The sequence below is a fragment of the Bacillus sp. YC2 genome, from assembly GCF_019891195.1.
Taxonomy (GTDB): Bacteria; Bacillota; Bacilli; order Bacillales; family Bacillaceae; genus Bacillus.
The window spans coordinates 1-57,472 of sequence record NZ_JAHXDO010000009.1; the positions used below are offsets into that span (position 1 = coordinate 1).

A 57,472-nucleotide genomic window follows, 5' to 3' on the forward strand; every position below is an offset into this window, starting at 1 on the left:
TCAATGTTGTCGTTTTACCGCTGCCGCTGGGCCCGATAATGACAAAGAATTCGCCCCTCTCTACTTCTAAATCTAATGATTTTACTGCATAGGTTCCGTTAGTGAACTTTTTTGACACTTGTTCAAATCGAATCATATCTTACTTCTCCTTATAGTTACGCATTAGATAACTTTCCAGCTCTTCTGTCTTTTCTCCAGTTATTAATTGATAATCATCTGTTACTTCATCCATTAAATTTCTTTCTGCGGCCACATATAGTGAAACAAGGATCTCACCAAAACCTTTAGGCTCATCGTAAGCAGAAGCAAATTCTTCTACAGTCATTGGATTATAATTAATTGCAGAATGGCTGACCTTACTTAATATTTGAGCTAGTTCAGGCATAGAATAAGCTTTTTCACTTGTTAAGGTATATCTTCCTCCATGAAGTTTAGGGTTAGAAGCAAGTTGAATAACTGCTTTTGCAATATCCTCTCGAGATATAAACGAAATCTTTCCTTCACCCACTGGGTATAGTAAACGACCTCTCTCCGCTAACTCTGGTAAGTAGGGAACAAGTGGATCTGCGTACATAGCGTTACGGACTAATGTATAGCTTAGATTACTAGAAGCAAGTCTTCGAGAAGCATACCCAAAAAATGGACTCATTTTGAAAGGGTTATTTTCCTGGTCTGCAACAAATCCAACAAAAATCACATGTTTGACCTTCGCTTTTTCAGCAGCTTGTACTGATTTTTCAAATTCTGCAATTCTAACGGTACTTGGAAATGAAATGCTCGGAATATAAATTAGTACATCAGTTCCTTCAAAAGCATTCACCATCTCATCTATTGAATTATAATCAGCTTTTTTCACTGTTACTCCTTGAGTTGAAATTGACTCAGCCTTCTTAGGGTTACGCACTGTTAGTACTAATTCTTCTGGTTTAATTACTTGTAAAGCTTCTTCAACTACCTTTCTTCCTAAATTCCCAGTTGCAGCTGTAATATTATAGATCATTTCTCTTCCTCCCATTTCTTTTGAATTGACTCAATTACTTCTTTTGCATTTTTTTCTACACAAATAGATTTATGAATAATTTCTTTAGGAACATCAGAATCATTTTGATTAACACGCAATAGGCTTGCTTGAGAATGGTTATAAACAATATTCTCAAAAGGCCAACGTATAATACTTGGTGTATTAAATCCAACCCCGAACTCTATCACAAAAAGTTTTTTATTTTGAGTAGTTTGAAGCCAGTCTCTATACTTTTCCCACTGGTTCACATAAGGATCATCAATGAAAGAATCATCAACACGTACATTTAGAAAAACCGGCCCTCCACAATTCGCGCAGTGTGGCACCAGGGAAGAATCCTTAATAGTCAATGTACTTTGATCAATATTAGGGAGTATTTTATCAATTACCGGCTTTGTTGGCCAGGTTTCATGTGTGCATGGTTTATTGCATTGATATTGTGCATAATCCCCTTGAGGTGTACATAATCGATTAACATCAAAACCAGCCTTTTCGAACATGCCATCGACATTTGTTGTAATGACAAAGTAATCTTTATTTTTAACTAAATTTAATAATGCTTGATAAACAGGACTGGGAGGAAACTCAAATCGAACATAATTAACGTGCGTTGCCCAGTAAGCCCACTTTTCCTCTTCCATCCAGTCATTATAACCAATTAGCTCATACTGTCTGCGAAATCCTTTTTTCATGAGAGGAGTAAACAATCTTTCAAATATTTTGGTATCACCGTAATCAATGCCTGCTGAAGCTGACAACCCTGCCCCTGCCCCTATTAAAACACAATCCGCCTGTTGCAATTGCCCGATAATCTTTTCAACTTTCTCTTCTGAGAACACGGATGTATTCATGATAATCTTCCTCTCCAAAAACATTAAAAATAATTTTATTAAATCTGTTAGGATTGTCATTTAACCAATTGTCTACCGTACGAATAGCGATTTGTGCGGCTTCATTTTTAGGAAATCCAAAAACTCCAGTTGAAATAGCACAAAAAGCCAAGGATTGAATTGTTTCTGCCTGACTGGCTAACTCCAGACAAGAGATATAGCATGATGTTAATTGTCTTCTCTGTTTATCCGTTAGCGAAGTACCTTTAGGAACAATTGGTCCCACTGTATGAATTACATACTTAGAAGGCAAGTTATACGCCCTTGTAATCTTGGCATCGCCGGTTTTTTCAGGCTTTTCTTGTATAGACATAATCGTGTCGCAATCCTCTCTAAGTTGTGGGCCTGCTGCTGAATGAATCGCATTATCTATGCATGCATGTAAAGGTTGAAAACAGCCGAGCATTTGGCTGTTTGCAGCATTAACGATTGCATCTACATCAAGCTTTGTTATGTCGCCCTGCCATAAAGCCAATTTTTCACCATTTTCCACATTACTGCGGGGAATATTATTTAATATTGAAGGCAATGTGTTTGATGTAACAATCTCGCTTTCGAATAATTCTGCCTGTAATAAATGATTAATCTTTTCAATAAATTCAGTTGGTAATGGTTTGGGATTTCTTATATTTAATAAGGCTCTAAGAAATGTTCTTTTTTCTGCGTAATGGGTGGGAATATCTTCACTCCCCACCAGCTCTTCTATATTAATTAAATTATGTAATAGGTCATTAATAATGTTGGATTTTTCTTCTTGAATTAAATGATATAAGTATCTATGTTCGAATTCTTTATCCAGTTGAATTTGAGCTCTGTAACACTCTAGCTCTAAGCCCGAAATATTTTCATTTTTAGATTTGTTCATATCGCACCTCCTAAATAAATTGTTAAAAAATAGTGTGCGTTCAATTACCTTAGAGTAAACACACCATATAAAAAAAACCACCTGTAACTTAAACGGTTACAACAATATGTAATAATTATAGTTTCAGCTTTATGAAAAGTCAAACCTTTAAAATAAAAAATACTGTCTGATTACATTTTTCTCGATAATAGGCATTATTATAAGAAGGTAAAATATAAGTATTGATAAAAAACCAATTGTAACTAATACGATTACACAACGATGAAAGCATGGTAAATAGTTGCCTTGCTGTCGCAATTCATATACTTTCTCTGATTGCTTAAACTCTCCTTTATAGCATCCCATTTATCAAAAGCCGTTGCAAAATTTCCAAGAACCCTCCGGCTGTTTGTTTGAAGGACCTCCCATTGCAAAACGACTTTCGCGGCATAAACACTCGTTTGCTGTTCTAATCGTCAATTCCGTTCTCACCACAATAAGACAGCTCCAGCGCTTTTAGCATGTATTCTTCTTGTGTGATTTCTTCATGAAACCGTCTTTTTAAAAGCTTTTCCTCTTCTTATCATCATTCATTTTGCTCGCCTCCTTTCTTTGGAACCGTCAGCAACTTCCCGTCTCTTAATGTCAAACAATTAGATATGAAATGCAATGTGCCTTAGTACTTTCGAGATACTTTTCATGCTGCCTTTTTAAAACATTGATATCCTTTTTAATTATCTTAACTTTATATCTTTCTTTAGTTTCCTCTGACAAATTGTCGTTTAAATATCGCCGTAATTTTGCTTCGCTTTTTGTTTTATCCATACCAATTGATATAAATGGGGCTGTGTCTCCAATTCCGAAGAATAAATTTACCGACATAAAACTGCCCCCTTTTATCTCGGATATATTCTAAACTACCGCTAATAAAAAAGCTCTCCTATCGAGAGCTTAAACTGTGCAATACTTTTGCTTAAAAAATAGAGACTAGTTGTCCTTACCAAAGAGTAACTTTCCAAAATCATTGTCTAAAATCTCAATTTCCACATCGCTGCCATTATCATCAGTTTTAATCGGTTGATCCACTAAACTTAGGATAAACTCTTCAAACGAATTAGCAATTAGGAAAAAGTCTTTATCGGGTTGACTTAATTCGTGATCCCAAAACAATATCCTTTTATTGTCGAGATCCATGCATATTTCATTCCCGCCTGCGGAGCTTGCTATAGGAATAATATTTCTAGAAAAGAGATCGGAATAGGTATTGATTGTTTCTTGAAGACTGTTATGATCGTTTGCTGCACCATAAAAACCCTCTAACAATTGTGTATCCTCGTTCTTACCCATCCAAGGATCTTTCTCTATAGGTTTGTAGCAAACATCATACTCAATTTCATCATGTATGGAAAAACAAGTTATAAACCTTCTTTACAGGTTTAATCGTCCCAGTCTTCATCCTCTTCCCAGTTTTCTTTTGCTTCTTCAAGCTCTTCCAGGAAAAATTGCAGAAAGTTTTCTGCAACCGTGTCTCCATAACCGGCTTCATTAGCCCAAACAATTACCGGACATTCACTGTTTTCCATCTTGTTTGTATCAAGGCAATAAGAGAATTCATCTACATGCTCTATAACCACAATTCCCTCACTTAAATCATAATGGGTTCTATAATCCTCAGTAACCGTGACAACTCTTGCAGAAACTTTGCCATGACCAAGTATATTTACTCCGTAAATTCCACCAGAACCATATTTATTTAAAAACCATTTATAGCTCTCGGGGAGTTGTACATTTAAACTTTCTTGTATTTCTTTGATTTTTGTTTGGTTTATTCCGCCTGTAAAATCATCATCTTCAGCGTTTTCCTTTATAAATTCTTCAATTTCGCGATAAGTCATAGTTACATCTCTCCTTTCTCAAATTGACTCGCTCTCCATTTCCAATATCTCCGCTGGAAACTTTTATACTGATTACGCAGTTCCCTATCATTTCTAAAACTTTCTCCACCTTTTTTTAATCCATGAAGAACTTTTTTATTATTTTGATGTACGGAAGCTGGTATTTCCACCATTGTTCCTGGCTCTTCTTGAATTAAATGATGTAAGTTGATCTTTGTGCCATCATTAGCGAATGGGGCATCGCCTTTTTTCATAAGTTGTAAATTTGTTTTCCCACTCTCAGCGTCAATTCTATTCACATCAATATCTTTCAACGTATATACTCTTCGACTCACATCTTTAGTTTTACCTGAGGCTTTTACCTTGCCCTTAACCTCAAAGGCACCGTACTTTTCTTTATTTAACCAAGGGAGGTTTATTTCCTGACCTGTAAATGGCTTTCTGCTTTCATCTAATTTTTTTGCATTAGTTAAAAGTTCATTTTTAAGGTTTTGGCTATCAAATACATTATGAGGTACGTTATCAGCACGAGCAAGTTTATACTTGGGGTTGTATGGCAGCAAATCTGGCATTTTAACATCCTTAATTTTCTTACCTGCTTGCCCCACCTTGTTAATTACCTTCCCTGCCGCATCAGCTTTGTTAATGGCTCCTGCACCTTTCGTTCCAACAACAGCCACAGCTACTGAACCGAGGGCATATGTCACCCATCTTGATCTAGAGTAAGCATCCCCATTCACCATATCTTTTTGATACGACTCTTCTATTGCTGCTGAAACAGCATCATATGTTTTAACTGGATGAATCACTGCATTTCCCAGTGATGACAGCGTTTCTCCCGGATCGGTTATGACGTCCCATAAACCGGTTACTGTGTCTTTCCCGACATCATAAAGACCGACGCCTGCTCCTTTTATAATATCCCAAGTAGTTTCCCCGGCTTCTTCAAGCTGCTTTGCTTGCTCAAGTTGAATAACATACTGTTGCTGAGCAGGTTCAAGGTTTTCATAGCCGATTTTCTTGGCGATCTCCAAGTACTCATCGGGGTCAGAAACCATTACAAGCTTCTTCTTCAAATCTTTAATTTCTCGTTCTCTCGCTTCTTCCTTCTTAATCGTCAAATAAGCCTCCGATTGCCTTGCAATCTCGCCTTTTTTCTTATGTATGTCACTTTCTCTGTACGCATTGGCGTTGTAGTTGATCGGGGTGGCGCTTTTTCCTTTGCCTGTAGCGTTTTGGAGCTGTTGGAAGTCGGCTTGGATGAACTGTTCGTTTGCTTCGGTTTTTGCGTATTCTGCTGTTAAATCGTGATCCAGCTTGCCAAGTTTATCTATCGTTTCGTCACGTTTTTTTTCTGCTGAATCCAGCTTTTGATTGACATCTTCTGTGGAGAAAACATCAAGATGAACGATATCGCTGATATCATTAATGATGTCCTTGATTTCATTTCGCTGCTCTTGCATAATTGCTTTTGATGTATTCTTCGCGTGAATCAGCTCATGTTCTAAAAATGACTCTTCCACAAACGAATCGGCTAATCCTGCATCAGATACTTTTCCCGAAATACTATTAAGAAAAGCAATCTTCATATCTATCATATCAAGCCAGCTGTCCGCAACGCCTGCATGGTCTTGGAAAAAGGCTTTGATGTTGTCGGCACCTTTGCCTGAAAACTCACTGTCATCTAAATCAGCCATGCCTCGATATGCCTTCTTAAGATTCAAAAATTGTTCCCTTAGCTGATCGTATTCTTTCGCTCTCTTTTCTGCAGCCGAGATTAACGATTGTGATTCAAAAACCTTCATATCTGTCTCCTTTCCACTTATTCCAAACTAAATTTTACCATATTCTATAAGGTGGGATGAATCTCTTTCTTTTACTGTATTTGTGAGCGAAAACAAAGACAAAACATTTGGTTTTATACCTATAATTAGAAAGGTTTGTCCACTATATAGACAGAACAAACATATTTGAGGGAATTACATTGAAGAAATGGTTGTTATAGCGCTTTTTCTTTAGCTGCATGCTGATCTGATTCTGCTTCAAAAGAAAAAATCAGACTCAGAATACTCTCCAAGCCTTTGGTTTCATTCACTCTAATTCCTATACAAACTAATGTTATAACACCAAAAATCAATATGCATGCCAAAACTTTTTCTCTTACAGATATAATTTTCTCTTGCAATACTTCCCCCGGCATGCTATATTCATATAGCGATGAGCTGAATTGTGTAAGCCGATGCACATGCCCTCTGCGGCGCACACGAATGTGGCGTGTTAAGGGAGGGACTGCAAAGCCTTACACAGCGTAGCTCATCGCTTTTTTATTTTCCTAGGTCACAGGAGAGGTCACGGTTTCAACAATAAATCCATTTTATCTGCTGCTTCTAATTGCATTGATGGAAGAGCATGACTGTATGTTCCTAATGTTTGTTTAATATCAGAATGACCTAATCGTTCTTGGACTATTTTCGGATTCACGCCAATACTTATTAGATACGTAGCATGTGTGTGCCTTAATGCATGTGGTTTAATTTTAGGCAATCCCAGCTGCTTACGTATTGAATGAAATCCCCTTCTCCAGTTACAAGGCGGTAGCCAATTCCCCATTTTCGTACACACTACTAAGTCAAGATCATTGTACTTTGCTCCAGCTTCTTTCTTATCCCTTTCAACAAGGCGCTTATGCTTTAGTAGGCTCTCACAAAGTGACTTTGGAATACTAATCTTCCTATAAGAATTAATGGTCTTAACCTCTGGCATTAACCCGTAATTCCCTTTTTCATCTATCTTACATAGCGTTTGACGAATGGTTACATACCGTTCTTCCCAGTTGATGCTTTTCCATTCTAAGCCCAATACTTCACCCATCCGCATCCCAGTTTTAATGGATATTTCATAACCGATGTAGTGTCTTGATGGCCGTTTGATTTGTGAGACATCTAAAAAGCGTGTTATTTCTTCAGGTGTCCATGTATCTACCCTTTTATTTTCACTGGGTAAATTCAATTCTTCAAAAATGCTCCCATCAAGCTTTCGTCTTCTTGCTGCTTTTTTGAATATGCTCCTGGTCAATTGTACTGCCCTTCTTATTCCATCCGGTGAAACTTTCCTGTCAAAATAAAGAGTGTTTATTTGTTTCTGTAGTATCTCTTCTGTCAGTTCATCAAATTTGTAATCAGCTAGGTAAGGCAGCACATTGTAGTCAAGTATCTCTTTATAATTAATGTACGTGCTTGATCTCTTGACCCTTTTACTCTCCAACCATGTTTCTGCATAGCTCCCAAAAGTATCCGTAATCTTAGGCAGGTATTGCTTTTCTTTTTCAACTTCAATGATAACCTGCTTTAATTTCTCTTCAGCTTCTCTATAAGTTTTCATGCCTTTTCTTTTACGCTGAATTCTCTTTTTGGTTATGGGATGTGTTCCACCTGAATAAACAAAGTAATACGTTCCAGTCTTTTCATCTTTTTTTATCTTTGTCATTAAGCTCACCTATTTAAGTGAACACAAGGTAAACGTACTTAGGGTAATTATAGCACGATCCATGACTGTGACCTTATATCTGACTGAACGATTCGTGCACCCAGCTTCTGACGTCGTGAAATGCGACTCCAGCCAATGTTTAGCGCTACGTCAATTTGTCCGTTCGCAACAACTTGCGAAACACGTTTCATTTAAGTATATAGATAATAACCATATATACTTAACCAAAGGGTTTGGTTCAAATGAACCAGTCCTTGCCAGGTTCACAAACTCCCCTTATACTCATTCAGCAGCGTTCTTCTTTTCGCTTGGTTGTAGATCATATCGTACCGTATTCTCGCCTGTCTTCGTTGGGATATTGTTAACCTCTTATCTCCCATCATCTTGTGAAACATTTCTAAGTCCTCGTGCTCCTTCTTGGTTACAGTCACTTTCAATCGTTTTAACCTCCATTCATCGTCAAAACTTTTGTTATTCGTCTTGACTTTTCTTTTGATTTTTTGCTTGATTGGTTGAGACTGTGGACAACGGCTGGGCAAGTTGTCTGCCTGAATTTGCTTGCAAAAAAATAAACAAACTCAGGCAGGCGACTGAAACTTGATTGTATATCAACTTGTGGTATCCGTGTGTTCACCCTATTTGCCGTTGGTTATTCCCCAAACAAGCCTACTGTGTCAAGTGTCCCTAACAGGTTTGGACGGGGACTTTTATCTCCCTGTCCTACTTATGGCTTGTCCTGCATCGTCAGAAACGATACACCCTTCCTTCGTCAGCACTTAATGGCAGCTTTCGCCTTTCAGATGCATGTGTAAATAGGGAAACACAGAAGGCATCCTATCCTCATTTTTTGCGTCGGCTGAGTCACTACCCTGTCAAGTTTTACGTGTGTTAGAGCATTCCACGGCAGTCTCTTTCGTTGCCACTTGTGGCGATGGCGCCATATTGGAGCCTTCGAAAAAAGGCATCACTAAAGACAACACCTTAATTCAGGAGCATAGACTGACTGTATTCAGTTTTAAGGGGCTCGCAAAACACTAGCCCCTTGATAATAATCTGATCTATTGTAGTGATACGACGCATGTAGAGTTGGCGCCGCGTCCCAATGCTAACCCTCTCTACATATTTACATGAGGTTTTCTTATGAAATATCCCCCCCTTAAATGTTGATTATTTATTTATGTTTGAATACAATGGGAGGGTACTAACCCATCAGATTAGGAGAGTGTGCCAGCACTCTTCCTAATCACCCAAACCACGCTATGCATAATATGCTTAAAGCTGGTACAACTACGATTAATCCCCCGAATACAACCTGACAGAACCGCTCGTTATGTAAATCCGTCTTACTCAACTTCATCTGCTTCTACCACAGTTGCTTTTTCATCTATGTAAAACACATTGTCTGTGATAGTTGGGATAACTGTTTTACCTCCCCCCATATCCAACATGATATGAGGGAAATTAACACCCATTTCTCCTGTTTCAACTAATTCTTCAATAGCATCTTTTCGATCATTCGCATCAAGTTCAACACAAACCGGTATTGTCATAGCTGTGAAGATTTTGAAACGCTTTTTAGGCTTTCCATCGTCGTATGTTTCAATGAAGTTGTTTTCCTCTTCGAACATTTTTCCTCTGAAGTAATTGAAATGATTCGTCATTTCCTCGATACGCTGTTTGTTTGTTTGTACCTCTGCCCCTAAGCTTGCTACGTTAGTTCCTACAGTGTGACGGTTAATTTGCATTGTCGTTATCCCCTTTAGTAAGTTTTGTTTTTATCAAGAATCTGATAGCCTTCCGGTGTAACAAGCTCCCTATTGTCAATGAGAGCATCCAATAATCGTGTACTGAGCAACTTATCAATTACTGCATTGGTTAAGCTTCTGAGATTTTTGTATTTGATGTCTTCGGCCAAGAGTTCTGAATGGATGCTGTCATATTTCCCATCCTTCCTTTTCAGGACTTGATACAGATGCACTTGACCATCTTCGCCATAAACGGCGAAATGCTTGTAAAACAACATTGCTGGAAAGTCACCCAAATCACTTCTACGAATGATTATGTGTTTCATTTTTTCACCTACAGTTTATTAATTTAATTATTTGTTTCTTTTATTAATTTATTGTTTCATTTCTAAACAAAGTATAGTTCTATTAAAAAACAAAGTCAAGCGTTTATTGAAAAAAATGTTCTAAAAATAAACGGATTGACAAATAATATGTTATAATTAAGAAAATGGACGTTTGAGGTGCTCTATGAAATTAAGACCAAGTTATAAACCAATGGAGATTACTCTTATCAAAAAGGATTTAAAAAAAGTTGACCTGAGAAGTCATGTAGACATCTCATCTGCAACTTTGGCTAAAATGTCTAAAGGTGAACCTGTGTCCCTTTCAGCAATAATAAAGATTTGTGAATATCTTGAGTGTGACTTACATGATGTTGTTGAATTAATCGAGGTTGAAGATACAGAGTCTTAAACAAAAGTATTGCAATGGTTTTATCAGAGCCTTAATAATAGGCTCTTTTTTACTGGAAATATTTTTGCATAGAATTTGTATAATAATTAACGATAATCTAGCGTGGGAGGATTATCGTATGGCAAAGCGCAGACAGGAAAAAATTGAGAACTATAAAATTACAACTGAGGTAACTGCAGAAGTACAAAATTGGATAGATGAAATTCTGGGCAGCAAAGAATTTTATAATTTTGCTGCTCCATTATTAAATAAATATTTAGCTAAAAGGACACAAAATAATCCAGGTGCATTTAAGAATGAAAAGGATACTTCAAAAGATAATACTAACGAAGTATATCTTCAAATACCCTCTCCTCAAATCGGTACTAATGTATGTTATTGTAAAAGCTCACCGATTAAAGGGGGGGAAGATATAACGAAAGACACAGCAAGTATTGAGATTAGATACATAGAAGATCTCAACGATAAAGAAGGAAAACTTCTTCTCAAATCTACAAAAAAAGAGTTAAGTAAAGATGGGGAAGAGTTTGATTTAAGCATGGGCGATAGGTTTACTCTGGGGCTTGCAGATGGAGATTTGCACGTTCGAGTTCTCCGGACTGAGTATGATCCACTAAATCTAGATAAGTTTGTTTATTATGTTTCAAAGTATGAAGAAGATTAAAAACAACAGACCCCTCACTCTTGTGAAGGGTCTGTTTTAATTATTTAGTCATAATACTCCTCAGAAAAGCACTTCTGTTCTCTGTAGCATTTGTCAGCATAGTCGCATTTTCATTAAGCCTTTGTACTAATGCTTCCTTAGCTTTACCTTCAAATGAAGAGAGTAAAGCAACATACACTTCAGCTATAACCTGTTGTGCTGAAGAAAAGTCTGATGCGTTTTTTGTGTCTTCTTTTAGGCTCTGACAATGAGTTTTTAAACTTGAACCCACAATTTTTTTTAATTCCTCATTCTGTTGTAACCGTCTGTAAAACTCATCTGCATCCATATTAACTCCATATGGCAATTTAAATCCCCCTTATAACCGTAACCAGCTTGCTAATTCATTATCCTTATCTTTTAAATCCTCAGCCATTTTAACAATAAACTCACTAATATCCTCTAAATCTCTAATCAAATAATGAAGAGAAGCCTCAGTTTGATAATGTTCTTCTGAGTCATAAAATGTTGCCCCATCTTTCACATAAGGTGCGTGAAACAATACAGCTTTATCAACATCACTTGGATCTAGATCCTTGAATTCTCCTAATCTCTTCCCACAAATAGATTTTACGTCATAAACCATTTTGCTGTGATCATGAGGGAATCGTTCAATTGCTTGTTTCTTTGTTTTTAAGTCTTCGATAGCTGCCTGTAATCGTTTAGCTAATTCCTTTGCATACTTAGCATCCACTTTAATGGTTTGCCCATTCATACCTGAATAAGCTGAGAACGATTCGATATTCTGGTTATAAACACCGTTGCTGCCATCAACACTCTGGATATTACCATTCTTATCAAATTTAAAATTCGAATCATTTAAACTATGAGTATCAGGATTTTTTGCAAATGCTTGGCCATAGAAAGAAGTAATCAAGTTGGTCAAAATACCAGGAACTCCGTAAGAAGAAATTAGTCTTTGAGCTCGATCTTGACGTGCGATGCTTGGATCTTTCGTGTATATCGTTGTTCCGTTGTGTCTGTCGTATTCTAAAAACCAACCTGAACCCACCATATCATCAGGATTAATGATTGCTTTATGATACAAATCAAATTCGCCATTTCTGATTTTCTTCTGCGTATCTTCATCGTGCAGCTTAACAATGGAAGGGTTATTAAAAGCTACACTGTAAACGTTATTGTTTACACCAGCGTATTCCGCATCTGCTCCTCCAAGTGAGTGACCTGTTGTCGAAATCACTGTGTTAGTGCCAGCATATTTTTTCACTTCATTGGCAACAAGCTTATCACCTTGATCAAATTGAGATGTCTTAGTGACAATTTTGTATTCTCCGCTCTTAATCATCATTGCTTGTTCTATGCTACCGTTATACTTGGCAATAGCTTTAGAGTTTTCAGAGGCATCTGTTTTCATTATGTATTGGACTTTCTTTTTCGGGTCTTTACCCATTACTACGTTGCCACCATCTGCACTTATAACATCAGCTTTAATTTGTTCCTGGTTTGTTCCTTGAAAACCTACAACGACATTTTCTAGTTTTTTTGGTTTTACCCATTTACCTTCTTTTTTCTTGGCTTGGACAAATACGTAAACATCTAGGCCTGTATCTGGATCTTTTTTGATTTTCTCCACGTAAAAAGCCTTGTTTGATCCATTTTCGATTGGAGTCTTATTTTCATAGGCTTTTTTCATTTTCTTTTCACTGTATGTATTTTGACTGAGAAAATAATAGTCTTTATCAGTTAAATTAGGTATGTCAGTCTTTGTATTCATGTACAATACCCCTTCCCTCATGTAAAATGCAAGACAGAAAGGATGGTTTTATGAAAAAATACATAATTATCCTTATAACTCTGGTTATTATAACACTTGGAGGGATATTTATGAAGGAACAACACGACAAAAAAATGGAAGCCCAAGAAACTCAGCAAAAAGAAGAGTTGTACTCTTTGGCTAAAAAAAGAATGACTGACTTTATTAAAACAAACTATAAAGATGTTGACCGAATTGATTACACTGACGATTATGAAATTAATCCAATGGGCGGCATTGAAATCAATGGTTTCCTTAATGGAAATAAGAAAAAAGAAATCTGGGGAATCTATGATAAAGGAAATGATGAAGTAGGTTCATTTACTGTCGATGCCACTCGGAAACCTGAGTGTGAAGATAAAGTATGCGAGTATTAAAAAACCCCCTTCACATTATTGTGAGGGGTTTATTTGTTTGGGCAGTCTACATGCCAACAGGAGGATCAAACTTTGCGATTACCATCTTTTATTCTCCTTTTTCTTCTTTATGTCTACAGTAGCCACATAAATCATCTTCTTCAATGTGAACAGCTAAAAGCATTTCTTCCCAAGGAATTTGTTCATAATCCCTTCGGCACTGTGGGACATAATTGATGTCTCCAACACCATGTCTTAAAAATGTATACCACTGCTTGTCAGTTAATCCTTCAGCACCCTTATCAATAATCAAACGGGCAATCCCTAATGCCACGGGATTTTCAATCAAATTATTCGCCAAAACTTCTTCCAGATAATAAGCAAACATGTCTCTTTCTCCTAAAATACGGGCTTTCAATTCTTCTTCTTCATATTTATCCATTAATTGTTACCCCCTCTATAAGTATCCTTAATATACGGGACAACTAAAACAATAGTTTCAAATGTTTAGGTCTTTTTTCCAAATAAATAAAAGAATTCCCTCGAAAATTTTCAAGGGAACTATTTATTTACTTAAACTTGTTTACCGAATTGACCAGAAATGTATCTCCGTTTCCCATCATAAATGACTTCCCAATAACCCTTAGCATTGTTTGAACCTCTTACAGAGCCTGAGATGTTAATTGTCTCACCAAGTTCCAAAATACCGACGTTCTTAGCGTTATTACGGTCTGGTTTGTCCATAACGATTGCAGCGCTTTTTACACCGACAATTTTGATCTTACCAACCGATTTGATGCCTGATGGCTTAGAAGGTCTTACAATCTTAACTGGATTAGCAGATGAAGCTTTGCCGAATGTATCAGTACCATACCCTTTATAGTTGAATTGAAGATGTGGCTGATCTACAAAACCTGTCCAATCCCCACCCCATTCAAAGCCAATTGATTTGGCATAAGTAATAAATTTCTTAATATCAGATGCACCATAACCATTCCATTTAGTATCAGATTTAGAATAACCACCAGTTGGTACAAAGTCTAATGCTTGTCCTACAAGGTGGTATGATTTCATTGTCTGTGAAGCACCTTTACGAACATTCTCACGTTGTTGTGCTTCAGAACGAATTGTTTCATAGATAAGTACGCCAATTTTGTTTTTCTCTGCGTAATCCATCAGCTTTTTAGCAGCTGCCTTTGTGTTGTCCGCAAGTTTATTGATATTATCCATGTTCCGTTTGTAGTAATACATTGTCATATTAAATTCCTCCGTTTTAATTAAATTTAAAAGCCTGCCGATTACTCAACCTTTTCTTTTTGACTGTCTTCTTCAATTACTTGTAACTTGTCTTTAATGAATCCAGGGACTTTAACTCCCATTTGTGCAAGGTTCTCTATAATAGATAGACCCTCATTTGCTATGTAAAATAAAACAGTTCCAAACACCAAAACGCCATTTAAATTGCAAATTTGATCTATAATATTGGCCAAGATGACAACAACAAAGCTCATGAACTTACGCACGTATCCAAACCAAGCGTTTCTTGATCTTAATGATTTGTCTTTAACAGCCTTAACTACTCCCGTAAACACATCAATAAAGCTTAGAAGTAGCAGCAAATCAAGATACTTTACACCCCCAAATAAGTAAGCTTTTGCGATTTCCAAAGTCTCAATATTCAACACCAATTCAATTCCTTTCATTTTAGTTATCACCCCCTTTTAGGGCAAAATAAAAAACGCTTATTCAGCGTTCGAAGTGTAATCTTTTCCGGTAATCTCTTTAAATTGATCAGCCGTTATCCATTCAATTTCCACATAGGTTCTTATATCGGCGTCCGTATAACACTTCCAATCATAGAACTGCTTAATGTCTGCAAACTCGGGATATGAAGCCACTCTATTTCCCCTCCTTCAATTCACTGACCTGTTTTTGCAACTGGGCGATTAACAAAGCCGTATCCGCCTCCCGTTGTCGCCGCTGGGCGTTTTCTTTTTCTGCAGCAGCAACTTGGAGCGATAATTTTGCGTTTTGCACCTTTAAGAGATCAATAGGCAAAGGCTCCCTTTCTTGTTCGGCTTGACGATGGATTGCCTCAATCTCTTCCTGTGAGGCTGCCTCCGTCCATGTCTTCTCAGCTGGATGATACATCGCCTTTATGAAAGACGGAGGCTGGACGGTTGTACAATTTTTAGGGATTGTATAGTTACCTTCTTCGTCAGGCTCAATCGGAACGGGTTTGGTCAAAATGAAATTTTCATCATATTCATAGACTTGAATCATACTGTCCCTCCATCCTCCAAGCCCACAACTATATCAAGGTAATAGCCTCCACCTGCCTTACTTGAGTCAGCAGGGTCTTGGTATTTTATTTTCAAATCACCATTATCGTAAATTATCAGATTGGCTGTTCCGCCTGTTCCGCTGAGCGGTACTGATTTTACTGCACCTCCGTATGGTACGAATTCAACCGGAATTGAGCCGAAAATGATTTCCGGATCTGTTTTCACATGCCCCCTTAATAAGAGAAGAGGCCCCCATTTTGCGTAAATAGGTGTTCGTGTCCCTGCTGTAGCCCCATTCTTTAGCATGATGTTGGCATATGTGACAGCTCCGTTCCATTTCTTACGCTCAGCATCAGAGATATGTCGGATTTGATTAAAACTATGTGCAGTGAACTGTTGTAACAATTCTTCCATTTTAGCTTTAAAATCTGATGTGAACTGTTGTAGTAGCTCCCCTACTTTGTCCTTAAATGACTTATTCACATGAATATCCGCATCATTCACATGTGTATCAAAATCACTTTTAGTAGCTTGCTGAACGTTATCAACTTTATCAAGTCCGAGCTGTGCAGCAGTAACCTTGTGTGGGTTTGAGGTATCTGAGGTGTGTTTATCAAAATCCGCTTTCTTTGCTTGCACGTCGTTAGTGACAGCTGATAACCCTATTTGTGCTTTTGTTACACCATGTGGGTTTTTCTTGTCATTCAAATGATTATTAAGATTCACTTGAACAGCATCTGCCTTTTCTTGAGCACCCTGTTTTGTTTCGATGTTCTCCAAGTCTTCAAACTTCTTCTTTAAATCGTCAAGCGTTTGAATAGTTGAATCGTAAATCTCAATAACCTTTGCTTTCAATGTCTCAAAATCATCAATGTAGTATTCGCCTACTGGTGCAATATCTTGATCCATTAAGCTTTGTGTTACTTCAAAGCCAAACTTATGAGCAGACATAGCTTGTTTGTTGCTATAAACCAACACTAACTCACATTGAAACAGCCCATACATTTTGATTTCATCTTCATCAAGAACATATTCAGCAATTCCATTTACTTTATCAACCAATGTAACGTCCCGGACTCTTTTCTTACCATTAGCAGGAACAAGGATTACTTTCCCTGTCACTGCTGATAATGGTAATGGCGCATCGTCTTTACGCAAATTAAAAATCAGCTTTGCTGTTCCAACATCCTGAGTTGAAAACTTGAAAGCTGATCTATACGTACCTTGTGAAACTGTATTAATGTCAAACGTATATGCTGATTTCTTATAAATCGTTACTACCTCCTTATCTAATAAATGCTATTGCTACACCATATCCCTTATTAGAATCATATGGCTGCTTAATTTTCATAACTGTTAATCCCGTGTTGTCATCTGATTTGGATCCTTTACCATTCTTAGCTATAATCTTATCACCTGCTTGAACAGTATCATCAATACGTACATGTATCTGTCCAATAAGACCAACAATATGCCACTCATCACGCTCCTGTCGTGAAGTGTAGTCTAATTCAGGGTCATAGTCCGGATTGGGCTTAGGAAGGCTTTTCTTTTCAGTTTTTATGTTCCCATCCTTATCTGTGTATTCAACTTCAGTTTCTTCATAGATCAATCCACCGAAATCATTTCTTAGGTATCTGTCATTCCAATAAAACTCAGCGCTACCTAATACAACGCCTGCTGTTTCAGAAATAACTCCTAGAATCTCATCACCTTTTAAAGCCTTGCGAATCTTATCTCCTTCAAGGGTTACAAGGTATCCACTTTCAATCTTTTTGCCATCTGCAGATTCAAAATACTCAGCATAGTCCTTGAAGTTTGAAGCACTTTCAACACGACCAACGCCTAAGATATTGCCGTTTTGTGAGTCTATTTCCCATTTAGTATTAGCTGTAGATGCTTTACCTGTTCCATATCCTCCCCTAATGGTATAACTGTTGTTATTCTTAACAGCTTGGGAAGCTACAACCATTCTTGATGAGCCATCACCTTCAGTGTGACAGTTATTTGAGGCAATAACAGCTTGCCTTGATGCTTCTGTTGAAGAACCCCCAGAGGACGCAATAACTGCATTACGTGGGCCTTTTGTTTTACAACCACCTGTTGTAGCAATGATAGCACTCGTACTGTCTAATGGGTGTCCTGAAGTGGATGCAGCTCTAAAGCCACCTTTAACATTGTTTGGTACAACAGAATACTTCTCACCACCTAAAATAGCAGCGTCAGTATATCCGTAGGCTCTAACAAACAACAAATTTGCTTGCGTATTCGGGGATGTGATACCGGTTGTACCACCCTTTGTGTGTAGGAGAGCATTTGATAAGTTGATATTGTACACACCACCACCAAGAACCACGCCAACTGGAGCTGAATCATGAATCATTAGATTACTAATCATTACATCATCAGTTCTTTGATCTCCTCCAACAACGTGTAAATCACAGTCTGCTTTCGCAAACCCTGTTATAGTCATACCATTGACTGTAATCTTACGGCTTTTAAATTGGAAGGACACAATTGGATTGTCTTTATAGTCATAATCAGGATCTCCATAAGCCCTGAAGCCATGAATATCTACCCGTTGATATGCGGACACGTCTAATGCCCTTGGGGTAACACCCTCATACAAGCTATTGAATACAGGCTGAATTGCTGTACAGTCTACTAGGGCTACGTCTCTTGCAGTATCACTCCATGGATCCTCTGCTTTGTGATGTCCTATATGTCTCAAATCATAGGAACGTACATCACGAACAGAAACATGACTGATAATATGGATGTTTCTTGATGCTGGCCATTCTGTATGAGCCTTAACTTCTACACCTCTAATGTTTCCAGATGTAAAGTTCCCCGTTAACCATACATTTTTAGAACCATCATCAACTTCAATCCCATTTGAGTTAGACGATCCCTTATCATGTGCTTCACCTGATGGATTGATACAGTGACAGTTATTAATGAAAATGTATTCGCTGTAGTGAGTCGTAATCCCATCGTCACCATAGTTAGAAGCTCTACAATTATCTAACCAGACGTATTTACATCCTTGTGCTGTGTAATCAGGCTCTTTGGCTGCGTCATGATTATAAGACGGAGCTGTAATATCAAAGCCATGTAAGCCCGCATTGATTGAATTACAATTCTTGATCCATAAGTATTTAGTATTGGCGAATGTTACACAGCTTGATTGTATTCCGCCTTGTGCTCTTAATCCGCCTTGTCGGTCTTTATTCCAGTCAAACGTAATCCCCTTTACATAGATACCTTCGTTCCCTGCTTGATGATCTCTATTTGTAAGCAATATTGCTCCAGCTGGGGCATCATCAGGCATTTTGAGATAAGTGATATCTTCTCCTTTGCCAATCAAACGACAGTTAGAAGGAACTTCAATTTGACCAACATATGTACCAGGAGAAAAATGGACTTCAACATTTCCCTCGCCAATTGCATCTTTAAATGCTTGCGTACAGTCTGTAACACCATCAGGAACAGCCCCAAAATCATCAACATGGACAATTCTATCTAACTTCTTTTTATAATAATTGGCATCATAAACAAATCTTCCTGAAGCTGTAGCAAAAGTTTTTCCATCAATAGCTGAAACCCTCAAATCAATAAGCTCATTTATGTTATGGTTGTCACTATTTAGAATGAGGTTGTCAATTCTTGAGGTATCAACCTTCAACTGATCAGCTACAGTAAATGCTCCATAAGTGATTTGGTCAGCTGCGTGGGCTCCCCTCGTCTTTGCGTGGATTTTTAAAGCGTTCAAGCTTTGATTAATCCCACTCTCTGTAAATCTTGCGTTGCTATCTAAGATACTAAACAAATTCCCATTCGGGGTTACTTCGTGTTTTTTATTTAAGTAAACCAATAACTACTTCACCTCTATTTTGTTCCTATAATTAGGATTTTCACTCTCGCTCCATCTGGAACGGCTGTTGGGACAATTGTTTTTCCATCCTGGGTAAATGAAATCAAAACTTTATCTGTGTCTTGATAATCTGAAAATAAGCTTATCCCTTTGTCTCTAAGAATTGTCGAAGATTCACATGTCACATAAGAAAAATCAAAGTCATCATCAGTGTTCAATACCAATGTAGTGTTGTTTATAGTTGTAAACCCATCACCACTTACTACATTCCACTGCCCACCAGTGTATTCAATGGAATATGTGTATGTATTTGTTGTTTGATATGTTTCTGTGCTGCTTTGTTGCTTCATAATGTTTATCTCGGTCAATCCTGCCTTCAACTGTGCTTCATAATTCTTTATTGCTTGCTCTTGATTCTTGGCACGTTTCTTTTCCTCAACCTCTAAATCAATTCGACTTTTAATATATCCACCATTTACGGTTAAGCTTTGCGGCTGGCTTAAGTCTAATGGGTTGTAGGCATTGCCAGTTATCCGGATTTTGTCCTCATATGTAATCCCATTTAATTTAGTTTTCGCTCTGACCTTTATTGTATCTCCTGCTTGGATAACATCCTCTACACCTGCCATTACAGCATCCAATAATTCATTGTAATCAACGTCAAACGTTACTTCTGGATACGGATTCACCTTGGTTTTCAAGAGCTTCTCCATGTCCTCTTTCGTTTTAATTGAATCATCTGTTACAGTCTCAGCCCATGAAGGCTGACCATTAATCAGAAACATCTTTTCATCAGGATGCTTGTAAACAACTGGAGGGAAAACATACTTTTCATCTTCATTCTTGTATGTCCTGTAAACAGTAATGATGTTTCCTCTCAATAGATACATTACAGGGTCTGTCTTCTTCGCTGTCTTTGTATTAGGGTTATTAGAATCCCTGTTTTTAAATGTGGCTGTTACACTGTATTCCTTTCTTTCAAGCCCACGAATGATTTCAAATTCCTTTTCAGTTGGATTGGCATCCTTTTCATAGACTGATATAGTCTTCTTCTTATCACCAATTTTGAACTCCCATTTGCCACCAAGCTTTGAAACTAACGTCTTAAACTTAAAGCCTGTACCCGTAAACGAAAATGTAAATGATGAGCCGATTTTCTTTGTGAAATCTGCTTTCAATGAGTCATCGTAAGACCATGAGCCGGATTTTGATTTATAGGATAATGATTCGTCTCCTAAAGTATCTTTCTCTTCCTTTGCCTTCCCATACCCTTTAACACGAGTCGTTGTGTTGTCTTCCGTAATCGTAATTGTCAGCGACTTTAAATTAACAGTGTTATCCAGAGTCTTAACAATCTCTTTACCGGCCTTTTTATAAACATAAATCGTCGTATTATCAACAATGAACTCAACACCATAGTTCGTTATTATCTCATCCATGAGCTCTAGGGATTTCTTCGCTCCAAAGCTCTCTAATTTAACTGACTTTATGTTCTTTGCATCGCTCATGATTACATATTTAAATTCACTGTCTTTTAGAGCATGTGATAGGGCTTCATCTAACGTTTTATAGCCTTCAATAGTATCGTGAACCAGGTGTTTTGAAGCTCTGAAAGCATAAATATGAGTGGCTGTAATGTCTTTTGAGAGTACGTCACCCTCTTGTTTTATTGTCGGGGTATTAATAAAGTATTGCTGTTCCTTAAATCTCACTTCATCTATTAAAATAAAGTTCCTACCTACCAAGGCATTAAATTCAAGTTGATTGGCTTCGTTTAAAATAATTGAAAACGACAAGTCTTTCTTACCATTTACATTGTCATTTACTTTTGGCTCAACAAATGGCAACCCATATTTTGTTTTTGTATTCCTATCCAACACGTACATTTGATTCAATTGAATTCACCACCTTACATATAATAAAAATGGGTTATAAACTTAATATCACTATAAGTAGCACCTGTGATTTTAAACTTATTTTGACCTTTTTCTAATGTTGGAAAGCGTCCATTTCTTGTTTCAATTACTTTCGTTCCATTAACAATGTGATGTGAAAACAAGCTTAATTTGTTTGACTTAGATTGAGTACCTACTAATGTTACAGTGTCATTGTTAGTTAGGTTTGTAATTGTAATGTCTTTTCCTTCAAGGTACATTTCAACATTGTAATTGTGTCTGTAAGGATCTATTGTCACGTTACCTATATTCTCAACTGTGAACGTGGATCGGTTCTTGAAATGGTACACTGGATTAGAGTCTCTTCCAATGTTCATCCCCAAGTGAAACATATTGTCTGCAAGGTTCATTGAGGCTGTACTATCATATACACTTTCTGCAGCGCCTTGAATGGCTGTGAAAGTGACATCAAACTCTTTCCACTTCTTTCCGTTCTCCCGAAATACTGAATAGCTGTCATCACAGGTAACAAGCCATCTTTTTAAAGGTTGTGGTGAATAGATAACGTAATAAGGATCCGGACGAGATAGATAATCGTATATCTCATCTCTTTTCATATCAAATTGCTGTGAATTACTGGCTATAATAGTAAAGGTCGCCGTAATCTTTTTGTCGTTGAGTCTCCCTTTATTTCCTTTTCGATAGGTCATTGTTCCATCCACTAACGAGTGAGTAAATGTTGTTTGCCTTTCATATGACGGTGACTCAGGACGAAATGAAGAAAGCGAGACACCTTTAAGATGCTCGCTTAAAAACATTCCATCAATAATCAAATCACTCTTTTTCAATTAATCACTCCCTATGTTAATGATAAATTATTAATCATGTACTTTTGTCCTCGTTCTCTTTGATAAGCTTTATCTTGGGCTCTGTTTAGATCATGGATGTTGAGAGAAACTTGAGGGTCTTTGGCTACTAATTGCGTCAACAATGCGATCATTTGGTTGTTCTGATTTGACTGAGTTTGAAGAATGTCAATTTGCTCTTGCTGCTTTGCAACCATTTGTAAGAGAGCGTTTTTATCTGTAACTTGTTGGGTTTCTGGTTTATAACCAACCATATTCCCAGCCTGACTAAGCACCTTATGAGCTTGCTTCCTTCTAAATTTACGCAAAGGAAGGATTAACTCACCTCTGTGAACTTCAGCCGTATGGTCACGAGTAATTAGACCGCCTTTATCGTAGCCAATGTACCTGCCACCTTTGGACATTGATTTTAAGCCAGGATGATTAAGAATGCCCCCATATCTGCTATTCAGATAATTAATGGAAGCTAGGACTTGGTGAACAGGATTCTTAATGTTTCCATATCCAGGCTCTTTATGAGCATTAAAGGTACTTGGGATGAATTGCATTAAACCCTGTGACGGGTGACCGGCTTTCCAGTTTGAATCCCATCTATTAACGACATTTGGATTACCACCTGATTCTCGCATTGCAATGGTTTCCAATGCACTTGAAAACTGTGAACCCAATCCTTTGATTTTCAATGCTTCAGCTACCCATTTCTTAACTGCAGCTGTACCACCTTCACCAAAGTTACTGGCTTCACCAAACATCTTCTTAATGAAACCAACAGATTTGTCTTTAACAAAGTTAAATGAACCTTTGACAAAATCTCCAGCAAAGCCTGCAAAATTAGGCATCTTCAAACCAATCTTTTCAATAACCTTTTTAATGAGCTTTGATGGATTACTCATGTAGCTAAATACATCTAAAGCGATGTCTTTAACCTTGCCAGCTGCGGCTTTCGCTCCATTCCATACCCTAGAGATAATTCCTTCTTTCTTTTTAGTTCCATTTGAATATGCCGGGATACCAGATAAGAAGGCTTTAGTTTCTCTAGCTGACAGGACTTCTGTTCCTCTTGGAAGGTTCATGAGAGTGTCTTTAGCAGGACTTAAACCCATGTGTCCTGAAGGTGTTATGAAGGCTTCTGAGCCTGAATTTGACCCTTTACCATCACCAAGGATTGCAAGCCCACCTGGATGAGCTCCAGTACCATTTGCATATTGAGGAACATCCCATTTTGGTATTCGCTTGTCTTCTGAGACACCAATCTTTCCAAGGATCCAGTTAATACCGCCTTGAGTAAAACCATTGATGATTTTCCCAAAGCCTCTGAGTGTTCTATTTCCAAACGCCTTGATGCCGTCCATGGCTTTACCGCCCATACTCTTGATTCCATCACCCATTTTCTTAGGCAATGCTTTAGCAGCATCAACAATATCCCAAAACTTTTTAGTGATACCTGATTTCATATCACTGACAATCTTAAATGCCTTGTCTTTCATAGAAATGAAGAACTTCCCGATGCTTGAAGTACCATCCTTGAACACACCTTTAATCCAACCCCACATTTTAGGGAAAATACCTTTAAGTCCTGCGCCTAATGCTTTAGCGCCGCCAAGTATCTTACCGAAGAATGTTAATTGGATACCATTCCAAATCATTTTAATTGCGCCTGAGAAGATTTGTTTAATACCTTCCCACATCTTACCGAAGTCGCCCGTTAATAACCCTGAGAACACTTTGATAACACCCTGAATAACTGAGATAGCCCCAGTTATAACGCCTTTAATATTCCCCCAAACAGACTGTATGATTGCAAGAATAACAGGCATTACGAATTGAACGACTTTCCAAACATTTTGAAGGGCTTGAGAAATAACCGTCCCGTTTTCTTTCCAGAATGTTCCCCATTGTGCTGATAGCTGTCCTACAAACGACATGATACCGCCTAATGCTTGTTTAATTAATGGCCCAAGTGTGGCAAATACAGTGGATGCAATTGTCCCTATTGTTGAAAAGACAGGTTGCATTGCAGCAAAGCCACTTTTCATACTGTCTATGATCGGCTGAGCCTGTGTTTTCAACCCATTAAACGAGTTCTTTATGCTATTAATGCCGTCAATTATGGACTGTACCGTTAACACGGGAAAGAAATCCATAAGCTTGTCTGAACCTTTGGTAGAATCACCATTGAAAATATCAAAGATACCAGAGAACACCTTTTTAATGTTGTTCCCTGCACTTGAAATACTTTTGAATACAGGATCGAGACCCTTCATTCCTGATTCTAAACCATTCATAGCAGGTTCTAATACGTTCAGTAACCCATTTCCTAAAGGCATTAGTGCTGTCAAACCTGTTCGACCAATCTTCTTTAAACGAGCACCAAAATTATCTTGTAAAGCCTGTCCTGCTGCTTTTGTTTTGCCATCAATCTGACCAATTTTCCCGTCGATGCCACCCAATGAATACATCGCTTTTGATTCTAAGTCTTCCCACTTAGTACCATACAAAGCGACCCCAATGTTATTGGCATTGACCTGGTTTTTCATACCTTTCAATTCACCTAGGACTTTATTTGAAACATCTTTAACCGTACTCTTACCTTTTAAAAAGCTTTTCCATACCTTCTGAGTGCTTCCTGATAGTTGTCCCATAGCTCCTGATGTTGAATCAGAACCATCTTTTACCCTGATCTGGAATTCTTTCATTACATCGTTTATGTAATCAAGGTTATAAACGCCAGAGTCTGTTCCTTTCTTTAATAATTGGAAGTATTCTTGCGCTGAGAAACCCATCTTCGAAAATAAAGGTGCATACTCAGAAAGGTTGTCAAACATTTCATTTGAGAAGTTCAGGCCATTTTGTGCTCCATAGGTCATTAAATCAAACGCTTTTTTGCTCGATTCTCCGAAGCCCTTCATAATGTTATTGCCAGCTCGCGTAACTTCGTTTACATCAGCATCAAAGGTGTCAGCTAATACAATAGAATCCTTTGTGACCTGTTTCAATTCATTTTCACTAAGACCCTTTATGTTCTGCCTAACTTGTCCAATAGAATTTTTAACAGATTCCATGTTTTCTCCGAAGCCATCTCTCCATACTGCTGTTGCTGTAGTGGTTAATTTCTTAGCTTCAACCTCTGTCAACCCTAGTTGCGCTCTAAATTCCCCTTGGGTTTTCTGTGTATCGAGCACCATTTTAGCGCCCATTCCACCTACTGCTGCTGTCAAAGCACCTACAGCTAACGTACCTTTAGCAAGCGCTCCTACAAGCCCACTTTTAACAAATGAAGAAAACTTGGATACATCCCCATGTGCCTCTTTCGAAGAGTCGCCGGTCTTTTTCAGATCAACCGAAAGTTTTTCTGTGCTATTACTTGCTTTTTCTTCGGCTTGTTCAAGTCGCTTAATTGTTGTTTCAGTACGCATAATCGAACCCTGTAAGGATTGATAAGTCTGTATTTGAGTGTTTAAACGTTGTGCATATTTCTGCGCTTGTTCTGAGCCTTTTCCATAAAGCTTAACTTGCTCTTGATATGACTTATTGTATTCTTCAACAATACTCTCTTGGATCTTTAATTGATTTGAATAGCCTTCAAGCTGCTTCTTGTTTGCGCCAAGCTCATCACCAACCGACTTAAGCTCCTGAACCATAGCGTTTGTTGCTGTTTTAGCTGTTTTAAGGTTATTCTTTAGCCCCGTTATACCTCGGTTTACTCCGGCATCATTCATTGTGGCATTAATAACTAAACTGCCTATGGGTTTTCCTTCAGTAGCCATTGGTTTACCTCCTTTCCTCAAGAATAAAAATCAAAAAAGAGAGTCCAAAATCGGACTCCCTGTTATCGCCTCACGTTTACACCGAAAATTTGATATGCCGGAACTATCTTGTTTTCTTCCTTATGCTCGTACTCCATGAGAGAGAAGAATCCATTGATATCCATTTGATCTATCTCATGATATTTATAACCCTCTTTCATCAGGTCTTTGTACAGCTGGTTAATCTTACCCACATAGTCCGCATACGTCATTTCTTCGCCTTCTATCCCTGAGCTTTCAACGCCTTCTCCTTCAGTTGTTTCTTTTTTTTCTCAGCACCAGTGATTTGATCCATTACATTTTGAATGACTTCATCGAGTTCATCAGAAGCTACACCGTCTAAAACATCATCTGCTGTAAATTGATTTTCGAAAACCTCAACAATATAGTCGATCATTTCATCATTAGCTTCTAAATTAGTCATTTCTTCAACTTGAGAAGAGATTTCCAGAGCTCTTCGAAGCTTTCTTGCTGTAACAACTCCAACGACATATGTTTTCTCAGGTACCTCAATAATTTTTCCTTCTTCATTTACTTTCGCTTGTGAGTAATCTTTCAATGTAATACGTGCCATATTATAAATTCCACCTTTATCTACTAGTTTTGTTTTTTATTCGAATAAAAAATAGACAGCTTATTAGGCTGTCTAACGTTCATTAATTTACTTATCCAGTGTGACTGTAGTATCTTGTGTTGGATCTGTAACTGTAATTCCATAAGCCTTTTTATAAAATTTCTCTACTGTAAAATCAGCGTGTTGATCATCACCAATCAGGAATACCAGCTCATCTTTTTGACGTGGCATGAATTGACCCTCAATGGAATCTGTTTGTGCACTAACCTTGTCTTCTTTTGTTTTACCTTCAGATGATGGGATTGCGAATTTCCCTTTCAAAAGAGCATAGTAAATGTACCCTTTGTTATGATGCTTCTCTTTCCAAGTAACGCAAACGTATGGAGGATCAGTGTCTTTGTGATACTCTTCAATTCCATCTACAATTTTAATTCCTAGAATTTTCGTTCTGTCTTCTTGTTTCAAATCTGCCAAACCTAGCTCTAGTTTTGCATCACTAATACCTGAGCCAATTACGGCATATACACCATCATCGGCGTAAATTTTTTCGTTTTCGTTTGAGACATCAAGCTTTGCACTCTGAGCCCCTCTAATTCTTGTTACTGTTGTTACTTGCTCCGTTTCGCTGTCTACAACAGCATACCGAAGATCTGTTAAACCGATTTTAGCCATATGTTTATCATTCCATTCTTATAATTTTATAGTTCGAGATTTATGTATTTCGTTGCTCTATAACGTCTTGCATAGCGATATAGCTCAATATCAGGATCACGATCAAACGCTGATGCATATTGCTGATAATCGTTGTCCGCCATTATGTCATCAATAATTGATTGAATAATTCTTGCTTCCTCAATTTTCTTAGTCCATAAATCAATTTGAATATCTACACTAATCGTTTGTACTTCATCATCTGCATAGTCCTTACGATAGCTTTCTAATTCATTTATTCGTATCATAGGTGCATTCCCAACAACTTGATGCTCTTCTGGTACATAGACCATGTAGATACGCTCATCAGGTACAAGGGAGGTAAGCTCAGCATTATTACTCAATGATTGTTCAACTTCTTGAATTGGAAGCTTCATAGTCCCATCTCCCTTGAATAAATTTGAGCAATTACATTTAACACTTCTTGTGCATATTCGTTTTCAGTACGTTCCATGAAATGCTGCGGAGGTTGTTTAATTGTTCCGAAGTTTGAAAAGTGTATACGTGAGGCAGTTTCTTTCCCGTATCCCACACTTACAAATAACTCACCGTCTTCCTTTGGCTTTGAGTAAACAACATCGTCTTTCATATGTGTTTTATGTTTGCTTTCTCTACCTGGCGGTGTGTTCTTTTCAAGCCCCTTGGCCAGAATCTTCCCCCCTTCAGCAAGAGCAATCTTCCCCGCCTTAGTGGATTTCCTAGCCATCTTATCTAAAGCCCTTTGCGTATCTTCATATCCTTGTAAGTCTTCTGCCATTAACTCACCTTCTTAACAACTATGTCTCTCATGTCCTTTTTCCGTGAGTTTGGTAACACGTCTTTGATCTCATAGAGTTCTTCATCATATAGAACCTTCATGTCATTTGTTATTTTCATTGGCTGATCATAGCGCACAATAAAAGTAATGGTGTCCTCAAGGACTGTTCCAAGAGTGGCAACCTTATCCCGCAGTTTCTGATCCTTAATTTCAGCGAAACACCAGAAAAGAGTTTCTTTCACTTCTGCGTTCTCACCGTTCTTGTCTTTACCATTCTTGCTTTTGATAAATGAAATGGGTGTATCAAGCCTACTGAAGTCCATCAACATACGCTCCTCTCATTTGTTGAATGAGATTAATAACACCAAATGGAACTTCATTTAGCTGCTTCTCTGCTGTTGCACTACCATTTTCATACCAATGACCAATTAACATGTAAGTTGCTAAATCAAATTTAGGGTTGTCAATAAAGTAGGATTCACGATTTTTAGAAAGGGTTACAGCGTCTTTTACATAACTTTCTGCAGCTGCTTGAAGGAGCATTATTTGACTGTCGTGGAAATTGTGGTTAACCCTGAGATAGAGCTTCAAGTCTTCAAGTGTCATTGCATCACTCCTTTTTAAATAAGAAAAGAGAGCCGATAAACGACTCTCTAATCAATTACAATTAAGCACCTGTTGTGCCTTCTGTTACCGGTGGTGCTGGTTTGATAGTTACATAGTATCCAGCCTTAGCATCTGCCTGTTTTACATCAAAACGAGTAGCTACTGAAAGGACTTGTCCATAAATTGAGTTCTCAACCCATTTAGCTGTAACATTGACACGATCGGCAAAGAATACAGAGGCTTTCAAATCACCGATAAACATTACCATGTCACCAGCCTTAGCGCCCAATAAGTCATCATCCACAACAGTAAATGAATTGCTGAATAGAACACTTCCAGAAGGAGAAGTAATATTCGGTTGCAGAATATATTGACCGTTTTTGTCTTTCAATGTATCTAAATATTGAAAAGCTGAAGATGTCATAACAATATTTCGCTTATAAGCTTGTTTTAAATCAACATTAAGAATTTGTTTAATCCCATCAGTATCTGCAACTGTCTTCTTAGAGAAGGTTTTTAAGACATTAGCTACTGCTCTATTTGTAGTAATTCGTTTTGTTTGCTGCAAGAATTCTGCTACAAGAGATGTTAAATCTACTCCAGCATCATCAATTGCCTCTTGTGAAATTGCTAGTTCGCCACGATATGTCTCAACATCGTATCGCACTTTGATGAACTCAGGTTTACCTAGTTCTGGGTTCTTTTCAAGCTCGGCTGTTGAAGCAAGACCAACTTTTGCGTTTGAAATGACCGGGTATGTACCAGCAGCTGTTTTTACAGTTTTCTTGTTTACCATTGTTGCAAGATCCACCACATCTTCTGGTTCGCGTTGTGGCGTCGTTAACACTTCAACTGGAATTACAGCTTCAGCACCTTCAGTTTTCAAACCATCGCGAGTGTGTCCATAAGAACGGATATAATCGTTTACGCTCCGTTTCATTTCTTCAATCGGGTTATCAATAATTTCATATTGTTTCATTGAACGTTTTTCCTCATTTCCACCATTAGATTTTTGTTCTTCTGTTACAGGCTCTTCTTTTGCTAACCCAGCGATTTCTTCTAAATCAGCAAGCTTTGCTGTAAGATCAGCGAGCTCTTTTTGTAAGGCTTGAACCTGGTCTTTGATATCTTTAGCTTCGTCCAGATTACCTTCATCAGCTTTAGCTTTCGCTTCATCAATCTTCGCATTTACTTCATCACGCTTTGCAGCAACCATGGATCTTGTTTCTTCTAATTTTTCTTTTAACATATGTATTAGCTCCTTTTTCCCAAATAAAATAAGCCTTTAAAGGCTTTGGGTTCTTAGTTTTAATAATTCAAGTTGGAATTTCAGTTTTTCAATTTCATTTACATTTGATTCTTTAATAGCCTCATCCAGATTGCGTGCAAACACATCTGTATCGTTGTAGGCTGGATATGTAACCACCGATATGTCAGTTAGCTTTGATATCTTTCTAATTCGTTGAAAATCTACACCGGTTGTTGGATTCTTTTGTCTCACAGCACCTTGTGGAGCTAAATGAAATCCAAAAGAACAATTTGTAATATTACCCAAACGAATATTTTCATAAAGATCATTGGCGTATTGTGTACTTGGTAATGTAACTTCAAAACGTAAACCAACGTCATCAACGTTTAATTTCAGTGTTCCTGATGTTGTTCTTCCAATGATCTGACTAGGCACATGGTCAACAAGTGCTCTTACGTCGCTCATATCCGTACCATCTAACGCCCCAGGCTCAATTGTTTCAACAAAATCACCTAACACATTTGATTTCGTGTTAAACTTCAAGGCATATCCGGTAATAACCTTGGCTTTCTCCCCTTCTGAACGGGTTTCCAGACCGTCTTCATTAAATAATCTGATTTCAGTTTTACTCACTTCCCTCACCTCCTTCTGATGCTGAAGGTATAGGCAAACTCTTTGCTTTTGCTTTCTGAATCTCGTCCATCAAATCAATGTTCACATAGTTCAAACTCATGTAACGGTTATCTCCATTTGGAATTGACGCCTTTCCATATGCAGCCAGAGCATCATTGAGGGAGAATATGCCGTTCTGAAGTAAGGCAATAGTGTTTTCTCGCTTTGTTTTTGCATCTGTTTCCCTAAATCTTCTTGTATCAAATTCAAATGTATATTGGTTATACAGAGGGTAAAGTAAAAGCTTATAGTTCAACTCAGCAGAAATTGCAGTAAAGTAATTTGAAAGGGTGTTGGTTAAGTAATCAAGGTTAGCTTGTTCAATCGAAGTGTTGGTTTGTTCAATTCCAAGTTTATGAGGGGGCAATCCAAACGCTTTAGCAATTTGTTTTGTTCCATGATTATAATTATTGACAATTTCAAGCACCTTTGTATTAACTTCTAACTGCTTAAAATCCATCGTGTCATCAAGTACCAAAATACCTTGTTGATTTTGATCACCAGAATACGTGCTTTCAAAATTCTTCTTCATGTTTTTCCTTGCAGCTTCATCTAAATTAGCTTTGTTAACATTTAAAATCCCACTCAGATTAGCTCCACGTTTAAAGAAATCAACATAAAGTCGCTTACCAGCTTCTTGACCTTCTATCTCCCTTTTAAGGCTACTCAACGGTGAAATACCTGTAATCCCATTTAACGAAAAGAACTTAATGTGTAACATGTTCTCTCTCTTAATGATCCGTTGTTTCCCATTACCAGGGGTATATGTGTAAATGATTTCATTCGTTCCATTTGGTTGATCATAAGATACCTCACTGTTACGCAAATGAACCAGGTCAAGAGGGCTACCGTCTGAATCTCTGATGATTTCTGCATACGATTGACCATTCAACAAAGCATTAGCCACGAGAATGAACTTCAGAAAATATCCTGAATAAAACTCATTCGGTCTTTCATTCAATAATTTATAGAGGACGTCCATTTCATCAGCAATGCCGTTATTCTTCACCATAATTGGAGAGGATGCTATATCTGAAGCAAGCGTATGAATTGCTGTAAAAATATCGCTATTCTTGATTGCATTGATTGTGGTGTATGTTTCACCATCTGCACCCATAATGATATCTATAAAAGCTTGTTCATTTGCACTTACAGCATTTGATACCCCTCCTGTATTCATTGATCTAAAGAATGCCAATTAATCACTTCCTTTCTTCTTTAGGGTTGATTAGAATTGCAACCACAACCAAAAGAACACCGGTTGTCAATAAACCGATCGGCTCAGAGTATTTATAGGCTGTGACATTTAAGAATACTAACCCAGCCAAAAATAAAAGAGTGTGTAAGTGACTCAAAATCATCATTAACACACTCTTCAATGCTCCTGTAATTTTTTCAAGCTTCATGTCTTCCTCCTTTATAATGAAAAATTGTAATTTGCATAGTAATCTTGATCTACATTGTCCGTGTAGTGATGCATTGCTTCATAATGCGCCGTAATAGCAGCAGCTATTGGGTCAATCTTTTCTCTATTTTTATCCTTGTCAATCCTGATTAAATCGTTGATATGAACCGTTAAAGCGTTATTTACAGCAATCGTTAATAATGGGTTATTCGCATGAAGCATTTTCTTGTCATATACCAAGTATTGAAAGTTCTTTGTTGGTCTAGAAAGTTGAGTTGCTTTTTGTCCTACCTCAATCTGTGTAAAGTCTTCTAACTCATTCAATAAAAGTTGGATGTTATGGGGATCAAACAGAATTGCCTTAACAATTAGATCATTTTCGTTAACATGATTCTGAATATATTCAATGATCTGTTTCTGATTGATTGTCCCTGACTTCTTATCAGTAATCGTACAGAAACCTTCTTCTGCTAATTTACGATAATCAATTTTGTCTCGTTGAATTTTATTATCCAACCCATATTTTGTTCCCACAAATGAATGACTGTCTATGAAATACCTTTCTTCTTTATCATTTAAAGGGTAAATCCAACTAACAGCTGTTAAGTCATCAACTCTTGACATATCAATCCCAACATAAACCTCTTTCCCCCTTATATCTGGAGGTTCTTCAACAGCACACCTTTTCCAGTCCTCCCCATTGATTAGACTCTCAGATGATGCAGATTTCCAAATGTTAAAGTTCTTTACTAAAGTAGGATTGATGTCATTCTTATCTTGAGCTTCTTTTAATTTTCTCCGTAAATACTTATAGAACTTCCTACTTATTGAGTCCACTCCAAGTAATGGATTGCTCTTAATCCATAAGCTTTCGTCACTTACTTCTTCTTCATCGTCCATTTCATAAACAATGGCAAAGTAATTGTCGTTTTCCTTTCTCCCACTAAGAATATCTGTAACATACGGATACTCTATTGAATACATTGGGCCATTTAACTGAAATCCAGCTGTTGATATGATAATAATCAACCCTTGATCCTGCTGTCCCTGTGAAGATTCCAAGACCTCCATCATTTGAGTGTTTGAAGCTGTATGATACTCATCTAGAATTCCAATTAAAACGTTTAATGAATCGTGGTTCTTTGTATCTCTAGATAATGCTTTGATTAAACTATTAGAGCTTGTGTGAAGGATTTCATTATTCTTAACTTTGGTTATTTTTCTTATAGATGGTGAATGCTCTCTAATCTTATTCAATTGAGCTTTAATCATCTTTTCAAATACTGTACCGGCTTGCTCTCTTGAGTTAGCTGTGGCATAAATCTGTCTGTCAAACTTAGGAGCTTCACCAAATAACAATTCATAGAGCGCAATACCAGCGACAAGAATAGATTTACCGCCTTTTCTAGCCATACTTATGTACGCTTTAGTGAACCTTCTATAACCAGTTTCTTTATCTCGCCATCCATACAGAGAACCAACAATAAATTTCTGAAATAGCGCAAGCTTTGTTGGCTTACCTGTTGATACATCAGGGAGCATTTCTAGAAATTTAATAACCTTTTCTGTCTTCTGTGGTGTATATTCATAAGGAAACTCATCACTTTTAGACCTTTGAAGATCATTTAAATGTCTTTCACATGCTTGTCTAACCTTTTTGCATGCAATTATTTCTCCATCTGTAACCTGTTTAGCATAAAGTGTTGCATAATCAATCATTCATCCACCAGCTCGGCAAATGCATCCTTTTTCTTAGAATCATCACCATCTTTATAACCCATTAATCTCATCCTTGAATCTAGGGATAATCCTAACTGTCCAGCAATACCACGTATTTCCTTAGACATACTGTTCATGATTTCTACAGATGGGTTCTTTTTCTTCACTTCGTTACCTTGACTGTTCAACTCAAACATAATCTGACCATTCTGTGCGACATCTTTTGCTGCTTCTCGGAATTGCGCTATGTAATTACAAAATATAGTGAATAGTGGTCTATCTAACTCACTTATAGGCAATGTTTTCAAATGCGGATATAGTCTATTCCATTCATTCTTACCCATTGTAGACAGCCAGTGTGGTGGCTTTGCATGCAACGGTTCAAATTCATATAGACTTTCTTCTTGATCTTTTCGTTCTGCTCTTTCCTCGTTTGTGATTTGTCCTTTTAGCGCTTTCTCCAATTTCTTTCTTGGTGCCATTAAGCCACCACCTTTCATCCATAATGCTTTAGTTAATTAAAGAGTTGATTCCATAAAAAATAAGCTGCCGATAAATCCAAGTGTAATAATGGATTGACAACTTTTGCATGCGGATAATATTTGTGCTCATTTTAGCTCAAAAAGCAAAAATTCAAATTTTGATATCAACAAAAATCGTAAAGTTGAGGGGCATCCGATGTACAAATTTACTCAATACTACCCCGTTATAAGTCGGGGGGACTTAATATTATTTGCCCCTAACTCATTTTATAAAGATCACGTAAAAATTTTTCTGCTACATCAATAAATTCAATACAAAAATCTTCATTCAATAATATTTTATTATGTCTTCCTTCTATTACATTTTCTAATTCATTTACAGCATTCCTTACTCTTTTTGGGTTTTTAGCTTTATCTATATCACCTCCACAATGGACTATACAATTTCTTATTTGATTGGCATTCAGAATAAAGTGCCATTCCTTTGTGTCATCAGGAAAGTCATCCTTCTTCACTTTCTTTATAAACAAAGATGCTCTTTTAATACCATTCCCCTGTAGGTCATCTAATTTGATGCTAGTCTCATCAGGCTGATCACACAGATCGATAACCTTTTCTTCTAAAAAAGAATAAACGCTGATGAATAAAGAGTTTCTCATAATAGAAGGAAAGTCATCACGGTATTGTGATATTTCATCATAATGCCAATCTACAAATTCTTCCATTTCTATATCACTAAGTTCTTTAAACGTCTGTTCATACTTATAAAGCTCTCTTCTTAAATTACTCTCAACATACTCCGCATATTCTCTAAATGTTTGTAGCTGTCCACTAATAAAAAAATGAAATCTAATTCCTCTAATTTCAGTCATAACCATATCTCCTTTGTTGCCAATTATAACCTATTTGGTTCCGAATGTAATCTGATTATGATGTGTCTGACATAATACCTCTAGGTTATTCAAATCAACCCTAGCTTCATAGTTATGTAGTATATCCCTTAACTCTCTATGCTTATGGTGAACAACTAATCTCTCACTTAAATTCCTTTTACCTTCAGCTGCACACATAGCACATCTATAGTTTGATTCACGTTTCTTTTCTTCCCTGAGTAATCTCCATTCCTTGCTCTGATAATAGGAATACAGCTCTGTATTATCCTTGTTGTATCGTACATTCTTATTGTATTCCTTGTCTGAATGTCCTTTATGCTTGTCACAATAAGACAATGACCAATCAATCAGAGATCGGCAGCCAGGAGCATTACAGCGTTTAAGAGGCATTAAATCTCCATGCCAAAAACTTCATATGCATATTGTTGTTTATTAGCATTTAACATTGCTGTCACATTCTTAACTGTTTCCTTATAGGTTTTACCAAGCATTGAAGCTGGAAAAGGTATGCGTCCATCAATTTTAAAATCAGGCTTTTCATTATCCATTCAATCTCCCCCTAAAATAAAAAAGAAGATACCAAATGGCATCTTCTAGTTTGCTAAGAATTTATTTTTGTAAAGTGATTTCGTTATCTCTAATACATCGTATAAGGTAAGGGCCATTAAAAGCACCTGATGCCCCATTTGTGTCTTCAAACTTAATACTAGTGATAATTACCCTCTGTTCAAGCAAAGAGTCAAATGTTTGTTCTATATTGCCTGAATCAGCTTTAATAATTAATTCATCATCGTACCTCTCATAATAACCTTCACCATTAACTACATTCCCATTATTAATAACCATTTTACTGAAACTTTTCATAATTATCCCCCTATTACTGTTATTGCTTAAATTGTAACAGGATGGACTTTTAAAGGGAATAGATTGGGATCGAACACCAATCAGGCTGATTAACCACTACTGTTATGTATGTTGTTTTCTGTCCTTGTTTAGATATTTATAGTCGCTCGCGAATCGACTTCCATTTAATACGTTGCTTATGCCGTTCTTTTTTCTCACCATCACGTACTCCTCGCCAATAACCTATAGAAGAGATTAATGAAAGAAAGGCACAGAACATTCCAAGCCTTATTCCTTCTAATAAGAAACCACAGATAAAACACAAGACTGCCATAGTAAGACAAGCAAGAGATTCAGCAATTAGCCTATTCATAGTCTACTCAGCCTCCACCTTGTGAGTTTTATTATTGATGATTGATTGAACCGTCTGAAACGCACATCCATAAACACTAGCCATTTGCTTGCAGAAAGCTAATTTCGCATCTTCCCAATATGTAAATGCTTTTCGGATTTCTTGTACTTCATCTTCAGTAAGCAATTTTCTCTGACTCATCTTCTCTTTAACACGCTTATCATATTGCAACGCCCGTGTAGTAAATTTAAGATTCGCAAATGAATTGTTCGCTTTATTCATATCAATATGGTCAATTTCAAGATTCTTTTCTCGCCAGAAGTCTTTAGTGACTTCACATGCAGCCATCATTACAATTTCGTGCATGTAATAAGGTTTTCTTTTCCCATCATCGGATTTAAGTCCTGTCATTACATATCCAATATCGTTTGGTTGTGGGTTTAACCATTTATTCGTTACGGTGCTATACACTTTACCTTCTTCGATATCACAGAAATATTTCGTATGTCCTGGTACAACCTTTAAATTTCTTAAATCAACCTTCTCTGAAACTTTAATCAAATTTGTTTTCCTCCAATAATTTTAATTTTGTGTACAAGCAGAAAAAGCCCTTCAACCTATAAAGGCGGGCTTAATCTCTCGCATCATCTCAACTAAAATTCAATTGGAGAGGTGTCATCACGACATGCTCATAGTTCCAATTTCCATTCACCCATTAAAAATTAATGAGTCAATGCAGATTAGAATTGTTGATTTGATCTTCTTAAGTTATAATCAAAATTAAAAATGGCGTAAGTATGCTTAAATTTAGAATAAACGAGTGGGATTAAGACTGTTTAAAGGTTTCCCTTCCCACTGAAACGTTCCTTTCCTCCAATGCTCATGTGCACCTGAACACCTTTGGCGGTCTGCAACTACCCAATTGAAAAGCTTAAGGGAGATAGCGTACCGATCTATTGACCAATACGCTGGAGAATAAAAGGAGAAATTTATTTGAACTGGAGGTCATAATAACTCTTCATGTGTAAATTAAGCTTTCGACCTCCCTTAAGCTTTCCCTTATGGCATTTATCTCTGAAACACGGTTGATCCCAGTCACAGCAAGGCTTCAAGCCACCTTTTTCACTAAACTTTTTTCGGCAAAACTGCTGTATCGCTTACCAGGCAAGGGATTGACGGGTTTCTAAAGGCGGTAGCAGACTATGTTCCCTTATGACGATTAACTATAAAGGGGCTTTCAGACCAGTCATATCAAGGGTTCAAGGCGTTTTTTTCGTTAAACTTCTTCCGATGAAATCGCCGAATCCATTGATACGACTGGGTTCAAGGAACTTTTATTACCGTTACACTCATTTCTCTCCCTTATGGCGATTATCTCCCGAACCCCCTTCAGCCCTTACGGGGCAAGGGCTCAAGGCGCTTTTTCCAGCAATATTTTTTCGGCAAAATCGCTGTACCCCTTGGTGGATTAAGGACGAAGGCAGTTTCTATTTGTCTCCTTTCGATTTTTCTATTCCCATTAAATCCATTTATTGTAAATTTCGTTACTATTCTTCTTCATTCCCTTATGACAATTATCTCGAAATCACCCACGAGCCTATATGTGACAACAGTTCACGGCTCTTTTGCAGCTCTTCTTTTTCCGGTAAATCGGCTACACCTGTTGGGAGAGTAGGGTTCATGACACTTTCTAAATGCTAACAGAATCTATTTCCCTTATGGCGATTACGTATTTTCATACCTCCAGGGGGTATCAACCCCTTACGAGAGTAAGAATGAACAGCCACTTGCTTCTTCACAGAAGTAACTATAGACTCAAAAACTCAGTAATGTCATAGTCTTAAGGTACTTTCTATTTTATCGCTTTTTTACATACCCCCACCCTACACCTGCATATTTGCACTCTCCTTTAAGGCGATTATCTTTTTTAAAGGATTAATGCTCCAAACGCTTGTGGCACAAGAGAAACAAGAGCATTGGAATAAATAAGAGTACAAACTCAAGCGGAATTTCTCTTCTTCATCCCCTTATGGCGATTATCTCATAAATAGCCATGAAGTCAGATGTACCAAGGGCTAGAGATACTTTTTTAACGGAACTTTTTTGCCAAGAAACGCTGTAGCCCTTATAGGAGTAAGACTCAAGTCACTTTCTATTGGTCGTTATCCACTCTAAGACGTCCTGTTTTCCTATGTACCATAACTAGAAAATTTATAAATGTCCTTCAAACCCTTATGTACCAAGGGCTTCAGCGTTTTTCTAAATGGTAAAGTCTTTCTCGCCAAGATTCCCTCTACCATAACTAAAAAATAAATATCAGGCTTCAAAACCCTTACCAGTCAACAATTTCAGCGTTTTTCTATTTCGCTACTTTTTCTCTTCCCTTATGGCATTTATCTCATAAACCCTTGTGAAGCCACGTGTACCAATGGTTCAAACCACCTTTTCACAACTATAAAATTCGACAGAAACGCTACATCCCTTGATATACGTGGCTTCAGACCACTTTCTATTTTCCTAAAATGTAAAACCATATCATTTGGGGATATACACAATAAGAGTATATATTTATTATTTTATTTATTATTAAATATATATTAATAGTGTAATACTTATTAAGTGTATCCCCATTTCGTATGGTTTTACATTTAGACTGTCGAAGAACTCAGTGACACGCATCACCCCATTCAGACACCATATCATCGCTTCTGAGAGTCTTAAATATGTTTCGGGTGTATTAGGTATCTAATTAGATAAAACCCCGCAGAAACAATTCTGGAGCTATATAGATATCATTGACATTAATATCAAGTAAATTAAAAACATTATCCATCGTGCAGGACAGCTTGCTGGACAAACCGGACGTAAAGCGCTCTTCTTTACGGACGTATATCTATAACTGTTTATAAATTATTTTTCTGGTTCTCCTTAAGACTTAGGCTCTGAAACCGTTGATATGACTGACTTATTTTTAAAGTTTAAGAGGTTTGTTCTATTATCCATGTGTAGATGAGGTACTTTAACATCTCATTTACGGAGATAAGTGAAGACCTTGGGATGCTGACAAACGATTAACCCAGCTGCGCTGTCTTCATCGTTTTTTGTCTGCACCATCCCAAACCCTTCACAGACGATCAGATGATCTATCTTTTTTATTTAATTATTACCCCTCTTCCCCTTTAAGGGACACACCCCTCAAACCCTTGGGACAGTTGACTTTTTTTTATGATTTATTGCTTTATTTGCAATAAGTGTTAATTTTCATCACAGTTTTGACTGCATCATTCACTCAAATCATCTTATTTTATTTATTAAATTATTTACCTCTTTTCTTCTACGAGAGACACCCTAAAAAGCCAGTAATACCAATGGTTTCAGAAACCGTTTATTGCTTTTGTTTTCACAGCAGTCATTAATCCGAATAAAGATTTTTTCAAAAAAGTGATTTGTTGCAATGTTAAGCCTGCTACAAATGAATAAAGAGAGACACATTCAAATGTCTCTAAAAACAAAATGAAGTGAGGTATTGTAAATGGAAATGTACGAAGGTTTTAAATTACGTGAAACTTGGAAAAAGAAAGGTGACCAACCTTGTGATCACGCATGGGAAGTTGAGTATCACAATGGCAGCAAAACAGGTGATTATGTATGCTGGATATGTGGAACATCAGTATTCAAAGCCATAATTGACAACAAGAACAAATAAATAAAAAGAGGACGGGGACTTTAACTCCCTGTCCTTCTCATTCGATTAATCTCCCTTATCTTGCGTCTACGTGCAATCTTCTCGTTAACACGTCTAACGTTCCTCAGAAACCGTTTTGCGTCCTCACCTGATACGATAGGTCTGTCCCTATACATTTACACTCTCCTTATCATTTGCCCACCACTTATAAGACAGATAACCAGTTAAAATCAATCCTACGATTAATAAAGGATGATAGTAAGCAGCATGACATATATTAATCAAAAAAGTGTCTGCTACTATAAAGACAGGCAGAACTGAGACTGTTATTAACATGACTTTAAGTAGATGATTCATCATTCTCTCCTCTAATTTTTATCCTTAAATATGTATTATAAAGGGGTGAACGAATCGCTCACCCCTTCAAATGGATATGTAATGCTTACGCACCACGTCCAAAACCTGCTACATGGAATGTTTCTTCCCCTGATGCGCTGTGAATTGTAGTTTGTTGACCTGCAACGAAACCAACAGCCAATGAAGCTACGATAGTAAGACCGATAAATACTTTTTTCATATAGTTTTCACCTCCTTTCAAGTGATATGCGACGACGTCGTCGCATTTAGAGGGCAAGCAAATCTAAAATCTGCTCATCCTCCCCCCATTTCCCTTAATTGATCCAAAGGTAAGCGAACACTGAATAAATCACCGGACAGCTTAAAGTGTTTTATAGACTCATAAAAGAATCTCTTATCTTCATAAGCTAGTCCCTTTAGATAAAAATGAATGCCAAAGTCATTATGAATATTCGGTTGCTGCTCTAAGTTTTCCAATATTTCTTTAGCCTGTTGCAAGTTGTTTTTCTTGATGTGATAATGTGCAATTTCTTGGATATCTGTTACTTCATTTGAATCAGGGTTTAACCAAAAGTTCTCTTGATTCCAATGGTTTTCCAAGAAACAAAGGCTTCTAGTTAGCTGTAATTTTGCCAAGGGGTTATTCTCAGTATGTTTTAAACCGGCCAGGTAATATTCTTTTGCTTTTTCATAATCATCAAGCAAATAAGTATTCCCCAAAGTTAGATAGCTATAAGCGACAAGCCTATCAATATTCGTCACATTAATGCCGTATGAGCAATAAAAACGGGCTTGAGTCATTTTATTCTGACTGAATGCTGAAGCGCCCAACAAAGCCATCAGACGGTTATAAAAGGAGCTTTTAATCTGTTCATTGTTTTCAATAAAATCAAGATCAACAATTGTCGACATTTCTGCAAGATTTGAGTATTCAGCCATTCTAAGGTAGTAATACAACGGGATTATGTAAGTGAATACACGCATTTCTTGAGACTTGGGATCAAGCTTCCCAATTGCTTTAAGCGCCTGATGTGCGTTTATTTCGCCTCTGTCTTGCTTACGTTTGATCTGATACATTGCTGCCCATTCACGTTCAATCGAACAGCTACTGTTGATTAATTGATCAATTAATGCGTCAGTTTGTTCATACTGTTCATTAATATCTGACATTTCAAGACGTACCTTTGCATCTACTTTTGATTTCTTAGCTTCTCTCTCTTTTGCTATCATCCGAATAACCCCCTGTGGTGTGTCACTAATTCAGAGCAACAGACAGTGGCAAAAGCCACTAGCCTGAATCTGAATATTCGATCTCTTTCGGTTCTGAAACAAGAACACACGATCTCATTATAATGCATCCTCCGATTGAATAATAGGTATTTTTTACTGGTTATGTATTATGCTGACTTACGAATTAGATCGGCAATGAAGTCTGCACCTTTAGCTGTGACAAGGGTAACTGATTTATTACCTACTGGAGTAGTCTTGGTGATTACTTTGAAGTAGCCACTGTTTACATATCTCTGATACGGTACATTTCCTTGCATTAACACTTTGTGCTCTCTCAGGAATCTGAAGAGCTTGATCTTCCCCATTCCACAGTTCAGATTCTTAGCGAGTGTTCCCATATCCATACAGCCATCAGCGTCTAAGAATTGATGATATTTTTCGACTTTAGGTCTGTCTTCAATGACTTGTTGTTCTAGGGACTCTGCTTTATTTTGCAGTTTATTCACATTTACAAATAGCCCTCTAATGGTTGTTTTTTGATAGTCATCTAGTTCACTAAAATATGTATTAACCATCATGTCAGCATTGGCAACATATCCACCAGTCTTACGGATTGTTTTCAGGATCTTCTTTACTTCCTTCTTAAATTCCTTGGCAATTGGCTTACGGGATTGCATTAAGACTTCATAAAGTCCATCTTCGGTTAGAAGCCATGATTCTTGATTTCCTCCAAGGGTCGGAACATTCTTCCGAACCTTCTCATCTTCATCTACATGTCTAATCATTTTGTTAAGACTAGATACATCATAATCAATCCACTCAGCAACATCTTTGGCCAAGAATAATGGCTCTTCAAATGTTCCGTAAATTTTAAACTGGTGTCCAAGTAATTCTCTTTGGTCAATGATTTCAAGCTGCTTATCCTCTTTTTCTACAAACATTGAACCTAGTAATGACTCATGATCTCCCGTAATCCCCGTGAAATTGTCGGCGTTGTAAATTGTCAAATAGCATTTCCCCTTTTAATTTGTTTTTGTCATCCTCGTTTCTTTCGAGGATAACTTAATAATATCATGAGATATCATGAAAGTCAAATTTGTATATTATAATATATTATAGTTATGATATATATGTAGATAATTAATGATATCTGTATATATACGCATTATTTACACAACAATATATGATATGATATTATAGTTATGAGGTGAGCAACAATGAATAGATATGTTCTTAATTTTGATGGCACAATTGGTGATTTTATAAAAGCATGGAGAAAAAGAAAAAAAATTAATTCTATTGAATTATCAAAAGAAGTTGGCAAATCAGACGCATACATTAGCCAAATTGAAAACAACAGGAATAAAAAACCTGATTACGATACTTTGTATAAGATTTTTCAAAAGTTAGGAATTGAAGAAGAGCGAATTGAAGATTACCTTGATCATTTCGGGTATTGGTCTCCTGAAAAATGGGAGCTTGCAGAGGCTGAAGCTGAAGCTCAAGAAGAAAGACAAAAACAACTTTACAACGATCCAAGCTACATTGAAAGAGAGCTTAAATATTTAGATAATGATGTTGTAAGCAGTAATAGGAGTAGAATTTCTAACAATGGATTTGATTTAATCAAAGAAAAGTCTAATGAATATGTGGGTGAAGTTGCAGAAGTACTCGAAAATATTATTTATGAACCATCAGGTAAGGGATTTGAAATTGTTAGTGGATTAAATAAACTTACCAGTGAAATGATACTCAATAAACAACTATTCAATTTTACATCAAAATTGTTCAACAGTGATTTACCAAGATTAGATGAACAGGGAATGCTAAAAGTTTTAAATACAGTCATTGAGGAAACAAATCGTATTAACAAAGAAAAAACTGCATTTGGTAAACCTAAAATAATTAAACCAATTAAAAGTCTAGACTAAAAATGATGTCCTATGCAGGGCATTTTTTTGTGGATAAAAAAGAAAAGACGTACAATTTGTACGTCTTAAACTGCTTCTGTACTATCCATTTTTAGCTGCATTAAAGTCACACTTCAGGTTGCACCTCAGGTCACACTTACACCTTGCATTCACTTTATTTTCAGTACGTTTTGATTGCTATAACAACGTTTTTAACAGCTCTTAACAGTGAGTTTGGGGTCACACCCAGGTCACACTTCGGGTCACAGTTTGCTCAAATTCCCTCTTGCATCTGTCGAACTGCTTTATTCAAGATCATAAAATTTCAAACAAAACCTTACACGAAAGATCGGGGATCGGCAAAACAAATCCAGATATAACATATATTAAAAAATCTCTTGCAATACTTCCCCCGGCATGCTATATTCATATAGCGATGAGCTGAATTGTGTAAGCCGATGCACATGCCCTCTGCGGCGCACACGAATGTGGCGTGTGGTGTATCGCCTCAATACGCAAAAGACGTTTGCTTCGGCAAACGTCTTTTTTATTATCCGATTTTTGTTCCGTTCGGCACAGTTTGTTCAGGTGCCAGCAGCACGACGTCTCCTCTTTCCGGGATGCCGCCGAGGACAAGGACTTCTGACTTAAATCCGGCTATGCGCCGCGGCGGGAAATTAACGATAGCGGTGACTTGTTTGCCGGTCAAATTACTCGGCTCATACCGTTTCGTAATTTGGGCGCTGGATTGCTTCATGCCGATTCCTTCGCCAAAATCTATTGTCATCTTAATAGCCGGCACTTTCGCTTCCGGAAATGTCTCCGCTTTTACGATGGTTCCTATTCTGAGATCAAGTTTGATAAAATCTTCAATGACTGCCATATCGAAAAACTCCTTTTTTTCTATCATGATACAGAAAAAAGACACTCTTCGTTTAACCGATCTTCAGGTTTATTTATCCGTATAAAAGGTATTTCTATACGCGCGCGGTGTCATTCCCTTGTTTTTTACAAACCATCTCGTAAAGGAAGACAGGTTTTGAAAACCGACTTCTTGACTTATGTCTGTCAGCGGGTCTTTTGTATCAGTAAGGAATTGTTCCGCCTTCTTCAGTCTCAGCTCGGCAATATACGTTTGCGGGGTTTTTCCCGTCTGTCTTTTGAACCAGCCCGCATAATAGGCAGGATGGTAATGCTCAATCGCGGCAAGCTCCTTAACCGACAGAGGTTTTGATAGATTGCGGTGAATATAAGCGATCGAATCATACGTTTGGCTCCGCATTTTTTCAGCGATATATTGAACAAGCAGGTTCAGCGAATGAGCCGATTGCTGCTTCGCTTCTTCTGTCAGCAAATACCGAATGGATGTCCAAAAAGGATCAAGATCAGCGGTAATACCTGTTTCAAGTGTTCGTCCCTCTGTTTTGATGAGATGTGCCGGAATATCTAGAACGAGGCATTCATTTCTTCCGATCGAACGAAACCGGTGTTCGCATTCAGGCGGAATATACAGCAGCTGATCAGGTTTTAACTTAACCTCCCGCTCTTCTGTCTCAAGGTCAAGATCACCTTCAAGCGGAAAAAGAAATTGACAATATGTATGAGCATGAGAATGATAAAGGTGTGAATATGTGCGCCGTTCGCAAATAATGGTTTGTAATTGATCCATTTGCACCCTCTTCCCGTTTCATCCGTTTGATTCGGTTATAGTGTTTTGAAATTGGTGAACCTAAATCTTTTTTTACTAATATATAAAATATTCACATTTAGTTGGTAACAGTTTAGTTTACATAATGTATTTATTGTTAATTAATTTTCAGTCCATTTAAAAACGTACGGGTTGCAAAAAGCCGGCTGTCCCTAATTGACTCAGAAAGTTCAAATGCAGTCTGTTTCCTCAACACCGCAAACCCGTGCAAAAGACTTCTTAATCCCCTTGCTGCATGGATTGCCGTCCCCGACTCGGCGTAACCGTTTGACGTCAGCTGACCGACGACCAGCCGGACGATCAAGCCGGACAGCTTCTCAAGTCTGCTGTCTTCTATTTTTTGAAGGGACGCTTCATATAACCCGGGATTCGCTTCTGCAAAACCGATATAGGCATCGGCAAGGGACAGCAAGGCTCTTTCACCGTTTAACCCCTTTACAGAAGCCGACATCTCTTCATATAACATGGTTAAACCTCTCACGGCTAGCTCTGTTTTAATCCCTCGAAGACCGTTAACATGATTATAAAGAGATGGCGATTTTACGTTTAATGTTTTTGAAACGGTTGCAAGAGTCACCTCATTCAGCCCCTTTTGATTGGCGATGTCTGCAGCGGCTTTTATGATCATAGTAAGGCTCATACCGACTCTAGGCGACATCTATGATTTACCTCCTGCCAGGCTGCGCTCCGCCTCATCTGCGGCCTTAGCCATCAAATCAGCCGGGTTATGCAGAAAATCCCCGTGACCTGCTGCCAGACAGCTTGGTTTGAGGTCAATGAGCGTCCTTGCAGTTTTTACGGCTGCTTCCTTATTCCATGTCGCAAAAGCGGGAAACGGGAACCGCCACTTAAGCTTTCCTGATACAGCGAGCCCGCCCCTTATTTGAAATGCGTCTCCAGCGATAAGAATGTTGTTCCTTGTATCCATAAAAGCCAGGCTTCCCGGCGTATGGCCAGGTGCAGGGATAATGAGAAGAGAACCTATTTGCTCTCCGCCCTTCAGCAGGTGATCAGGCTCGGTTTGGATATTTTTCGGCACGCCTCCCTTTATCGGTGTTTGCACTTCATGTTCAAACAAAGAATCGTCGCCTTTTAATAAGAAAGAATCCCGTTCAGAAATGTAAACAGCTGCATCGGGAAAATCGGATGATAATGAGTCAAGAGACCCGACATGATCACCGTGCGCGTGGGTAAGTAAAATGCGTTTCAGCGGTTTTCCAATCTCACACAATACTTTTTTTATGCCTCTATGACTGTTCGGCAGACCGGCGTCGATCAGAGTTACTCCTTCATCTTCCTCCACAAGATAGCTATTCACCGGAAAAAGGGATGGAAAAAAGGTCAGCTGCCAAACGGATTGATGCTGTATGATTCTCATTATGATTGTCCTCCCCAAAAACTAATAGTGTTAGTTTTATTATAACTAATGCCATTAGTTTTTCAAGACAATTATGATTGAACCGCGATAAATATTTGAATTTGCGCCTGAAGCGGCTGTGCGGCTTCTAAGCCGTATTGCTCAAAATCGCCAGAGTATGTGCGCAAATCCCGTTTTTCCCACGACCAAATCTCCTGCCACGTTTCAATAACGACTTCCTCAATCGGACCGGATCTGGAAGTAAATACGGCATAAGATGATGCAGGTAAAATTCTCTCTTTATATTTCGGCAATGTGCTGATTCCATCTGTAAAAGTTCCGATTGAGAACGTATACTGTCCGTGAGTCTCTTGTTCGTAATCACTGTATAATGAGATCACATCTGATTGACCGCCGGCCAGCATGATGGGTGCATCCCGTTTCCAAAATTCATCCCATAACGCAGGGATTTTTCTTTCCTCGGTCATTTCCAGCTTATTGCTTGTTCTTTCTGAAATCCCGATAAACCGTTTTTTCTCAAGGTGTACAAAGTGTGAAAAGCTCATTTCATATCCTCCTTCAACAATATAGCTTTATGATACAAAAAGAAACCTGACAGCATAGTGTCAGGTTTCATATCTTTTTTTCATCTCTTGAATTGTCTCTTTTACCTGTTCGCGAATATGGAGGGGAGAAAGAATTTCAATCTCTTTTCCAAATTGGAGTAAAAAACCGATCAGCCACTGATTTTCAGGAAGTGAAATAACGGCACGGCAGTTTCCCTCTTTGTCAAAATGAAAAACATCATACCCGAACCATTCACCGAGCCGCTGCCGTGCCCCTGGATGAACAAGAAGCTCCAGACAGGCTGCCTTATCCTTACGATACCACTCAGCATCCCATGGCAGGGTATCCAGCTGAATGTCTTTTCGTTCAAACGTTATCGTCTGTACGGTCAATGTTTTCATTCGGCTCAGCTTAAAAAAGCGAAAATCCTGTTTTGCTAAGCAATACGCGTACAAATACCATCGTCCGGTTTTACAGACCAATGTATACGGCTCAGCCTGTCTTTCCATTGTTTCACCTTTTGCATTCGTATAAATAAATGTAACGGTTAACGTTTGGTCAATTGCACTGCTGATAAGCTTATGCAGCTTTTTTTGATCATTCGTATGCCCCCATGGCGTCATATCAAAAAACCATTTTTCCGTTTTGCGTTTAAATTCCGCTTCGTTTTGTACAGGCACAAGCTGCTGGATTTTTTGGATAGCCGTGCTGGAAGCGTCCGGCTCATATACAGAAGAAACGCTTTTGAGAGCAGAAGCAATGACGGCAAGCTCCTCTTCCTTCAGCCACTCCCGTTCCAATCGGTACATTTCCGCCATTTGAATGCCGCCTCCAAAGCCCTGAGACGTGATGATGGGAATCCCCGCTCTGCTTATGGCGTCTATATCGCGGTAAATCGTTCTCACGGAAACTTCGAACATCTCGGCTAATTCTGGAGCCTGAACTTGTTTTTTGCTGATTAATAGCACAACGATAGCTAACAAACGTTCCAGTTTCATATAAGCACCTTCTGAATGTTTCAATTTTACGTTTCTTTAGATACACGGGCGCATCTATTATGCAAAAAAAATGAAAAAGCATATGGTGATAAGACGGGTGTTAGCTGGCTGCAGCAGTACAGCCTGCGAATAAATCAGACTACTAAAAACAGACGGATAAGCATACACTACTCAACGGAGGGGGATTCACACCATGCATATCACACTTCAAAGCATCTGCCCTGTCTTAATGATTGCCTTTTTTCTGTATAAAAAGGTGAAACGGTCCGTCGGATTTCAGCCATTGAAACCCCGCTGGCTTTATACGAGAATGATTCTTTTTTCTTTGCTTGCTGCTGCCCTGGCTTTTTTCAGCATGAAGCATCCGTTTCTGTACGGCCATCTCCTACTCGGTACGTTCAGCGGCTGGCTTTTGGTTCTTTTCGCCAAGCGAAATATTTCTTTTGAGGAGCGGCGCGGAAAAATGTATTTTCGCACTCATCTATGGATTGAACTTATTCTATTAACTTTATTTCTATCGAGATTTGTATATCGGGTTGTTGAAATCTATCGTGTCACATCGGATTTCACCCGTCCGGAAGCATACAGCCAGACGGTCGGAGCCGATCCGCTTACAATCAGCATCTTTTGTTTCATTGCTGTTTATTATAGCGGATTCTCCTTTTATGTATTAAAAACAAGCAGAGACGAATCGAATAAAAGTCAATACGGCTGACATCCCCGCCCACAAGCAAGGATGTCTTTTTTTAATCATGCCGGGTGTGATGAATCATTTGCTGAAGCACGTCTAAGACGTGTTCATCTTCTGGGGAATAATAAATCGATGTGCCTTCTCTCCGCGATTTGACAAGGCGCAGATTTTTCAAAAAACGCAGCTGGTGAGAAACCGTAGATTGCAGTAAATTCAGCTTTTCTGCGATGCCGTTGACAGCGTGTTCTCCTTGTGACAGCAAATGAAGGATTCTGATTCTAGTCGGATCAGACAGAGCCTTAAAGGTCTGGGCTACCAAAAATAATGTCTCCTCATCTAGATCTTCAGCCGGGTCATTTATTTGATCGGATTCGTGAAATTCAGTCATATACCTCACCTTTCTCTTCTCATTAGCACAATTATACCAAATGTCAAATGACACAGACAGACTGCATGCAGACCAATAGGCCTGTTATTTTAAATTTATGTTTCAAATACAGGTTTCCGCTTGGTTTCACGCATTGTTCTGTGTCATAATGAAAAAGTCATAACGCTCCTGAAATTGAGGGTGAAACACAGTGAAGAAAAAGAAAAAAGGCTGTTTCGCTGCCGCGGGTCTTATGATGATATGTGTTTTTGTCATGGTTTCCTTTTTTCTCATCCTGCTATTTTCAAATAATGAATTGCTCAAAAGCCTGCCGTTTGACGTCAAACCGATCGTGCTTGAACGATTAACAGACTACAAACCGCTTGTGGAAGATGAGCTGGATGAAAAGGGGCTCACCAAATATACATCGCTCGTTCTCGGCATGATATATCAAGAGTCAAAAGGAAGAGGAAATGATCCCATGCAGTCTTCAGAATCTTTGGGTTTAAAGCGCAATGAGATTAAAAACCCTCAAACCAGTATCAAACAAGGAATCAAACAATTCACTCTCATGTACAAAACAGGCAAGAAAAAAGGCGTAGATTTGGATACGATTATTCAAAGCTATAACATGGGGGCCGGCTATATTGATTTTGTGGCTGAACATGGAGGATCGCATACTGAGGAACTGGCAAAACAATACTCCGAGCAGCAGGTCAAAAAAAATCCTGAACTTTACACTTGCGGAGGGAACAAAAACAATTTCCGTTATCCCTACTGCTACGGTGATTACACGTATGCAGAAAAAGTAAAAGCAAAAACAAAAACAGTTGAACAATCATTAAATGTTGCAGCATTTGAAACGCTGGAAGAGTAAAAGGCACCCTGAACGAGAGGGAGCCTTTTTCAATTGAAAAAAAGCCGTAACGGTACGGCTTTTTAATAATACGGCGATATCATTAAATACACAATGACACCTGTCAGACTGACATACAGCCAAAGCGGCATCGTCCATCTGGCGATTTTTTTGTGGCGCTCCACCTGCATGCTGAATCCTCTTATCAGGGTAAACAGCGCAAGCGGCACAATGATGGCAGAAAGACAAATATGCGTGATCAGAATAAAGAAATAAATCCCGCGAATAATGCCGTGGCCGCCGAATAATGTATTTTCCGCAATCGAATGATACACCACATAGCAGATCAAAAATAGCAAAGTCGTCGTAAACGCCGCCAGAATAAAGCGTTTATGCGCTTTAATGTTCTTTTGCTTAATCATAAAGAGTGCTGCCAGCAAAAAGATAAAAGTAAAGCTGTTAAAAATCGCATTTAACATCGGCAAAATATGAATATTCGCAATGCTGTAATGATTCCCTTTCGGCATAAAAAACAGCACTGCAATTAATCCGTTGATCAAAACGGTCAATGTCAGCACGATTCCAGTATAATTTTTAGATTTATTTTCTGTATGGTTCATCTTATGACCTCTCCCATTTTACTGACTATCCAAATGGTATGGGAAATCGGGCTTGATGTCAACGGTTTCTCCTGCTTCGTCAGAAATTAGACAAACTTAAGCCCTAAAAGACCGGGTTCTTACAAACCCGGTCTTTCGTCACGTTATGCTTCCTTTAATAAACCTTCGATCACCTTATGTTCATTCTCATTTAGGAGGTTTTTTTGAATTTTCATATCAATCGGCTTGTTCATATTCTGATCCAGAATATCGGCCGTTTCCTTATCGCCGGCGATAATGAGGCGTTCCCATTTGTTTGCGGCCGCCTTTTGATCGAGATTTGAAGCCAATCGTTTATACAATCTGTTTTGGTTTTCTTCAATATGGGCTTTTGCGGCATCCTCTTCCATTGAACCGGTACTGCCGCTTATGGCTGACGGCTTCCACGTTTCATGAATGACGTCATATTCATAATGCTCCACCCCTTCTATCTTTCCGAGTACGGTTTCTATGATCTTCACTTCATTTTGCTGTGTGAGAATAAAAGCAGTGCTCGGATATTGGTCACGCAGCTCTTCTAATTGATCAAGCACGGCCATTTCTTCCCAATAAAATCTCGTTTCAACCGGAACTTGTAATTCAATCGTTTCCCATATGCCGCTTTGCCCCGATGCAAAAAATACAAGGCTGCGCGGAATCTCTTTACCGAGTCCCTCGATATATTGATAGACGCTTTCCATCATGCGGCTGAGACATTTTTCTTCCTCCGGATCACTGGCTGATAAATACTCTTTTAATCTTCGGAATCCGCTTTTTAAAGCGATCTTCCACTCTCCCCCCTGCTGATCGGGGTTTCTCATATCTGTATTCACGTATAAGGAGAGTATTTTATCCGGCGATTCTAACCTTACATACTTCAACTTGCTGATGAGTGAATCAATTGCCATTGTTATTCCTCCTCTTTACGTCGTTCACTGTTCCTTTCCCTTTGATCCGTCTTAAAAACGTCATTTGACAAACGGAAGGGAAACTTTTCAAAAAAAGTTTTTGAAAAAGCCATTTACAAACCGATTCACCTTCTACTACAATGGATACTTGTGTTTAACAAAGCTGTTTTGTTCTATGAAAGGAGTATGATTTTGTTTACTGCAGAAGAAAAAGACCGAAAAGAGTTAGAAAAAGAGCTTCATAAGCTTGAATTCCAAATCTTCAGAATGCGGGAAAATCTGAAGGATGTATCCAAAGATGCGCGAGTGCTTGGTATTGATCAATCGAAAAATGACGATTGGATCATTGTTTCCTCGATTGATGATGGCCAAACATGTAAAATTATGCTGACAGATTGTGAATCAGCCTACAGAGGAAGAGGCTGCTTTTCGCTTGTCGCCTCCTATTATGAAAATGGCATTCATATTGGGGATATTAAGGGCCCGCCGAATTACGGCTATGGCTCGATTTGTATGAAATTTTTAAAACATATTGCAAGAGAACAGAATATCCCGAAAGTAACGGGCGACATTGCCAAGCGGGACTGGGATCATGTCGACAGGCTGGTTCATTTTTATGAAAAGCATCAGTTTGATGTCTGGATTGACAGCGATACGCAATCAGGCGGCATTAAATGGGTCGACCTTTAAAAAAACGATAGAGGAATCTTCCGAAATATGGTGTAATAGATAAAACCATGTAAGGAGGGTTCTTTCTTGTACGCAAAAAAGCTGCAAAAAGGAGATCAGATTCGGATCGTGTCTCCCGCTCAAAGCATGTCTGTTATGTCAGAAGAACAAATAAATGCCGCAAAAACGAAAATTGAACAGCTGGGTTTCCGCGTATCATTTTCAGAACACGCGAAGGAAACAAATGAATGTAATTCATCTTCAATTGAATCACGCGTTCAGGATCTTCACGATGCTTTTTTCGATCCTGACGTTAAAGCTATTTTGACGACACTCGGCGGTTTTCAATCCAATCAGCTTCTCCGCTATCTCGATTATGAAAAAATAAAACAGCATCCGAAAATTTTGTGCGGTTATTCCGATATTACCGCTCTCAGCCACGCAATTTATCAAAAAACCGGGCTTGTCACCTATTCCGGCCCTCATTTTTCAACGTTTGCCATGAAGAAAGGTTTGGATTATACGATTGATTATTTTTTGGCCTGCTGCGCAGCAGACAAACCGTATGAAGTGCTTGCTTCAAACACATGGAGTGACGATAAATGGTATCTTAATCAAGATGATCGCCGCTTTCATCCCAATCCGGGCCCTCTCGTCATACAGCCGGGTTATGCGGAAGGGACTCTGATCGGCGGCAATCTCTGTACGCTGAATTTGCTTCAGGGCACTGAATACTTTCCGGAGATGAAACAAGCGGTTTTGTTTATTGAAGATGATTACATGTCTGATGTGAATATGTTTGACCGTGACCTCCAATCGATGATACATCTTCCCGCTTTTTCGGCCGTAAAGGGAATCGTCATCGGGCGTTTCCAAAAAGCTTCACATGTCTCTGAAAAGGCATTACGGAACGTTATTCATACAAAAGAAGAACTGTCATCCATGCCCGTCATCGCGAACGCTGATTTTGGCCATACCTCACCGATCATGACATTTCCGGTCGGCGGAACATGCCGGATAGACGCGGCTTCGGACGGCGCACGGATTTGGATTGAAGGGCATTGATACAAAAGGTGGGAAGAATTCCCGTCTTTTTAAGTTAGTTCTCCATTTTCAGACTGATGTTTCCGTCAGGAGCTATTAACACTAAAATCTGTGCCCCTTCATGAAAACAGCTGAGCTCATCTTTGCGTACAGCTTGTGTAAATTCTCTTTTATATTGTGAGCCATCCCTTTTCGTAACGGTTAAAATAATGGAAAACTCAGGATCACCATTAATAGATACGCCTGTTTGCCTGATCGATTGTATGATGCCGGATGCCGGCTCACCGCTTCTTCTTCCCCTTTCAAGCACCTGAAACATCCTGACAGCCGGCATAGACAATCCGATCACCAGCAAAATGGCCGCTCCTCCATACATGCCGGTTTTAAAGACTCCCGATTCCATAAAACTGCTCCGGGCGAACAAAAACTCTAAAACCATCCGCCCTCCGGCGGCCATTTCGATTCCCATTCCCTATTTCCCTCCGTTAAAAAATTGCCTCGCAAACAAATCCGAGGAGCACATTTATCTTTTTTAGCATATAACGATTACTCCCAGATAAAAAAGGGAAGAAAAAAAGGACACAAAGCATTTTGCTAAGTGTCCCTTACTCTCTATATAAACTAGTCTAATACTTTAACATTTACTGTTCTGACGCCCCAGTTATTAGCGTCACTTTTCTTTGCAACAAATACATCAATTTTGTTTCCTTTAATTGCGCCGCCGGTATCTGCTGCCGTTGCTACTCCGTAACCTTCAACATAAACCTTGGAGCCAAGCGGAATCACATTAGGATCAACCGCGATGACTTTTGCGTCAGGGTTTTTGTTTAAGTCTACACCGGTTGCCGTTACACCGGAAATGCCGCCGTCGTTAGCGGAGTAAGCAGTTGCAGTCATTGTCAGCTGCTTTTTAGACTCTTGATTATCTGTATTTGATTGAACAGGCTGTTGTTCTGTTTGGGCAGCCGTCGCTTCTTGTTTAGGTTGTTGTTTTTGGACAGGTGCCTGTTTAGGCTGCTGCGTTTGAACAGCTTCTTGTTTTGGCTGTTCTGTCTGCACGGCTTGCTTTTGTTCAGCTTTCGGCTGGCTGGCTTGAGCCGGTTGTGCAGCTTGCGCCTGACCTTTTACTTTTAGTGTTGTACCTGAGTAAATGATATCTGATTGCAAGTTATTCAAGCTTTTCAGATTGTTTACTGACGTTCCGAATTTCTGAGCAATTTTCCAGAGGCTGTCCCCCTCTTTCACTGTGTACTGCCCAGATGTGGTTGTTTCTACTGAAGAAATAGTCAGTTTTTCTCCTGCCATGATTAAATCAGAAGATAACTGATTCCATTCTTTTAGGTCCTTTAGGTTCACTCCGTTTTTTTGTGAGATTCCCCAGAGCGTATCACCCTTTTGCACCGTGATTTCTTTTGCAGAAGCGTGAGCTCCGAATGCAGTTGTTGAAAGTGCGGCAACTGCGACAAAGGACATAATCGTCTTCTTCATAAGTAAATCCTCCCTTGTTAGCTTTTTATTGGCGGCTAACAGGTGATATCGTAACATATGAAAATGTCAGTTCAATAACAAAACGATTTGATTTAGATTACAGTTCCTTTACATGAAACATTTCTCTCGCTTGGTAAGACTTGCTTAACCCTTGATATAACAAGGGTTTTCAAGCCTGTTATGTTTTTGGTCCGAGAAGAAAACCCAATGTGCAAATCTCTAAAAAAATCTTTTTTTATTCTGTTTCTCTTGCATAATTTCGGATTTCTTCTAAAAAAAGCGCTCCGTATTTTAATCTTTTTTGTTCTCCTACTCCTTTTACAGAGAGAAGATCATTTTCCGTTTCCGGCTGTTTTGCCGACATTTCTTTTAACGTCTGGTCGGAGAAAACAACAAACGGAGGTACGCCTTGATCTGCCGCAATATCTTTACGGAGACGGCGCAGACGCTCAAATAATTCATCATTTTCTGTAATGGCGGCAGCCTGCAGGGCTTCTTTTCTGGAAACCGCTTCTTTTCCAAGCAGGACGTGTCTGCCTTTTTCGGTTACGAGAAGCGTGGGAAAAGTGCCGTCGGCCATTCTGATATACTCATCAGAAATGAGGAATTCAATAAAATCACTGATTTCCGATACGGATTGATGCTTCATAATGCCGTAAGTTGACAGGCTGCTGAAGCCGTTCTCCAGCACTTTTTTATTTTTTGAGCCTGCAAGCACTTGGGCAACCATCGTTTTTCCGAAGCGTTCATTCATTCTGATGATGCACGACAGCACCATTTGCGCTTCTTTTGTGACGTCATGCGCGGCCCTTGTATCGGTACAATTGCCGCAGGCGCCGCAAGCTTCTGCCTCCTTCTCGCCGAAATACTTCAGGATAAACCGCTGCAGGCAATCTTCCGTATGGCAGTAATCCACCATCTGTCTCAGTTTTTTGAGATCTTGTTTTTGTTTCTCTTCTCCGGCGGTTGATTGGTCGATTAAAAACCGCTGCACCATAATATCCTGCGGCGAGAACAGGAGAACGCACTCACTGTCAAGTCCGTCGCGGCCCGCTCTTCCCGCTTCTTGATAGTAGCTTTCCATGTCTTTTGGAATTTGGCCGTGCAGGACGAATCTGATGTTGGACTTGTCAATTCCCATTCCGAATGCCGATGTAGCGACCATCACTTGGAGCTGGTCGTTAAGAAATTGCTCCTGCTGCTCTTTTCTGACATCATCCGCCAATCCCCCGTGATAACGGCCGGCATTGATTCCGTTTCGTTTTAATTTTTCATATATACGGTCAGCTTCTTTTCTTGTGGCTGTATAAATAATACCGGCTTCGCGTTTATTTCTCTCCAGGTATTGCTCGATAAAACGGTCTTTATTTTCACCCTTTACTACTTTAAAGGTTAAATTCTCTCTGGAAAAACCGGTATATACGGTATGCGCCTTATCAATATGAAGCTGTTTGCAAATGTCGTCATGAACTTCCGGTGTAGCTGTAGCCGTTAATGCTATGATAACAGGCGGCTCTTTTAATTCTCTGAAAAGAATTTCTATATTTCGATAGCTCGGCCTGAAATCATGGCCCCATTGCGAAATACAGTGGGCTTCGTCAATCGCGACTAGCGGAACTGTGATATTCTGCAAAATGTGAATGAATTCAGGAGAGGTTAAGCGCTCCGGCGTTATATAAAAAAGCCGATAAGCCCCTTCTTTCAGCCTGTTTAAACGATCGTGAATGTCACGGCCCGTTTGCGTGCTGTTAATATAAGCTGCTGCGATCCCCGCTTCTTCAAGCGCATCAACTTGGTCTTTCATTAAGGATATAAGAGGAGAAATAACGATAGTGGTGCCTTCAAACAGCAATGCGGGAATCTGATAGCAAATTGATTTTCCGCCGCCCGTCGGCATGATGCAGACCGTATTTTGTTTATCCTCTGTCACTGCTTGTATCGCCTGTTTTTGGCCCGCCCGCAAACTTTCGTAGCCGAAATAGTGTGCCAGAAGGGATTCGGCTTTATCCAGCATATCTTGTAAAACCTCGCTTTTCTTCGTTTTCTCTCATCTTATCATAAATAGAGAGGTCAGTTGCTGAGATTGCTATAATCAAATTTTGATAAAAATAAAAAAGCCATTTCCAAAAGGAAATGGCTTTCGCTACGTATTGCCGTACGTAAGTAAGAAAGTTTTAAACCACCACTCCTCAAAGTGGGTGTTTGCAGAAACGTTCCTGTCGTCCTCTCGCAATGGAGGCATGACATTCCGGCTTCGATATAAAACTCCCTATTACAGCTTAAAGGTTAAAACTTAATTAACAATACGAACAATGTAGCTTCTTTTATATCCTACACTATCAGGCGCATTTTAGCAAGGGGGCTGATCTTTGCATAGAAAAACTTTTTTCTGAGTAAATAACACTTTTTCCGCTATAAAAACTGATTTTTCAACAAAAAATCAATATATCGGTATAAGATCAGAGCGAAATTTGTCACCAGTTTCTTCTATAGTATATGCGAAAAAAGCTCTTACACCCGTATGAGGGCGTAAGAGCTTTACCGCATTAAAATTTAGCAGC

The 57,472-nt window shown here is 38.5% G+C and carries 65 protein-coding genes, 1 other RNA gene and 2 pseudogenes (1 of these 68 cut by a window edge); 9 read left to right on the forward strand and 59 right to left on the reverse strand.

Features of this window, described 5'->3' with window-relative positions:
- From KY305_RS14355 to KY305_RS14415, 13 genes and pseudogenes are all read right to left on the reverse strand, one after another.
- A partial coding sequence (locus tag KY305_RS14355; RefSeq protein ID WP_223063262.1) for an ATP-binding cassette domain-containing protein occupies positions 1-136 on the reverse strand: 136 nt, incomplete at its 3' end.
- 3 nt (positions 137-139) lie between these two features.
- Positions 140-1,000, reverse strand: coding sequence for an SDR family oxidoreductase (locus KY305_RS14360; RefSeq protein WP_223063118.1), 861 nt, complete (start codon positions 998-1,000; stop codon positions 140-142).
- The gene (locus KY305_RS14365; protein WP_223063119.1) at positions 997-1,872 is read right to left on the reverse strand and encodes an SIR2 family NAD-dependent protein deacylase; all 876 of its coding nucleotides are present in this window, start codon (positions 1,870-1,872) and stop codon (positions 997-999) included. Before KY305_RS14365 ends, KY305_RS14360 begins: the two co-directional genes overlap by 4 nt.
- Complete coding sequence (locus KY305_RS14370) at positions 1,838-2,776, reverse strand: protein-ADP-ribose hydrolase (RefSeq protein ID WP_223063120.1); 939 nt, start codon at positions 2,774-2,776, stop codon at positions 1,838-1,840. Before KY305_RS14370 ends, KY305_RS14365 begins: the two co-directional genes overlap by 35 nt.
- A gap of 624 nt (positions 2,777-3,400) precedes the next feature.
- Positions 3,401-3,619, reverse strand: a pseudogene (locus KY305_RS14375) (YolC/YozM family protein); the annotation flags it as partial.
- 123 nt (positions 3,620-3,742) lie between these two features.
- A pseudogene (locus tag KY305_RS14380) lies at positions 3,743-4,153 on the reverse strand (SMI1/KNR4 family protein); the annotation flags it as partial.
- 38 nt (positions 4,154-4,191) lie between these two features.
- Positions 4,192-4,650, reverse strand: coding sequence for an SMI1/KNR4 family protein (locus tag KY305_RS14385; RefSeq protein WP_223063121.1), 459 nt, complete (start codon positions 4,648-4,650; stop codon positions 4,192-4,194).
- A gap of 2 nt (positions 4,651-4,652) precedes the next feature.
- Positions 4,653-6,455 carry a T7SS effector LXG polymorphic toxin gene (locus KY305_RS14390; protein ID WP_223063122.1) on the reverse strand — a complete coding sequence of 601 codons (1,803 nt, stop codon included), beginning with the start codon at positions 6,453-6,455 and terminating at the stop codon, positions 4,653-4,655.
- A gap of 194 nt (positions 6,456-6,649) precedes the next feature.
- Positions 6,650-6,835, reverse strand: coding sequence for a hypothetical protein (locus tag KY305_RS14395; protein ID WP_223063123.1), 186 nt, complete (start codon positions 6,833-6,835; stop codon positions 6,650-6,652).
- 164 nt (positions 6,836-6,999) lie between these two features.
- Positions 7,000-8,136, reverse strand: coding sequence for a site-specific integrase (locus KY305_RS14400; protein ID WP_223063124.1), 1,137 nt, complete (start codon positions 8,134-8,136; stop codon positions 7,000-7,002).
- 263 nt (positions 8,137-8,399) lie between these two features.
- Positions 8,400-8,573, reverse strand: coding sequence for a hypothetical protein (locus KY305_RS14405; RefSeq protein ID WP_223063125.1), 174 nt, complete (start codon positions 8,571-8,573; stop codon positions 8,400-8,402).
- Positions 8,574-9,479: 906 nt separating this feature from the next.
- Entirely contained in the window at positions 9,480-9,881 is a 402-nt protein-coding gene (locus KY305_RS14410; RefSeq protein WP_223063126.1) for a hypothetical protein, read from the reverse strand.
- A gap of 14 nt (positions 9,882-9,895) precedes the next feature.
- Positions 9,896-10,207, reverse strand: a complete 312-nt coding sequence (locus KY305_RS14415; protein WP_223063127.1) for a hypothetical protein — start codon at positions 10,205-10,207, stop codon at positions 9,896-9,898.
- 184 nt (positions 10,208-10,391) lie between these two features.
- On the opposite strand from KY305_RS14415, the gene KY305_RS14420 reads away from it, so the two are divergent.
- Both KY305_RS14420 and KY305_RS14425 read left to right on the forward strand, forming a co-directional pair.
- The gene (locus KY305_RS14420; protein WP_119001785.1) at positions 10,392-10,616 is read left to right on the forward strand and encodes a helix-turn-helix domain-containing protein; all 225 of its coding nucleotides are present in this window, start codon (positions 10,392-10,394) and stop codon (positions 10,614-10,616) included.
- A gap of 118 nt (positions 10,617-10,734) precedes the next feature.
- A complete protein-coding gene (locus KY305_RS14425; RefSeq protein WP_223063128.1) occupies positions 10,735-11,280 on the forward strand; it encodes a hypothetical protein in 546 nt (181 codons plus the stop codon).
- A 40-nt stretch (positions 11,281-11,320) separates the two neighbouring features.
- Here KY305_RS14425 and KY305_RS14430 read toward each other — a convergent pair whose 3' ends face one another.
- Together KY305_RS14430 and KY305_RS14435 are read right to left on the reverse strand one after the other, a co-directional pair.
- The gene (locus tag KY305_RS14430) at positions 11,321-11,626 is read right to left on the reverse strand and encodes a hypothetical protein (RefSeq protein ID WP_223063129.1); all 306 of its coding nucleotides are present in this window, start codon (positions 11,624-11,626) and stop codon (positions 11,321-11,323) included.
- A gap of 12 nt (positions 11,627-11,638) precedes the next feature.
- Positions 11,639-13,054: a lipase gene (locus KY305_RS14435; RefSeq protein ID WP_223063130.1), complete on the reverse strand. Its 1,416-nt coding sequence runs from the start codon at positions 13,052-13,054 to the stop codon at positions 11,639-11,641.
- 50 nt (positions 13,055-13,104) lie between these two features.
- Between KY305_RS14435 and KY305_RS14440 the strand changes: the two genes are divergently transcribed.
- Positions 13,105-13,470, forward strand: coding sequence for a DUF1433 domain-containing protein (locus tag KY305_RS14440; RefSeq protein WP_021493771.1), 366 nt, complete (start codon positions 13,105-13,107; stop codon positions 13,468-13,470).
- An 88-nt stretch (positions 13,471-13,558) separates the two neighbouring features.
- Here KY305_RS14440 and KY305_RS14445 read toward each other — a convergent pair whose 3' ends face one another.
- The 27 genes from KY305_RS14445 to KY305_RS14575 all read right to left on the reverse strand — a co-directional run bounded on the left by KY305_RS14445 (position 13,559) and on the right by KY305_RS14575 (position 36,999).
- Positions 13,559-13,891: a hypothetical protein gene (locus KY305_RS14445; RefSeq protein WP_021493772.1), complete on the reverse strand. Its 333-nt coding sequence runs from the start codon at positions 13,889-13,891 to the stop codon at positions 13,559-13,561.
- A 131-nt stretch (positions 13,892-14,022) separates the two neighbouring features.
- Entirely contained in the window at positions 14,023-14,706 is a 684-nt protein-coding gene (locus KY305_RS14450) for a M15 family metallopeptidase (protein WP_223063131.1), read from the reverse strand.
- Positions 14,707-14,747: 41 nt separating this feature from the next.
- Positions 14,748-15,152, reverse strand: a complete 405-nt coding sequence (locus KY305_RS14455; RefSeq protein WP_223063132.1) for a phage holin family protein — start codon at positions 15,150-15,152, stop codon at positions 14,748-14,750.
- Positions 15,153-15,191: 39 nt separating this feature from the next.
- Positions 15,192-15,347, reverse strand: a complete 156-nt coding sequence (locus KY305_RS14460; protein WP_073982130.1) for an XkdX family protein — start codon at positions 15,345-15,347, stop codon at positions 15,192-15,194.
- A 1-nt stretch (position 15,348) separates the two neighbouring features.
- Positions 15,349-15,732 carry a hypothetical protein gene (locus KY305_RS14465; RefSeq protein ID WP_223063133.1) on the reverse strand — a complete coding sequence of 128 codons (384 nt, stop codon included), beginning with the start codon at positions 15,730-15,732 and terminating at the stop codon, positions 15,349-15,351.
- On the reverse strand, positions 15,729-17,006 hold the full coding sequence (locus KY305_RS14470; RefSeq protein ID WP_223063264.1) for a BppU family phage baseplate upper protein: 1,278 nt from the start codon (positions 17,004-17,006) through the stop codon (positions 15,729-15,731). The genes KY305_RS14465 and KY305_RS14470 overlap by 4 nt, the downstream gene beginning before the upstream one ends.
- 13 nt (positions 17,007-17,019) lie before the next feature.
- Entirely contained in the window at positions 17,020-19,608 is a 2,589-nt protein-coding gene (locus KY305_RS14475) for a peptidase G2 autoproteolytic cleavage domain-containing protein (RefSeq protein WP_223063134.1), read from the reverse strand.
- 14 nt (positions 19,609-19,622) lie between these two features.
- On the reverse strand, positions 19,623-21,494 hold the full coding sequence (locus KY305_RS14480) for a phage tail protein (protein WP_262417801.1): 1,872 nt from the start codon (positions 21,492-21,494) through the stop codon (positions 19,623-19,625).
- Positions 21,495-21,517: 23 nt separating this feature from the next.
- A complete protein-coding gene (locus tag KY305_RS14485; protein ID WP_223063136.1) occupies positions 21,518-22,351 on the reverse strand; it encodes a phage tail domain-containing protein in 834 nt (277 codons plus the stop codon).
- 11 nt (positions 22,352-22,362) lie between these two features.
- Entirely contained in the window at positions 22,363-26,136 is a 3,774-nt protein-coding gene (locus KY305_RS14490; RefSeq protein WP_223063137.1) for a phage tail tape measure protein, read from the reverse strand.
- Between the two features lie 62 nt (positions 26,137-26,198).
- Entirely contained in the window at positions 26,199-26,387 is a 189-nt protein-coding gene (locus KY305_RS14495; protein ID WP_060675111.1) for a hypothetical protein, read from the reverse strand.
- 11 nt (positions 26,388-26,398) lie between these two features.
- Positions 26,399-26,749 carry a phage tail assembly chaperone G gene (gene gpG / locus KY305_RS14500; RefSeq protein WP_081301831.1) on the reverse strand — a complete coding sequence of 117 codons (351 nt, stop codon included), beginning with the start codon at positions 26,747-26,749 and terminating at the stop codon, positions 26,399-26,401.
- 87 nt (positions 26,750-26,836) lie between these two features.
- Positions 26,837-27,421, reverse strand: coding sequence for a major tail protein (locus KY305_RS14505; protein ID WP_223063138.1), 585 nt, complete (start codon positions 27,419-27,421; stop codon positions 26,837-26,839).
- A gap of 26 nt (positions 27,422-27,447) precedes the next feature.
- Complete coding sequence (gene gp17 / locus KY305_RS14510; protein ID WP_223063139.1) at positions 27,448-27,837, reverse strand: tail completion protein gp17; 390 nt, start codon at positions 27,835-27,837, stop codon at positions 27,448-27,450.
- Positions 27,834-28,217, reverse strand: a complete 384-nt coding sequence (locus tag KY305_RS14515) for an HK97-gp10 family putative phage morphogenesis protein (protein WP_223063140.1) — start codon at positions 28,215-28,217, stop codon at positions 27,834-27,836. Before KY305_RS14515 ends, gp17 begins: the two co-directional genes overlap by 4 nt.
- Positions 28,217-28,540 carry a phage head closure protein gene (locus tag KY305_RS14520; protein ID WP_223063141.1) on the reverse strand — a complete coding sequence of 108 codons (324 nt, stop codon included), beginning with the start codon at positions 28,538-28,540 and terminating at the stop codon, positions 28,217-28,219. Before KY305_RS14520 ends, KY305_RS14515 begins: the two co-directional genes overlap by 1 nt.
- Positions 28,527-28,823, reverse strand: a complete 297-nt coding sequence (locus tag KY305_RS14525) for a head-tail connector protein (protein WP_047477070.1) — start codon at positions 28,821-28,823, stop codon at positions 28,527-28,529. Before KY305_RS14525 ends, KY305_RS14520 begins: the two co-directional genes overlap by 14 nt.
- 61 nt (positions 28,824-28,884) lie before the next feature.
- The gene (locus KY305_RS14530; protein ID WP_223063142.1) at positions 28,885-30,072 is read right to left on the reverse strand and encodes a phage major capsid protein; all 1,188 of its coding nucleotides are present in this window, start codon (positions 30,070-30,072) and stop codon (positions 28,885-28,887) included.
- 36 nt (positions 30,073-30,108) lie between these two features.
- Complete coding sequence (locus KY305_RS14535; protein ID WP_047477069.1) at positions 30,109-30,705, reverse strand: HK97 family phage prohead protease; 597 nt, start codon at positions 30,703-30,705, stop codon at positions 30,109-30,111.
- On the reverse strand, positions 30,698-31,942 hold the full coding sequence (locus tag KY305_RS14540) for a phage portal protein (protein ID WP_223063143.1): 1,245 nt from the start codon (positions 31,940-31,942) through the stop codon (positions 30,698-30,700). The genes KY305_RS14535 and KY305_RS14540 overlap by 8 nt, the downstream gene beginning before the upstream one ends.
- Positions 31,943-31,946: 4 nt before the next feature.
- Positions 31,947-32,150, reverse strand: coding sequence for a hypothetical protein (locus tag KY305_RS14545; protein WP_223063144.1), 204 nt, complete (start codon positions 32,148-32,150; stop codon positions 31,947-31,949).
- 11 nt (positions 32,151-32,161) lie between these two features.
- Positions 32,162-33,868 (reverse strand): terminase large subunit, encoded by a 1,707-nt coding sequence (locus KY305_RS14550; protein WP_223063145.1) that lies wholly within the window; start codon positions 33,866-33,868, stop codon positions 32,162-32,164.
- Positions 33,865-34,350 (reverse strand): phage terminase small subunit P27 family, encoded by a 486-nt coding sequence (locus KY305_RS14555; RefSeq protein WP_223063146.1) that lies wholly within the window; start codon positions 34,348-34,350, stop codon positions 33,865-33,867. The genes KY305_RS14550 and KY305_RS14555 overlap by 4 nt, the downstream gene beginning before the upstream one ends.
- 257 nt (positions 34,351-34,607) lie before the next feature.
- The gene (locus KY305_RS14560) at positions 34,608-35,222 is read right to left on the reverse strand and encodes a hypothetical protein (protein WP_223063147.1); all 615 of its coding nucleotides are present in this window, start codon (positions 35,220-35,222) and stop codon (positions 34,608-34,610) included.
- A gap of 410 nt (positions 35,223-35,632) precedes the next feature.
- The gene (locus KY305_RS14565; RefSeq protein WP_223063270.1) at positions 35,633-35,791 is read right to left on the reverse strand and encodes a hypothetical protein; all 159 of its coding nucleotides are present in this window, start codon (positions 35,789-35,791) and stop codon (positions 35,633-35,635) included.
- A 61-nt stretch (positions 35,792-35,852) separates the two neighbouring features.
- On the reverse strand, positions 35,853-36,107 hold the full coding sequence (locus KY305_RS14570) for a hypothetical protein (RefSeq protein ID WP_223063148.1): 255 nt from the start codon (positions 36,105-36,107) through the stop codon (positions 35,853-35,855).
- A gap of 355 nt (positions 36,108-36,462) precedes the next feature.
- The gene (locus tag KY305_RS14575; protein WP_223063149.1) at positions 36,463-36,999 is read right to left on the reverse strand and encodes a hypothetical protein; all 537 of its coding nucleotides are present in this window, start codon (positions 36,997-36,999) and stop codon (positions 36,463-36,465) included.
- A gap of 2,971 nt (positions 37,000-39,970) precedes the next feature.
- On the opposite strand from KY305_RS14575, the gene KY305_RS14580 reads away from it, so the two are divergent.
- Complete coding sequence (locus KY305_RS14580) at positions 39,971-40,144, forward strand: hypothetical protein (RefSeq protein WP_223063150.1); 174 nt, start codon at positions 39,971-39,973, stop codon at positions 40,142-40,144.
- A 421-nt stretch (positions 40,145-40,565) separates the two neighbouring features.
- Here the strand turns inward: KY305_RS14580 and KY305_RS14585 are convergent, their stop codons facing one another.
- From KY305_RS14585 to KY305_RS20090, 3 genes are all read right to left on the reverse strand, one after another.
- Entirely contained in the window at positions 40,566-40,700 is a 135-nt protein-coding gene (locus KY305_RS14585) for a lysogeny pheromone AimP family peptide (RefSeq protein WP_021495004.1), read from the reverse strand.
- A 74-nt stretch (positions 40,701-40,774) separates the two neighbouring features.
- Complete coding sequence (locus KY305_RS14590) at positions 40,775-41,710, reverse strand: AimR family lysis-lysogeny pheromone receptor (protein ID WP_262417783.1); 936 nt, start codon at positions 41,708-41,710, stop codon at positions 40,775-40,777.
- Positions 41,711-41,877: 167 nt separating this feature from the next.
- Entirely contained in the window at positions 41,878-42,717 is an 840-nt protein-coding gene (locus KY305_RS20090; RefSeq protein WP_262417784.1) for a phage antirepressor KilAC domain-containing protein, read from the reverse strand.
- Between the two features lie 210 nt (positions 42,718-42,927).
- Here KY305_RS20090 and KY305_RS14600 point away from each other — a divergent pair, with 210 nt between their 5' ends.
- Positions 42,928-43,641: a helix-turn-helix domain-containing protein gene (locus tag KY305_RS14600; RefSeq protein ID WP_223063151.1), complete on the forward strand. Its 714-nt coding sequence runs from the start codon at positions 42,928-42,930 to the stop codon at positions 43,639-43,641.
- A 529-nt stretch (positions 43,642-44,170) separates the two neighbouring features.
- Here the strand turns inward: KY305_RS14600 and csaA are convergent.
- The 6 genes from csaA to KY305_RS14630 all read right to left on the reverse strand — a co-directional run bounded on the left by csaA (position 44,171) and on the right by KY305_RS14630 (position 48,250).
- Positions 44,171-44,503, reverse strand: coding sequence for a chaperone CsaA (gene csaA / locus KY305_RS14605; protein ID WP_223063152.1), 333 nt, complete (start codon positions 44,501-44,503; stop codon positions 44,171-44,173).
- A gap of 69 nt (positions 44,504-44,572) precedes the next feature.
- The gene (locus KY305_RS14610) at positions 44,573-45,289 is read right to left on the reverse strand and encodes an AraC family transcriptional regulator (RefSeq protein WP_223063153.1); all 717 of its coding nucleotides are present in this window, start codon (positions 45,287-45,289) and stop codon (positions 44,573-44,575) included.
- A 136-nt stretch (positions 45,290-45,425) separates the two neighbouring features.
- On the reverse strand, positions 45,426-45,986 hold the full coding sequence (locus KY305_RS14615) for a TetR/AcrR family transcriptional regulator (RefSeq protein ID WP_223063154.1): 561 nt from the start codon (positions 45,984-45,986) through the stop codon (positions 45,426-45,428).
- Positions 45,987-46,706 carry an MBL fold metallo-hydrolase gene (locus tag KY305_RS14620; RefSeq protein WP_223063155.1) on the reverse strand — a complete coding sequence of 240 codons (720 nt, stop codon included), beginning with the start codon at positions 46,704-46,706 and terminating at the stop codon, positions 45,987-45,989.
- A gap of 71 nt (positions 46,707-46,777) precedes the next feature.
- Positions 46,778-47,251: a GyrI-like domain-containing protein gene (locus tag KY305_RS14625; RefSeq protein ID WP_223063156.1), complete on the reverse strand. Its 474-nt coding sequence runs from the start codon at positions 47,249-47,251 to the stop codon at positions 46,778-46,780.
- Positions 47,252-47,311: 60 nt separating this feature from the next.
- The gene (locus KY305_RS14630; RefSeq protein ID WP_223063157.1) at positions 47,312-48,250 is read right to left on the reverse strand and encodes a helix-turn-helix transcriptional regulator; all 939 of its coding nucleotides are present in this window, start codon (positions 48,248-48,250) and stop codon (positions 47,312-47,314) included.
- A gap of 193 nt (positions 48,251-48,443) precedes the next feature.
- Between KY305_RS14630 and KY305_RS14635 the strand changes: the two genes are divergently transcribed.
- On the forward strand, positions 48,444-48,965 hold the full coding sequence (locus KY305_RS14635) for a CcdC protein domain-containing protein (RefSeq protein ID WP_223063158.1): 522 nt from the start codon (positions 48,444-48,446) through the stop codon (positions 48,963-48,965).
- A 31-nt stretch (positions 48,966-48,996) separates the two neighbouring features.
- Here the strand turns inward: KY305_RS14635 and czrA are convergent, their stop codons facing one another.
- The gene (gene czrA / locus KY305_RS14640) at positions 48,997-49,329 is read right to left on the reverse strand and encodes a Zn(II)-responsive metalloregulatory transcriptional repressor CzrA (protein WP_061521111.1); all 333 of its coding nucleotides are present in this window, start codon (positions 49,327-49,329) and stop codon (positions 48,997-48,999) included.
- A gap of 190 nt (positions 49,330-49,519) precedes the next feature.
- Between czrA and KY305_RS14645 the strand changes: the two genes are divergently transcribed.
- Positions 49,520-50,185 carry a lysozyme family protein gene (locus KY305_RS14645; protein WP_223063159.1) on the forward strand — a complete coding sequence of 222 codons (666 nt, stop codon included), beginning with the start codon at positions 49,520-49,522 and terminating at the stop codon, positions 50,183-50,185.
- A gap of 62 nt (positions 50,186-50,247) precedes the next feature.
- Here KY305_RS14645 and KY305_RS14650 read toward each other — a convergent pair whose 3' ends face one another.
- Positions 50,248-50,784: a DUF420 domain-containing protein gene (locus KY305_RS14650; protein WP_214813739.1), complete on the reverse strand. Its 537-nt coding sequence runs from the start codon at positions 50,782-50,784 to the stop codon at positions 50,248-50,250.
- A gap of 143 nt (positions 50,785-50,927) precedes the next feature.
- Positions 50,928-51,710 (reverse strand): VLRF1 family aeRF1-type release factor, encoded by a 783-nt coding sequence (locus KY305_RS14655; RefSeq protein WP_223063160.1) that lies wholly within the window; start codon positions 51,708-51,710, stop codon positions 50,928-50,930.
- Between the two features lie 192 nt (positions 51,711-51,902).
- On the opposite strand from KY305_RS14655, the gene KY305_RS14660 reads away from it, so the two are divergent.
- Together KY305_RS14660 and KY305_RS14665 are read left to right on the forward strand one after the other, a co-directional pair.
- Entirely contained in the window at positions 51,903-52,400 is a 498-nt protein-coding gene (locus tag KY305_RS14660; RefSeq protein WP_223063161.1) for a hypothetical protein, read from the forward strand.
- A gap of 66 nt (positions 52,401-52,466) precedes the next feature.
- The gene (locus KY305_RS14665) at positions 52,467-53,444 is read left to right on the forward strand and encodes a S66 family peptidase (protein WP_223063162.1); all 978 of its coding nucleotides are present in this window, start codon (positions 52,467-52,469) and stop codon (positions 53,442-53,444) included.
- Positions 53,445-53,478: 34 nt separating this feature from the next.
- On the opposite strand, the gene KY305_RS14670 is transcribed toward KY305_RS14665, so the two are convergent.
- The 5 genes from KY305_RS14670 to KY305_RS14690 form a co-directional block, all read right to left on the reverse strand.
- Complete coding sequence (locus KY305_RS14670; protein WP_223063163.1) at positions 53,479-53,892, reverse strand: hypothetical protein; 414 nt, start codon at positions 53,890-53,892, stop codon at positions 53,479-53,481.
- A 152-nt stretch (positions 53,893-54,044) separates the two neighbouring features.
- Positions 54,045-54,911 (reverse strand): 3D domain-containing protein, encoded by an 867-nt coding sequence (locus tag KY305_RS14675; RefSeq protein WP_223063164.1) that lies wholly within the window; start codon positions 54,909-54,911, stop codon positions 54,045-54,047.
- Positions 54,912-55,146: 235 nt separating this feature from the next.
- Positions 55,147-56,925 carry a DNA helicase RecQ gene (gene recQ / locus KY305_RS14680; protein WP_223063165.1) on the reverse strand — a complete coding sequence of 593 codons (1,779 nt, stop codon included), beginning with the start codon at positions 56,923-56,925 and terminating at the stop codon, positions 55,147-55,149.
- Positions 56,926-57,047: 122 nt separating this feature from the next.
- Positions 57,048-57,235, reverse strand: a non-coding RNA gene (gene ssrS / locus KY305_RS14685) — 6S RNA.
- Between the two features lie 222 nt (positions 57,236-57,457).
- Positions 57,458-57,472 carry the 3' portion of an FMN-dependent NADH-azoreductase gene (locus KY305_RS14690; RefSeq protein WP_223063166.1) on the reverse strand. 612 nt of this gene lie beyond the right edge of the window, so only the last 15 of its 627 coding nucleotides appear in the window; its start codon lies beyond the right edge, outside the window; the stop codon is at positions 57,458-57,460.

Excerpts from the sequence above, each read along its gene's own strand:
- KY305_RS14550 (WP_223063145.1), bottom strand. The coding sequence starts at position 33,868 with ATGATTGATTATGCAACACTTTATGCTAAACAGGTTACAGATGGAGAA.
- KY305_RS14620 (WP_223063155.1), bottom strand. The coding sequence starts at position 46,706 with ATGAGAATCATACAGCATCAATCCGTTTGGCAGCTGACCTTTTTTCCA.
- KY305_RS14440 (WP_021493771.1), top strand. The coding sequence starts at position 13,105 with ATGAAAAAATACATAATTATCCTTATAACTCTGGTTATTATAACACTT.
- KY305_RS14515 (WP_223063140.1), bottom strand. The coding sequence starts at position 28,217 with ATGGCAGAAGACTTACAAGGATATGAAGATACGCAAAGGGCTTTAGAT.
- KY305_RS14425 (WP_223063128.1), top strand. The coding sequence starts at position 10,735 with ATGGCAAAGCGCAGACAGGAAAAAATTGAGAACTATAAAATTACAACT.
- KY305_RS14565 (WP_223063270.1), bottom strand. The coding sequence starts at position 35,791 with ATGGATAATGAAAAGCCTGATTTTAAAATTGATGGACGCATACCTTTT.
- KY305_RS14415 (WP_223063127.1), bottom strand. The coding sequence starts at position 10,207 with ATGAAACACATAATCATTCGTAGAAGTGATTTGGGTGACTTTCCAGCA.
- KY305_RS14490 (WP_223063137.1), bottom strand. The coding sequence starts at position 26,136 with ATGGCTACTGAAGGAAAACCCATAGGCAGTTTAGTTATTAATGCCACA.
- KY305_RS14650 (WP_214813739.1), bottom strand. The coding sequence starts at position 50,784 with ATGAACCATACAGAAAATAAATCTAAAAATTATACTGGAATCGTGCTG.
- KY305_RS14570 (WP_223063148.1), bottom strand. The coding sequence starts at position 36,107 with ATGAAAAGTTTCAGTAAAATGGTTATTAATAATGGGAATGTAGTTAAT.
- KY305_RS14410 (WP_223063126.1), bottom strand. The coding sequence starts at position 9,881 with ATGCAAATTAACCGTCACACTGTAGGAACTAACGTAGCAAGCTTAGGG.
- KY305_RS14675 (WP_223063164.1), bottom strand. The coding sequence starts at position 54,911 with ATGAAGAAGACGATTATGTCCTTTGTCGCAGTTGCCGCACTTTCAACA.
- KY305_RS14585 (WP_021495004.1), bottom strand. The coding sequence starts at position 40,700 with ATGAAAAAAGTATTTATCGGTCTTACTATCGTAGCTTCATTGGCTGTT.
- KY305_RS14435 (WP_223063130.1), bottom strand. The coding sequence starts at position 13,054 with ATGAATACAAAGACTGACATACCTAATTTAACTGATAAAGACTATTAT.
- KY305_RS14520 (WP_223063141.1), bottom strand. The coding sequence starts at position 28,540 with ATGGACTTCAGTAGGCTTGATACACCCATTTCATTTATCAAAAGCAAG.
- recQ (WP_223063165.1), bottom strand. The coding sequence starts at position 56,925 with ATGCTGGATAAAGCCGAATCCCTTCTGGCACACTATTTCGGCTACGAA.
- KY305_RS14590 (WP_262417783.1), bottom strand. The coding sequence starts at position 41,710 with ATGATAGCAAAAGAGAGAGAAGCTAAGAAATCAAAAGTAGATGCAAAG.
- gpG (WP_081301831.1), bottom strand. The coding sequence starts at position 26,749 with ATGGCACGTATTACATTGAAAGATTACTCACAAGCGAAAGTAAATGAA.
- KY305_RS14670 (WP_223063163.1), bottom strand. The coding sequence starts at position 53,892 with ATGGGAATCGAAATGGCCGCCGGAGGGCGGATGGTTTTAGAGTTTTTG.
- KY305_RS14390 (WP_223063122.1), bottom strand. The coding sequence starts at position 6,455 with ATGAAGGTTTTTGAATCACAATCGTTAATCTCGGCTGCAGAAAAGAGA.
- gp17 (WP_223063139.1), bottom strand. The coding sequence starts at position 27,837 with ATGAAGCTTCCAATTCAAGAAGTTGAACAATCATTGAGTAATAATGCT.
- KY305_RS14450 (WP_223063131.1), bottom strand. The coding sequence starts at position 14,706 with ATGACAATGTATTACTACAAACGGAACATGGATAATATCAATAAACTT.
- KY305_RS14385 (WP_223063121.1), bottom strand. The coding sequence starts at position 4,650 with ATGACTTATCGCGAAATTGAAGAATTTATAAAGGAAAACGCTGAAGAT.
- KY305_RS14525 (WP_047477070.1), bottom strand. The coding sequence starts at position 28,823 with ATGACACTTGAAGACTTGAAGCTCTATCTCAGGGTTAACCACAATTTC.
- czrA (WP_061521111.1), bottom strand. The coding sequence starts at position 49,329 with ATGACTGAATTTCACGAATCCGATCAAATAAATGACCCGGCTGAAGAT.
- KY305_RS14505 (WP_223063138.1), bottom strand. The coding sequence starts at position 27,421 with ATGGCTAAAATCGGTTTAACAGATCTTCGGTATGCTGTTGTAGACAGC.
- csaA (WP_223063152.1), bottom strand. The coding sequence starts at position 44,503 with ATGGCAGTCATTGAAGATTTTATCAAACTTGATCTCAGAATAGGAACC.
- KY305_RS14610 (WP_223063153.1), bottom strand. The coding sequence starts at position 45,289 with ATGGATCAATTACAAACCATTATTTGCGAACGGCGCACATATTCACAC.
- KY305_RS14360 (WP_223063118.1), bottom strand. The coding sequence starts at position 1,000 with ATGATCTATAATATTACAGCTGCAACTGGGAATTTAGGAAGAAAGGTA.
- KY305_RS14625 (WP_223063156.1), bottom strand. The coding sequence starts at position 47,251 with ATGAGCTTTTCACACTTTGTACACCTTGAGAAAAAACGGTTTATCGGG.
- KY305_RS14495 (WP_060675111.1), bottom strand. The coding sequence starts at position 26,387 with ATGACGTATGCGGACTATGTGGGTAAGATTAACCAGCTGTACAAAGAC.
- KY305_RS14580 (WP_223063150.1), top strand. The coding sequence starts at position 39,971 with ATGGAAATGTACGAAGGTTTTAAATTACGTGAAACTTGGAAAAAGAAA.
- KY305_RS14420 (WP_119001785.1), top strand. The coding sequence starts at position 10,392 with ATGAAATTAAGACCAAGTTATAAACCAATGGAGATTACTCTTATCAAA.
- KY305_RS14615 (WP_223063154.1), bottom strand. The coding sequence starts at position 45,986 with ATGTCGCCTAGAGTCGGTATGAGCCTTACTATGATCATAAAAGCCGCT.
- KY305_RS14445 (WP_021493772.1), bottom strand. The coding sequence starts at position 13,891 with ATGGATAAATATGAAGAAGAAGAATTGAAAGCCCGTATTTTAGGAGAA.
- KY305_RS14400 (WP_223063124.1), bottom strand. The coding sequence starts at position 8,136 with ATGACAAAGATAAAAAAAGATGAAAAGACTGGAACGTATTACTTTGTT.
- KY305_RS14465 (WP_223063133.1), bottom strand. The coding sequence starts at position 15,732 with ATGATTCAAGTCTATGAATATGATGAAAATTTCATTTTGACCAAACCC.
- KY305_RS14635 (WP_223063158.1), top strand. The coding sequence starts at position 48,444 with ATGCATATCACACTTCAAAGCATCTGCCCTGTCTTAATGATTGCCTTT.
- KY305_RS14480 (WP_262417801.1), bottom strand. The coding sequence starts at position 21,494 with ATGTACGTGTTGGATAGGAATACAAAAACAAAATATGGGTTGCCATTT.
- KY305_RS14555 (WP_223063146.1), bottom strand. The coding sequence starts at position 34,350 with ATGGCACCAAGAAAGAAATTGGAGAAAGCGCTAAAAGGACAAATCACA.
- KY305_RS14630 (WP_223063157.1), bottom strand. The coding sequence starts at position 48,250 with ATGAAACTGGAACGTTTGTTAGCTATCGTTGTGCTATTAATCAGCAAA.
- KY305_RS14545 (WP_223063144.1), bottom strand. The coding sequence starts at position 32,150 with ATGAAGCTTGAAAAAATTACAGGAGCATTGAAGAGTGTGTTAATGATG.
- KY305_RS14365 (WP_223063119.1), bottom strand. The coding sequence starts at position 1,872 with ATGAATACATCCGTGTTCTCAGAAGAGAAAGTTGAAAAGATTATCGGG.
- KY305_RS14600 (WP_223063151.1), top strand. The coding sequence starts at position 42,928 with ATGAATAGATATGTTCTTAATTTTGATGGCACAATTGGTGATTTTATA.
- KY305_RS14560 (WP_223063147.1), bottom strand. The coding sequence starts at position 35,222 with ATGACTGAAATTAGAGGAATTAGATTTCATTTTTTTATTAGTGGACAG.
- KY305_RS14530 (WP_223063142.1), bottom strand. The coding sequence starts at position 30,072 with ATGTTAAAAGAAAAATTAGAAGAAACAAGATCCATGGTTGCTGCAAAG.
- KY305_RS14455 (WP_223063132.1), bottom strand. The coding sequence starts at position 15,152 with ATGAAAGGAATTGAATTGGTGTTGAATATTGAGACTTTGGAAATCGCA.
- KY305_RS14655 (WP_223063160.1), bottom strand. The coding sequence starts at position 51,710 with ATGGCAATTGATTCACTCATCAGCAAGTTGAAGTATGTAAGGTTAGAA.
- KY305_RS14370 (WP_223063120.1), bottom strand. The coding sequence starts at position 2,776 with ATGAACAAATCTAAAAATGAAAATATTTCGGGCTTAGAGCTAGAGTGT.